Below are 57,671 nucleotides of genomic sequence, written 5' to 3' on the forward strand. Positions count from 1 at the left end.
CCGACGTACTGATTCGTAGTCAGTCCCTCTATCCAGCTGAGGTAACGGCGCACATCGAAACAGCAACGAATATTATGCGCGTATATCGGCAATGAGTCAACACCCAATTTCGGCCAATATCAAATTTTTTGCGATTAGCGTTGCTGGGCGCCGCTAGCGAACACGGCAAGGCGACCGAACAGGGGACGGAGGTGCGTTCACGTTTAGCCCTTCGGTGACGTGGCATGTTGCCGCGAACGCACCTCCGTCCCCTGTTCACGCATGGGTCGGATGCGCGCGTCTCCGTTGTAGCTGCTTTCCGTAAGCTACTGCCGGTATGTGCAAGGTGTTGCCGACTGTGCCTATGGTCGAGGATAGCCGCCGTATGAACACACCTCCGTCCCCTGTTCATCTTGCACCGGCGGCTCTGGGTCGGACTCTCTCCGCCCTATTAATCCGAAAGCCGACTGTGATCGATTCCGAGCATAAAGAAAGGACCCCGAGTGGGGGTCCTTTCTTTATGAGGCAAACGGGAGATGCTTGCCGTTGGTTTTAGTTGCTGGAGCTGCTGCCTCCGTTGGTGTTGGAGCTGGAGCCGCCGCCGTTCGTGCTGTTGTTGCCGGAGCCGCCGCCGTTCGTGCTGTTGTTGCCGGAGCCGCCGCCGTTCGTGCTGTTGTTGCCGGAGCCGCCGTTGGTGGAGCTGCCGGAACCCGTGCTGATGACCAGGTGCACGGTTTTGCCGGGGTCGAGCTCGGTGCCGCTGGTGGGCGTCTGGCTGATGACGTTGCCCGAGGAGACGGAGCTGCTGGCCTGGTACTCGGTGGTCACCTTGAAGCCCGCGTTGTTGAGCGTGGTCATGGCGCTGCCCTCGGACTGGCCGACGACGCTGGGCACGCTCACGGCCTTGCTCTCCTTACCCTTCGACACCACGATGTTCACGGTGCCCTCGGCCTTGAGCTTGCTGCCGCTGGACGGGGTCTGGCTGATGACGAGGCCCTCTTCGACGGTGTCGGAGTACTGCTGATCGACGGTGACGTAGAAGCCGGCGTTGTTCAGGGTTGCGGTGGCGCTGCTGCGGGTCTGGCCGACGACGTCGGGCACGCTGGTGCCCTCGGAGCCGAGCGACAGGTAATAGGTGACAACGGTGTCCTTGGCGACCTTGGAACCTGCGGCGACATCCTGGCGCGCGATGCGGTCCTTCTCGACGCTGTCGGAATATTCCGCGGTGCCAGCCTTGTACTTCAAGCCGTTGGCTTGCAGCAGTTTCTTAGCCTCATCTGCGGTTTTGCCGACCAGGTCGGGAACCTCTATCTCCTGCGAGCCTTGCGAGACGGTCAGGTTGATGGTGGAGCCCTTCGCCTTCTTGGTCTTGGCGGCGGGGTCCTGGCTGATGACCTTGCCCGAATCGACGCTGTCGGAGTAGGACTGCGTGACGTTGCCAACCTTGAAGCCGGCGGACTGGATGGCCGACTTCGCTTGGTCGAGCGTCTGCCCGGTGACGTCGGGGACTTCGATCTGCTCGCCGGAACCGCTGTTTCCACCCAAGGCGAACGCGGCGATGGCGATAAGCGCGACCACGGCTGCGACGGCAGCCATTATCGCGGCAACCTTCTTGCCCTTTTTCTTCGGAGCGGTGTTGTCCGACATGTACGAATGGTTTTGCGAGCTGCCGCCGTGCTGGTTGCCGCCGCCGACCGCGGGCATGACCGCGGTGCCGTCGGGCATGGGGCCGATGTTGGGCACGCCGCCCATGATCTGCGTCTGCGCGCCGGTGAAGCCCGCGCCCAGGGCGACGGGTCGGCCGGCCAGGTAATCGTTCAGGGCAGAGCGCATGTCCTTGGCGGTTGCGAAGCGCTCCATGGGGTTCTTCGACATGGCCTTGAGGATGATGGCCTCAAGGGAGGGGTCGATCTCAGGGTTGAGCTCGCGCGGCGGCACAGGCTCGTCCTGAACCTGCTTCATGGCGACGCTGACCGCATCGGGGCCGTCGAAGGGCAGCTTGCCCGTGGCGGATTCGTACAGCACGATGCCGAGCGAGTAGATGTCGCTGGCGGCGGTGAGCTCCTTGCCCTGCGCCTGCTCGGGGGAGATATAGTGCGCAGTGCCCAGTACGCTGGAAGTCTGCTCCTTGGTGGAGTTCTTCGCGCGTGCGATGCCGAAGTCCATGACCTTCACGTTGCCGTCGGGCTGCACCATGATGTTCTGCGGCTTGATGTCGCGATGAATGATGTCGAGACCGTGGGCGACGGAGAGCGCCTGACACACCTGGCTGCCAATCTCGGCGACCTTGCGCTGGTTGATGGCGCCGCGCTGGTTGATGGCGGTCTTCAGGTCGGAGCCGCGCACATATTCCATGACGATGTAGTACGTGCCCTCGTCTTGGCCCCAGTCGTACACGTTGACGATGTAGGGGCTTTGCAGGTTGGCGGCGCTAGCGGCTTCTTGCTTGAAGCGCTGCGTGAAGCTTTCATCTGCGGCATATTGGGGCAGCATGACCTTCACTGCCACCAAACGACCCAAGACGTTGTCTTGTGCGCGGTACACCTCGGCCATGCCGCCGATGCCGATGCGCTCGGTGATTTGGTAGCGGTTGTTGAACACCCTGCCGATCATGTTTCCGGTCACGTTTGAACTCCTTTAGGTCACATGCTGGGCGGAATTTTGAGTAAAACCCATAGTACCCCGCTCAGCATACTTTTTCTATATAAGCCCCTGAACTTCCAAAGCTGTTTGCAAGATGTCATGAGCCTTCTGGGTGCCCACGCCTTCGTCGCCGTCCTCGATGACCACGGCAACCACTACGCCGGCGTTGTCTGCGGGCGCCATGCCCACGAACCAGCTGTCGTTGCTGTTGGCCTTCTCGGCCGTGCCCGTCTTGCCGGCCACTTCCACGCCGTTGATCTGCGCGGCGGTGCCGGTGCCTTGCTTGACAACGCCCTTGAGGATATCGCGGACGCGCTTTGCGGTGTCGGAGCTGATGGAGGTGCGCAGTTTCTCGGGTTGCGCCGTGAAGCTGCGCTGGCCGTTGGCGTTGTACACGCCGTCCACCAGGTAGGGCTTCATTTCCACGCCATCGTTGGCGATGGCGCTTCCCACCATGGCCATCTGCAGCACGGTGGCCTGCGGGCCGGCGGGGCTTTCGTGGTTCATGGGGTTCACCGGCTCGCCGGCGGCGGCCCAGGCGGTCTCCCATTCGGTCATCTCGCTCGGGTCGGCCATAAGCGACGTGTACATGACGATGGGGAAGTCCAGGTCCTGGTTGAACCCGAAGCGCTCGGCGCCCTCCACCAGTTTATCGGCGCCCATCTGCACGCCCAGCTGGCCGTAGACGGTGTTCGCCGACCACCATGTGGCCTGCTCGAGCGTTTGCGTGCCGTAGCTGGTCTTGTTGAAGTTCGACACGGTGGCGTTGCCGATGGTGATGGTTCCCGGGGACGAGAACGTGGTGGACTCGCGCGCCACGTCGTCTTCGATCGCCGTGGCCAAGGTGACCATCTTGAATGTGGAGCCGGGCGCGTACAGCGTGCCCGTGGCGCGGTTGATCAGCGAGGTCTCGGCCGTGCCGGAGTTCGCCTGGGCGATCACCTGCTCGAAGTCCGCGGCGTCGTAGGTGGGCGCGCTTGCGAGCGCCAGGATGGCGCCGGTCTTCGGGTCCATGACGATCGCGGCGCCCTTGTTGCCGGCGAGCGCGTCCTGGGCGGCCTGCTGGATCTTCGAGTTGATGGTGAGCGTGACGTCGTTGCCGGCGGTGCCCACGCCCGCCATATCGTTGAGCACGTCGGTCCAGCTGGCGAAGCTTTCCTGGCCCTTCAGGGTCTCGTTGTACGAGGCCTCGATGCCCGAGGTGCCGTACTGCTGCGACACGTAGCCGACCACGTGGGTGGCCAGGTCGCCGGCGGGGTAGATGCGCTCGTAGCTGCCGTCGTCGTCCATGGCGCTGCGCGCCAGCACGATGCCGTCGTAGGTGGAGATGGTGCCGCGCTCGCTCTTCGCTTCCTTGGCGAGCGTGTGGTTGTTGCCCGGCATGGTCTGGTACGAATCGGCCTGCACCACCATGATCATGGTGAGGTTCGCCACCAGCAGGGCGAACAGCGCGCTGCACAGCAACATGCCGTTGGTCAGGCGCTTGCCCAGGCTGATGCGGCCGAGCACGCTGTTGGAGTGCAGGCTGGAGGTGGTGCCGTTGAGCATCTCCGTGCCCACGCCTGTGGCCTCGTCGCCCGCGCGCAGCAGGAAGCCCACAATGATGAAGCTGCCCAAAAGCGAGGAGCCGCCCTGGCTGATGAAGGGAAGGGTGAGGCCGGTCAGCGGGATGAGGCGCGTGACGCCGCCCACGATGATGAACGCCTGCAGCACGATCATGCCCGTCAGGCCCACGGCCACGAAGCTGGACACGTCGGACTTCGCGCGCGCCGCGGTCAGGAAGCCGCGGATGGCGAAGCACAGGAACAGCAGCAGCACGCCGGCCGCGCCCAGCAGGCCGATCTCCTCGGCGATGTCGGCGAAGATGAAGTCGCTTTCCACGACGGGGATGGCGTTGAACGCGTCGGTGCCGCCCGCAAGGCCGTTGCCCAGGCCCACGCCGAACAAGTCGCCGTCGGCGATGGAGTAGAGCGCCTGGCACAGCTGGTAGCCGGTGTTCTGCGCGTCGGAGAACGGGTCGAGCCAAGTGTTGACGCGCACCTGCACGTGGCCGAACGCCGCGTAAGCGGCAAGGGCGCCCACGGTGATCAGGCCCAGGCCCACCACCAGGTAGAACTTCTTACCCGTTGCAACGTAAAGCATGAGCAGGAACACGAAGAAGAACACCATGGCGCTGCCCAGGTCCTTCTCGAACACCACGATGACCATGGCCACGCCCCACATGAGCAGGAGCGGCAACAGCGATCGGATGTCTGGCAGGTGGAACGGGCCCATGCGCACGGTGAACACGGACAGCAGCTCGCGGTTCTCGGCCAGATAGCTTGCCATGAACAGCACGATGACGATCTTGGCGATCTCGCCGGGCTGGAAGGAGAAGCCGCCGATGTGCAGCCAGATGCGGCTGCCGTAAATCTCCTGGCCAAGGCCGGGGACCATCGGCGAGAGCAGCAAGAGGATGCCCACGAGCATGAGGGTGTATTTGTAGTTGGCGATCTTATCGAGGTTGCGGAACAGCGCCAGCACCACAATCATGCAGGCAACGCCCACGAACAGCCAGACCACCTGGCCTTGCGCCATGTTGGGCGCGTCCGTGAACGGCGCGATGCGCGTGATGAAGGCGATGCCGATGCCCGATAGGCCGAACGCCAGGGGCAGCAGGGCGGGGTCGGCGCCGGGTGCGAGCTTGCGCACGGCAAGGTGGGCCACCACGAAGGCGGCGAAGATGCCGATGGGCACGCTGAGCGAATCGACGTTGACCTGCTGGCCCTCGTTGATGGCGATCATGACGAACAGCAGCGCCACGACCGGCGCCGCCACCAGCAGAAGGACGAGTTCTATGTTGCGACGGGACATGATGTGCTACCTCTGCGTTCCCGTGGCGGTTTGCGAGGCGACCGCCGGCGCGTTCGCGGCGGCGTCGTTGGTGGTCGCGGTAGCGTTTGCCTGCGTGGATGCGGCCTGCTCGGAGCCTTCCGGCTTGCTGCGCTGAGCCGCTTCGTCGCGATATTGCTGCACCAGGTCATGCGCGGCGTCCATGTTGTCCACGCGGATGCCCTCCTGCAGGCGCGTGGCTGTGCCCGGCTGCAGGCTGTCGACGCTCACGTCGGTGACTTCTTGTTGCTTATATAAGTGCATGCCCAGGAAATCGGCGGGGATGCCCTCGTAGACGGCCACCTTGCCGTTGTCCTCGCCCAGGTATGCGGTGGTGTGAAGCCATGTGTGCACGCCCCACGCGCCGCCGCCCAGGATGGCCAGGAACAGTACGAGCACCAGCGCCACGGAAAACTTCGTCTTGCGCGCCAGCTTGCGGCGGCGCTTCTCGGCGAATCCGGTGACGTTGGAGACGATGACGGTGACGTTGTCGTGGCCGCCGGCGGCGATTGCCTCGTTGACCAGCTGCGATGCGCAGCGTTGCGGGTCGGGCACGCGTCGCATGACGGCTTCGATCTGCTCATCCTCGATCATGGACGACAGGCCATCGGAGCACACGAGCAGGCGATCGCCCGTTTCGACGTTGATCTCGTACATATCGGGGCGCGTGTTGGGGTCGGACCCGAGCGCGCGCGTGATGACGGAGCGCTGCGGATGATGGCGCGCTTCCTCGGGAGTGAGCTGGCCGGCCTCGATCATGTCGGCCATAAGGCTGTGGTCGCGCGTGAGCTGCTGCAGCTTGCCGTGGTGTAACAGGTAGGCGCGCGAGTCGCCGACCTGCGCGATGATAAGGCGCTCGTTTTCCAGCATGCAAGCGGTCAGGGTGGTGCCCATCCCCTCGCGGCCGCGCCCGTCGCGCGCCGCGCGGATGATCTCGTGGTTCGCTTCTTCGACGGCATGCTCAAGGGCGGTGCCGTCGAGGTCTTTCGGGGCCAGCTCGGCCAGCACGTTCACCGCTATCTCGGAGGCCACCTCGCCTGCGGCGTGGCCGCCCATGCCGTCGGCGACGGCGAATAGCGGCGGTGCCACCACCAGGCTGTCTTCGTTGTGATCGCGCACGCAGCCGACGTCGGTTCGGCTTCCGAACGTGGTGACGGCGCCTCTGCGCGTGCGTTGGGTGGAGCGGTAGGAACGTTTATCACGGGACATTATGCAAACCTCACGCGAATGGCCACGTCGCCCACGTTGACGGTGTCCCCGTTACGCAAGGCGGTGGGCTCGTTGATGAACTGGCCGTTTACGGCCGTGCCGTTAGTGGACCCCAGGTCCTCCACGAACAGGTTCTGCCCCATGAGGCTGAAACGGGCATGCCTGCCGGACACGTAGCCCGCGCCGATGACGATGTCGGCCCCGGGGTTGCGGCCCACGATGACCGGGCCGCGCACTACGATGGATACGCCGCGCAGCTCCTTCGGGCCCTTTTCGACCGAAAGGCTCCACGTGCGCTCGCGTTTGCGCTGGCCGCGCACCGCTCCGATGCCGGTTTTCATGATGGCGAACAGGAACAGGTACAGCAGCGCGACGAACAGCAGGCGGATGAGAAGCAGCGCGTAATCGATCACGGGGAATCCTCTCGCTTTCGCTTAGGCCAACGTGAAGACGAAGTTCGTGGACCCCATGGCGATGTGGTCGCCCTCGTTCAGCGGCTGGCTGGCGACGGCGCGACCGTTGACGTACGTGCCGTTGGTGGAGCCCAGGTCGGTGATGACCCATGCGCCCTGCGGGCTCAGGGAGATCTCGGCGTGGGTGCGCGACACGTTGATGTCGGGGATGGTGATGTCGTTGCGCGACTCGCGGCCGAGCGTGACGCGGGCGCTTGCCAGGTCGATGGCGCGGTTGGCGGCCGTGTCGATCAGGCGGGCGCGGGAGGCCTGCTGCGGCTGAGCGGGCTGCTGGCCCGGCACGCCGGCGCCGGCGAACATCACGGTGTTGGCAGCCTGCTGGGGTGCCGCCTGCTGCGGCATGGCCTGGGGTCGCGGGGCGGCAGCGGCTGCCTGACCTGCAGCGTAGCCGGCAGCGGCTGCCGCAGGGGCGGCGCCGGCGGCATAGGCGTTGAACTGATCCACCGCACCGGCCGCGGCCTGCTGCGCCGCAGCGTAATCGGGAGCGGCAGCGGGCTGGTCCCAAGATTCCTGCGCGGGAGCCTGATAGCCCTGGGCCTCCCAGCCGTTTCCGGCGGGCATCTGCTGATAGCCCTGGTTGCCGTACTGATCGTATTGGTCGTACTGACCGTACTGATCGTGCTGGTCATATTGGTCGTACTGGTTAAAGCGCTGGTCGGGCATGGCTGCGCCTGCGCGGCCGAACTGCTGCGCAGGGTATGCGGCGGCTGCGCCGTAGCCGGCGTTCGCCCCGCCCAGGCCGTAGCGTTCCATCTCCTCGTTGCGCAGCTGGGAGATGATGGGCGCGGCGACGGCTTCGGCGATGACGTCGAACTTGCCGTGCTTGAGGCCCTCGTCCACGATGAAGCGCACGAGCGGCTGGCCGTCCATGGTCAGGCCCTGCTCGGAGGCCTTCGCGGCTAGGTAGGTTTCCGTTTCACCCGCGAGCGTGGGGTAGTAGCCAAACAGACGGCGGTCGTCGTCGGGGTTGACCAGCACGGTGTAGAGCGTGGGCGCGTACTGCTTGCCGGCGCCGACCATCTTCTCGCGGCGCATCTGCTTTTCGGCCTTCTTGGCGATCTGAACGGGGGAGATGGGGGCGTCGAACATCTTGTCCGCCGTGCCCTCGAACGTGTCCTCCATTTTGCCTTCGAACTTCGAGAAGATGCCCATTACCGCTCCTTGCAACGCTGTTCCATATCATGGCGGCGATAAGCCGCGAATTTACCGATGGTCCATCATGCCACAAACATAATGGCGAGATGGCGTCCTTTATGCAATCGTCATTTTATTGTAAGCGGGGAAAGCGGGGAATCGCCAGGTGAAGCGTCGGAAAAGCGGGGGAGGGGGTCTAGGGCGCGGGAGCGGCGCCCGCGCATGCGCTTGTTGCCGAAACCCGGCGTTCGCGTTCTCCCGAGCCGTCTCCGCACCGGGCCAAGCCGGCCCCGCGCTGGGGCCAGGGCTGTTGGCGGGTCGTGCCCCGCGCTGGGCTAAGCCTGCCCCGCGCCGCTATTCCGTCGGCTGCGCGTCCTCGACCATGCGCATGAGGTCCTGCTGGTTGTGGATGTCGCACTTGCGGTAGATGTGGCGGATGTGCGTCTTGGCCGTGCCCTCCGAGATAAAGAGCTTCTCCTGGATGTAGGCGGCGTTATGGCCTTTTGCCAGGAAGAATAGGATCTCGGTCTCGCGACGCGACAGGAGGAACGTGTTTGCAACGGTCTCGCATTTGCCGCGGAAACGGCCGCCGCCGCGCGCCGGTTCTCCAGGTCTCGCGAAGCGCGCTTCGGCAATCGCCGCGGATGCGGGCTGGGTTGCTTGCTGTTCGCGCGCGGCGGGCAGGGCGGATGACGTTGCGGTCGAGTCCGCCGCGTCGTCGTTCCCGTTCGTGGTTCCGGCAGGTTGTGCAACCGCCGTGTTTTCAGAACCGCTCGCGTCCCCGGTCGGTTCCGCGCCCATCGCACCTTCGCCGTTTTCGCGCGGGGTGCAGTCCGTAGCGGTGTTATCAGCTGAAGCGGGAACTTCGCGAGAAGCTGCTTCGGCTTCCCTGCGGATGGAGGCCGCGGTGTCGGTTGCTGAGGAAGCGGCCGCCAGTGCGGATGCTTCGCCTTTTGCTGCCAGGCCGTCTGCCGCTCGTTCGCGCTGTGCAGCGCTCTCGGCCATCCCCTGCTCAAGGGCGTCCATGCCCTTGGCCGCGCCGCAGTTGCGCTTGCCGGCGGCGCGCTGGGATTCCTCTTTGCGCTCGAAGCTGGCTGACACGGCTTTGATCAGGGGACATGGCATGATGATCGACTCGATTTCGCGCTCGCGGGGCAGCAGCGCATAGGCGAACACGATGACGAGCAGCAGCAAGATCACCAGCGTCTGCTCGCCGAACGGCAGCAGGTGCGCGTAGCTTGCGAGGGCGACGGGCACGAGCGTGCCGAACATGATGGCGACCGCCATGATGGCGCGGCCCAGACCGAACACGAAGACGGGCGACAGGCGGAAGCGCTGCGACAGGTCGGCGAAGAAGATCCACATGAGCGACTCGAAGCACAGGAAGCCCACGAGCATGATCACGCTGGTCAGAGCCGCGTTCTCGGTGCTTGCAAGGGGCATGATGAACACGGTGACGGCGATGAACGGCACGAGGGGCTGGAAGAAGCGGCTCCAGCGGTCGCCGCCGCCGAGCGCCATGATGGTCACGAGCACCAGCACGGTGGCGCAGCCGGCTGCCAGCAGCAGCATCGGCTGCGCGCCCACGCTGGTCTTCATCACGAGGTTCTGCAGCGAGTTCGAGCGAAGCATGCCCAAGGCGATGCCGAGCACCAGCACGGGAGCGCCGAAGCGCGCAACGAACCTGCCGCGGTTGATGGGCAGCGGTTTGAAGATGGGCACCTCGTCGCGCTCATGAAAGGGCTTGGGCGTTTTCTTCAGCAGAATAGCCAGCTCAAGCAGCGGAACGCAGGCGATCGCGATGGCGGACACGGGGAATGGCGCATAGTGCAGCACGGTCGCGAACAGGCCGATGGCGATGGAGATGGCGATGGCCGTGTTCAGCACGATCGAGGCGCTGTCGGTGCGGGCGAACGCCGTGCCCCAGTATACGATGAGGATAGCCGAGCCGATGCCGGTCATGATGCCGGACGCCGTTTCCGCCAAGGGGATTCCGAAGAAGGGAACCGCCAGCAGCAGCAGCGAGCCTACGCACGAAAGCGCGGCGCCGATGCAGAGCAGCTTGCGGGATGTGTACAGCTTCAGGAAACGCTGGTCCGTGGCCGCGATGAGTAGCATGGCGAACACGTAGACGATGGTTGAGATCAAGTAGGGCATGGTGACGCTGCTGCCGTAGAGCCCCTGGAAGCAGGGCATGGGCCCGAACACCGAGGCGGTGCCGAACATGGTGGCGTACACCCACGCCTGATGCAGGCCGTAGCCGACCGACAGCAAGCTCAGCTCGCCGAATGCGCTCTCGTCGCCGAAGTCGGCATTGAGCGTGATCCTTGGAACGCGTACCCCCATACGCAAACCCCTCCCGGTATTGTGTTGTGCATCCTCTTCGCCGTCTATGATACCGGGCGATGGGGGGATGATGCGCGCGACTGATGGGGTGATTTTGATGTCACCCTGCTAAAGTCAGGCTATTGAACTGCGGAAATGGAAAAATCATCCCAGGAGGATGATGCTGCGGGAGCGTGTTTGCTTCGCATTGGAGGCGTCTCCGTGCAGCCAAGCGCCATCGGTCTGGCCGAGCGCGTTCGCCGGCCTCGCTCGCCACCGTGCGCGCTGCGTTCTGCCCGTCGGTTCGATTGCGCACGCGTTCGCAGCTGCGTTCCATCGATCTTGCCGCCCGCGCCCGCGTTCGCGATCTTGCCGCGCGCGGGCCGGCTGGCCGACCGGCCCATATGCGCGTCGGGCGCTAGGCCACCTTGATGACCACGTTGTCGTAACGGCTGAGCTGGGTGTCCTCACCCGTGGTGCCCTGACCGTCGTGCGTGGTCTGCGTGCCCGGCTTCTGGGCCTCGGCGGCGTACACGGTTGCCGTGTACTGCTTGCCGACCAGGTAATCGGCCAGGCTGGTGGCGTCGTAGTTGTGAATGGCCTCGAGGCCGTTCTGGTTCTCGCTGGACATGACGTCCTCGTTCAGCAGGTCCTTGACCGTGCTTCCTTCGGGAACGATGACCAGCTCGCTACGGATAGCGCCGCCCTGGGCGGTTTCGTCCAGCACGCACGTGACCTCGTACACGCCCTTGCTTTCCACCTGGACGCCCTCATCGCTGTGGACGTAGTAGAACGCATAGGCCGGCACGGCGATCATCGCGCACGCGCAGCACGCGACCGCGATGGCAAGAAGCTTCTTGCCCCAAGATACGTTTGCCATTTGAGCCTCCCTTCTCGTAAGAGTCGAGGAATGGAAGCCCCGCTTTCGACAACGTGGTTTGCAGTATACGGGCGCACAGCTGTCCAAGCAACCGATTCGCAAGCCTGTGACCTGGGCAAACACGGAATCAGCCCCCGCGTATGATGCCGTCAGCGTCCGGGGCGGCTCGGGAGCGGCGGCAACTTCGCCATTTTAGGGTTTGCGGGATGATGGCCCGTTCCCCGCGCTTCCTATAATGGGCGGCAGCGAAGAGGAAACGCGCCTGCGACCTGGGTGTTCGCAGGCATTCGGCCGCTGCTTCCAAGAAGGGCGGCCGCCTTGGGCGCTCGGCGCGCAAGGTTCGACACGAAGAACAGGGGGATTCACGATGGCTGAAGACCAGATTGCCGGCTTGTGGGACGAAGAGGAGGAGTTCGACCCGCTGGCCGTTGATGACCTGGACATCGACCAGGAGGACATGGACGACGACAACCCGCTTGACACGGTCGACTATCCCACGATGCGCAACATGCCCGAGGACATGCGGCGCGAGTCGGTGTACAGCCCCGAGCGCCAGGGCGGCGCCGTCGAGGCGGTGCTTTCCCTATTCGACCACAATCCGGCCCGACGCCCGGTGCTGGTGTCCATTCTCGGCTGGTGCGACGGCGGCTGCCTGAACAGCGAGCTGACGGAGAAGGTGGACGCGCTGCAGACGGACAACCGCTCGGTGTACGGCACCACCACGCTGTGCCGCATGCTCGAACGCGCCGGCGCGCTCGAACTGGAGATGCCCGAGACGTCCGAGGAGCGCGAGGATGCCGGCGAGGGCGTGGAGTTCCTGGAGATCAAGGAGTGCGTCGACCCCGTGTGGCGCACCACCGATGCGGGTCGCGAGGTGTTCGGGCAGATGACGGACGGCTCCGCCTTCCGCACCATGGTGTTCGACCGCGATGCGAAGTACCTGGAGGTATACCGTGCCGTGATGGGGTTCGTGAACGAGCGTCCGCGTTCGAAGGACGATATCGAGCAGCTGGTCGACGCGTTCGAGGTGGTGCAGAGCCCGCGCCGTTTCGGCGGGCACTTCATCGACATGCTGGAGAAGACCGACGCGCTGTGCTGGAAGGACCGCTCGTGGCAGTTGACCGATCTGGGCCGCCGCATGCTGCCCGAGGTCGAGGTCGCGTTTTCGAAGAAGGGGGAGTAACCGATGGCTGAGGATATGATCGCGGTGCAGGCCGCCGAGCAGGAAGCGGACCTGGTTGCGTTGATGGACGGCCGCGCCCGTACGTACGGCCTGATGGCGCGCCTGTTTCTGAAGGAAGTCGACAAAGCCGTGCTCACCGAGCTGCAGGGCATGCGCTTCCCGGCCGCCACGGGCAACGCCAAGGTGGACGAGGGCTACCACATGCTGTACGACTACCTGCGCACCAGCTGGGACGACAGCATCAACGAGCTGGCCGTCGACTATGTGCGCACGTTCATCGGCCACGGCGTCAACGGCTTCTCTGCGGCGTATCCGTTCGAGAGCGTGTACACCTCCGAGCGCCGTCTGATGATGCAGGAGGCCCGCGCCGAGGTGCTGCAGACGCTGCGCGAGAACAACCTCAAGCGCGGCAGCTGGACCGAGGGCGAGGACCATATCGCCCTTGAGCTGGAGTTCATGCAGCGCATGGCCATGCGCACCGCCGACGCCCTGCGCGCCGGCGACGAGGACGCGGCCGTCGAGCATCTGCGCACGCAGCGCACGTTCGCGCAGGATCACCTGTTGAACTGGCTGCCCATGATGACCGAGGACATGCGCCGCTTCTCGCGCACCATGTTCTATCAGGGCCTGGCCCAGCTAGTCATGGGGTATGCCGAGGAGGACGCCGCCGTGCTGGACGAGCTGCTGGACAGCGTGGAGCAGGCGGCATAACGTTTGAGGTTTAGGGACCCCGGTGCGCAGGCGCGCGCCGGGGTCCTTGCTGTAATGGTGTACCCTAGGCAGCGCTGTGACTTTAGGACCAAGGGGGTTCGCCATGAGGATATGCGTGTTCGGCTCGTCGAGCCGAGATTTGGATGCGCTGTACATCGATGCCGCTTGCGAGCTGGGACGCACGTTGGGCGAGCACGGGCACGGCCTGGTGTTCGGGGGCTACGACGTGGGCCTGATGGGCGCGGTGGCGCACGGAGTGGGTGACGCGGGCGGCAGCGTCATAGGCGTCGTCACCGAGGGCCTGAACAAGAAGGGGCGCCCCGTGTACCCGTGCACCGAGCTGATCTGCGAATCCGACCTTGCCACCCGTAAGACGCGCATGACCTCGCTGGCCGATGCGTTCGTCACCTTGCCCGGCGGCCTGGGCACGTTCGACGAGTTCTTCGACATCGTCTCCCAGGTGAAGGCCGGCGAGCTGGATGCGAAGAGCGCCATCCTGAACGTGGGCGGCTATTTCGACCCGCTGGTCGAGATGCTCGACCGCGCGACCGCCACGGGCCTCAACTCTACCGACTGGCGCAGCAACTGCGACGTGTTCGACTCCCCCGAGCCGTTGGCGGCGTGGCTGGAAGCGTAAATAGGTAACGAAACGCTTCCGTTTCCCATAAATACCTGCCTGCATCTAGCACTCGTGGGCAAAGAGTGCTAACTTTCTTTGGTAGCAAATATTGTTATGCACGTGCTCAAGGAAGGGGCTCATAGCATGGCTAAGGAAATCGCATACGACAACGAGACGCGCGAGAAGCTTGCGACCGGTGTGGCGAAGCTGGCCGACGCGGTGCGCGTGACCATCGGCCCGAAGGGCCGTTACGTCGGCATCACCAAGAAGGGCGAGCGTCATCCCAACGTTTCCAACGACGGCGCTACCGTTGCCGCACATGTGGGCGCATACGACCATGTGGAGAAGATGGGCCTGCAGGTGGTCCGCGAGGCGGCAACCGCCGCGAACAACGAGGCCGGCGACGGCACCTCCACGGCAACGCTGCTCGCCGATGCCATCGTGCGCGAGGGCGTGCGCTACGTTACCGCCGGCAACGACCCGCTGGCGCTGCGCCGCGGCATCCAGAAGGCCGCCGACGTCGCATCCGACGAGCTGCTGAAGGCCGCCACGCAGGTGACCACGCGCGAACAGATGGCCGAGATCGCCACCGTCTCCTCGGGCGACCCCGAGATCGGCGCGAAGATCGCCGAGGCCCTGGACGAGATCGGCCAGGACGGCGTCATCTCCGTTGAAAAGTCCACCAAGTTCGGCATCGACCTGGAAGTCAAGAAGGGCATGCTGTTCGACCGTGGCTTCATCTCCCCGTACATGGCCGACGACATGGGCTCCATGACCGGCGAGCTTGAGCAGCCCTACATCCTGATCACCGACCAGCGTCTTGCCGACAACTTCAAGGACGTCGTGCCCGTGCTGGAGGAGGTCATGCAGTCCGGCCACCCGCTGCTCATCGTGGCAGACGACGTGCGCGGCGAGTCCCTGAACTCCCTGCTCATGAACCGCCAGAAGGGCACGCTCATCAGCGCAGCCGTCATGTGCCCCGGCGCCGAGGAGCGCCGCAAGGCAGAGCTGGAGGACATGGCCATCCTCACCGGCGGCGAGGTCATCTCCCCCGAGCGCGGCCTGTCGCTGGCAGACGCCAAGAAGAGCATGCTCGGCCGCGCCGCAAGCGTGCAGATCACGAAGAGCCGCACGCTCATCATCGGCGGCAAGGGCAAGCAGGAGGCCATCGAGAAGCGCTGCGAGGCCATCCGCAACGAGCTGAAGAACCCGCATTCCGACTACGAGCTGGACGTCATGCGCGAGCGTTTGGCGAAGCTGTCCGGCGGCATCGCCGTCATGAGCGTCGGCGCTGCAACCGAGACCGAGATGAACGAGATCCGCAGCCGCATCCAGGACGCCCTGCGCGCAACGCGCTCGGCTGCAAGCCAGGGTCTGCTGGCCGGCGGCGGCGTTGCCCTGATCCAGGCATCCAAGGCGCTTGACCAGGTGGAAGCCACCAACGAGGAGGAGCGCTTCGGCGTGGACATCCTGCGCAAGGCGCTCGAGGAGCCCATGCGCGCGCTGTGCAGCAACGCCGGCTACAACGGCGATGTGGAGGTTGCCAAGGCGCTTGAGGCGCAGCCCGGCTTCGGCTTGGATTGCGAGACCGGCGAGTACGGCGACATGATCTCCATGGGCGTTGCCGATCCGGCCAAGGTTACCGTCACGGCCCTGCAGGCCGCCGCGTCCGTTGCCTCGCTTATCCTCATCACCAACTGCAGCATCACCGAGGCTGACAAGAAGGACGAGGAAGAGAAGTAGCAGTCGCGCAAGCAGCTACTGCGCTGATTGGGGGAGCGATTCCCCGATGCGAAGCCTTGGCTTCGCCAACCTCTTTCAATAGAGCACGCTAAACGGGAGCCCCACGGGGCTCCCGTTTTTATACGGAACGCGAAATCGTATAAAGAAGCACTCGAAAACGCGCGCTAAATTATACGAATCCCGGAAATCGTATAAAGTAAATGAGATTCCAGCCCCCTTCTTTATACGAATCGCGAAAACGTATAAAGTTCGAATCGGAATAGGCTGGAATGTTATACGGATCGTCAAAACGTATAACTTGAACCGAAGGGGGCGCGCGTGGATTACAAGGAGCTTGCGAAGGTCTTCCATATGGACTCTTCGAGCAATCGTGCGGCTAATCTTGCCGCAGAGGAAGCCCGCCGCCGCGATTCGGTCGGGACGTTTCGGCTTGGGTATGAAACCAAGGCGGGCGAGCTGTTCCTCGCCGTTCCGAAAGAGCTGTCGGCCCTTACCGAGCAGGTGCTACGCACGGAGCGTAAGGTGACGGCGTTGCTGAACGGAATGAACCTGCTTGCTGCGAATGCCGTTTTGCGAGGGCTGGTGTTCGACGAGGTCGTGTTCACGAACGCTATCGAGGGCATCCATAGCACGCGTCGTCAGATCAAGGACGCGTTGGAGTCGGTGTCGAACGATGCTTCTCGGCGTCGTTTCAAGGAGCTTGCCCTTCTGTATATGGATATCGCTTCTGGCAAGGCGGAGGAGCCGACAACGCCGGAAGGAGTTCGAGCGATTTACGACAGAGTGATGGATGGGGAACTTGATGACGCGCATGTTCCTGATGGCCGGCTTTTCCGCAAGGACGGCGTCGATGTTGTCGCGGGAGGGGTGAATGTGATCCATCGGGGTTTGGAGCCCGAGGAGAAGATCGTCGAGGCCGTAAAGTCGATGCTTGCGCTAATCGAAGACGAGGGGCTTCCGTCACTGTATGCGGCGTTGGCCTCGCATTATCTGTTCGAATATGCTCACCCGTTCTATGACGGCAACGGTCGAACGGGAAGATATCTGTGCTCGCTGATGCTGGACAGGTCGCTGTCGAAACCGACGGTTCTGTCCCTTTCCCGGGTGATTTTGGAGCATCGCGATCAGTATTACAAAGCTTTTCGTAGCGTTGAGAATCCGATGAACAAGGGTGAGCTGACGTTTTTCGTGATGGAGATGATGAACCTTGTGCGGAAGGCTCAATTGGACGTTATCGATCGATTAGATTGCGCACGAAGACGGCAGGGTGAGCTTCGCGAATTGATGGATGATGTCATTGAACGAGCGGATCTCAAGAAGAAGCAGGAACAGGGAATCGTGTTCATGCTCATGCAGTATGAGACGTTCGGGATGTTCGGCGATGCGAGCGTTGAGGAGGTTGCCGACTATTTAAAGGTGGGGACGCAGGCTGCTCGGAAGCATTTGCGCGTGCTTGAGGACAAGGGCGTTGCGGTGAAGGTCAACCAACGCAAGCCCGTGACGTTCGGGCTCACGCAGCAGTTCAAGGAAGAGTTCGGGGTAGAGCCGGTGGTCTGGCGCAATCCTTTCGAGTAGGGGTTCATCGTGTGCAGAAGGTTCACGGTCGTTACATGGGATGAGGTTGCGGAAGTCGTGCGCGAGCTGCAGGTGGATTCGCTTGTGAACGCGCAGCCCGATTGGCCTGCGCGTCCGATGGCTGGTGAAGCCGCGACGGTGCAGGTTGAGCCGGGCGAGGATGCGTTCCCTGGCGCGGGCGTTGACGTGATCGTTCGCGGTCCGGAAAGCAAGCTGGCTGTTGAACGTTTGACCTGGGGATTTCCCGTTGAATGGCAGCAGCGCCCCGTGTACAACACGCGTTTGGAAACGGCGATGGAGCCGAATCCGGGTATGTGGGAGCAGCCGATCGCGCAGGGTCGCGGCATCGTGGTGACGGGCGGTTTCTTCGAGGCGCATGCGACGCAAACGGCACGCAGCCCGAAAACGGGGCGGCGAATCAAGCAGCAGTATCGTTTCGAAAGCGGCGAGGGTTCGCCGCTGCTGCTGGCGACGGTATGCGGTCAAGGCTGCTTCTCGGTGGTAACCACCCGCCCGAACCCGGTTGTGGCGAGCGTGCACGACCGCATGCCCCTGACGCTGTCGCTTGCCGAGGCGCGCTGGTGGCTGCAGGCGTCGTGGCCCAGCCTGGTTGCCAACTGGCAAAAGCTAGCGAACCGCGAAGGGTTCGCGCTAGCAGCCGCCCCGGAGCAACCGCCAGCCCCGGCAGCGCTTGGGCAAGGGACGTTGTTTTAAGGCGTGAGTCGTTTGGGGGTTGCGAACTAGATTTTGCTGTTGCGCACGGCTTTTTCACCTCGGCGTCTTCCGCCGAATTGGTTGTTGTCGAACGGAGCGGACGCTGGCACAATTTGCAGTATGGCTTCGAGAGATGCAAACATATCGACTAAGGTGGAGACAGCGGAGGTGCCGTTTCCTCTGGCGCGCGTTGATGGTTCGATATGCGTTGATGACTTCCTCCCGTATACGAACTTATCGATCGAGCGTGCGCTACGCTTGATTCCTCTTGAGGATGATCCAGAAAGCCATCGCAACCTATATGCGTGGTTTATGAATGAAACCGGGAATGAAGGCATCCGATTCCATGGCAGCACGTTGCCCGGAGTTAAATTCAAGCATGTGGCGCAACGTGGGATTCATGTGCCGAGTCGCCATAGGTATGCGGCAACGGTGACAGTTGCTTATAACAGCTTATACAGCGATAACAACGATGGTGCTCGAGTTGATTTAGGCGATGGAACGTGGATCTTGTATTACTCCGCCCATCAAAATAATTCCGGCGGTACGACCGATATGCACTGGAACCAAAAGCTGGTGAATTGCCTGATGGACGGCGTTCCCGTCGGCGTGTTTCTTCAGCAGAACTCGTCGTCGAGTTCGTATCTGCGCTTTCTTGCATTCGTTGAGGAGTTCAATCCCGAGAACGAGTTGTTTACCTTGCATGGGCCCGTTACGCCTGAGACCGAGCATTTATTTGCCAGTGCGACTCCGCAAGCCGAAATGGGGGAGCCGGCAACGGTTGATGAGCGTCTTCAAACAACCGAGATACGCGATCCAGAAAGTATGGAAGAGGACCGCCGTCGTTTTTCCGTTGCTCGTCGCATGGTGCGTCAAGGGCAGCAAGCATTTAGAAAAGACCTGTTCAAGGCTTATGAGGGGCATTGCGCGGTTACGGGGTTCGATACGAACGAGGTGTTGCAAGCAGCGCATATCCTCGATTACCGTGGAACTCAGAGCAATGTTGTAGAGAACGGTATTTTGCTGCGCTCCGATATTCACTTGCTATTTGATAGTTATTTGCTGGGTATTAATCCTGCTTCGATGCGTTTGGAAGCAAGTTCGCGGATTTCGGACGGACCATACGCAGACCTTGATGGCGCTCCGCTGTTTTTGCCTAAAGAGAAGGCGTTGCGCCCGAACGAGAATTTCCTTATCGCGAAATACAGGCGCTTTAAGTGTTGCGTTTGATCCCGAGGTAGTGCCGTGGCGTTTCTCTTAGATGAAAGATGAATGCCACGGCGCTTTGCCTTTCTTTCGTCTCCCTAGCGATTTCTATCTGTTGTGATCCGTTGGTAAGCGGCTGTTCTCCGTGCTTCTCGAGGACCTTCCCGTGTCAATTTACGGTTTGCAGATGCCGCAGGGGGAATAGCCTTGGGCTATGAGTTGGTCTCGGGTGCCGGTGAAGTCCTGCTTGTTCGCGCTTGAGATGTCGCTGGCGGCGGAACAGTCGGGCTTGTGGAACTTCTTGTTCTTCACGTTCAGGATGTAGTCCTGCTGCTCGGATGCGTTTTGATTGCCGGCGCTGTTGCTGCCGGCTCCGCCGGCATTGCTGGCGTTGCTCCCGTTGCCGGCCCCGTTGCCATTGCCGTTGGCGCTGCTGTTGCCGTCGGCATTGCTCCCGTTGGCGCTTCCCGCCGCTGCCTTGTCCGCTCGTGCGGCTGCTGCGGTGGTGATGGTGGCGCTGCCCTTGCTGGTGACTTGCGGGGTTTCGGACGATTCCCAGCTTTCGCCGGTCACGTAGTCGATGGCCACGCCCGGTTCCACGTTGTACACGAACACGTTGAACTGCACGGCTTCGCCATTGTCCTCAACGGACTTCGCTTCCATCTGAACCCCGCGCGCTACCAGGTCGTTTGCGGCGAACAGCGGGGTGACGCGGTAGAGCACGTGGTTGCCCGTGCTGCGCACGTAGTCGCCCACCAGCTCCTCGTAATACAGCATGCCCACCGCGTTGAAGGTGCGCGTGCCCGTGATGAGGTTCTTCTCGTTGGCGTTTTCTCCGCACAGCTGGTGCGCGATCAGGTGGCTGCGGTTGTACAGCATGCCGTCGTCGACGAAGCTGTATTTGCGCTGCACCCAGCCGCTCGGGTGCACTTGCGAGATGTCGCCGCGCTTCTCGTTGGATATGGTGTCGGGCCCGATGCGCGCGAAGGCGGTGCCGCAGCGGCCTTCGAAATCCAGGTCGCTAAACTGCAGAAACGTCCCGCGCGCCTCGTCCTGTTCCGTGAAGCCGGGCTCGCCGTGGTTGATGTTGATGCATAGCGCGCCGGTGTACGCGGGAATATCGGCGATGGTCGCCTGGGCGGATCGCGCGTCGTCGGAGCCGGTGGAGCCGGAGCCGCCGTACGTGCTGCTGATGGAGCCGCCGTTGCCGGCGGAGCTATCGCCGATGCTGATGGAGCAGCCCGTTGCGGGAAGCGCGAACGAGAACGCCAGCGCCAGGGCGGCTAATGCTGCGGCGATGCGCTGGGGAAGCGGGAGCGTGCGGGTGTCTTTCAACGGCGGCCTTTCTATTTGCGTTTTGCGCTGATTGTAGCTAACGCGTTTGATGGTCGCGTGGGGCTTGCGCGCCCCGTATATGGAACGGCCCGCCTGCGATAGGTGGCACAGACGGGCCGCTGGGAGGTCGATGCTAAGCGAATCGCCGTGTGACCTGGTGTTATTGGCAGACCTTGCCCGGGTTCAGGATGTTGTTGGGGTCGAACACGCGCTTGATGCCGGCCATCAGCTCGATGGCGGTGTCGCCCAGGTTCTCGCGCAGATAGGTGCGCTTGGCGTGGCCGATGCCGTGTTCGCCGGACACCTGGCCGCCCAGCTCGGCGCACTTGGCGTACGCGGCCTCCATCACCTTCGCCGACTGCTCCAGGAACGCGTCCTTGTCCATGCCCTCGTTTCCGCAGCAGTAGATGTGCAGGTTGCCGTCGCCGGCGTGGCCAAACGAGCGGATGCGCATGCCGTGCCCCTCGCCGACGCCCAGCACGAAGCTGAGGAACGACGGGATCTTGTCGACGGGTACCACCACGTCCATTTCGTCCAGGAAGCGCGTGTCGGCTTCGATGGCGGTCAAAAACGCGCTGCGAACAGCCCAAACGTCGCGCTTGTCGGAAGGCTGGCTGAGCACCAGCGTGTCGAAGGCGCCCGACTCGTCGGCGATGCCCGCCAGCATCTCGGCGCGCTGGAAGATCTCGTCTTCGTCGTTGCCGTCGAGCGTGACCAGGATGTACGCGCCCACTTCGCGGTCGTTGACCTTGGTGGGGATGATCTTCGTCCCGCTGAAGTTCGCGGCGGAATCCACGATGTCGCGTTCCATGAACTCGATGGATTGCGGGTTCAAACCAGCGAGCTTGATCTTCGGCACCGTGTTGATGGCGCCCTCGATGTTCTCGAACGGAAGGATGAAGCTCATGTCCTCCTGCGGGTTGGGGAGCAGCTTCATGGTGAGCTCGGTGATGACGCCGAGCGTGCCTTCCGAGCCGATGATCAGGTGCAACAGGCTGTAGCCGCTGCTCGCCTTCGTCACGGGGCGGCCTAGGTGCATCACTTCGCCGCTCGGCAGGACCACGGTCATGGCCAGCACGTAGTCGCGCGTGGTGCCGTACTTCACGGCGCGCATACCGCCGGCGTTGGTGCTGACGTTGCCGCCGAGCGAGCCGGTCTTCTCGCCGGGGTCGGGCGGGTACATGAAGCCGTGCCCGATGGCGTCGGCGGCCAGGTCGCACAGGCGCACGCCGGGTTGAACGCGCACGTTCAGATTGCTCATGTCGTAGGCGATGATCTTGTCCATGCGCATGGTGCACAGGACCACGCCTCCGAGCATCGGCGTGCTGCCGCCCACTAGGCCGGTGCCGGCGCCGCGCACCGTGACGGGGATGCGGTTCTCGTTGCATAGCTTCATGATGGCGGACACTTCCTCGGTGTCCGCGGGCATCACCACGGCGTCGGGCATGTGCGTGCCGTAGATGGGCATCTCGTCGTGTGCGAAATCCTCGTTGATGTCGTCGGCGAAATAGTAGTTGTCCTTGCCGACAATGGCTTTGAGCTCCAGTACCAGCTCAGGTGTCAGTTCGTTGTACTCGGTCATGCGTGCCTTCTTGCGTTTTCGTTTGCGGCAGCGGGGCTTGGCTGCGCGCCGATAGGCTGTGTTCCCCGGACGGCAATGCGCTGCGTTGCGTTTTGCGGCCGGGGGCGCCGTCTATCTTGGTGCGTTGCGGCTTCGCCGAGCGTTGTCGCGCCTTTGATGACCGTTCCATGATAGGCATGCCCGCATAAATCCGAGGCACCGAGTAGGGTATCTGCGGAAAATTTTCGCGCGGGAAGGGAAGGCGCCGGCGGTGCGGGGTCGCGGGTGTTTGCCGCTGGGTTTGAGCGTGCGGGCGAGGGTTTCGCTGTGGGGAGCCCCTATTCGTCGGTGTGCGGCCGCCCCTGCTGCGCCCTGCAATATAATGTGCGCATGACTAAAACGCAGCTGATACTCAATCGATACAAGCCCCTTGCCAAGGCGGGGGTCGGCGGCTTCGGTACGGTGCAGGTGGCATGGGATACGCGCATCCAGCGCAAGGTGGCCATCAAGTGCATCCCCCTGTCCGAGGCCGAGTTGTTGCGCGCTGCCCTCCCTGGGGCCGATGCGCTTGACGTTTCCCCTGATGAGCGCGGCGAAAGCTCGGCTGGTTCTCAAAGCTTCGGCGTAACGGGCGCGCATACGGCGGGTTCCGCGGCATCTTCGGCGACCGCCATCGATCCGGCAGACGTTCCCCCTTGGGAAGATTTGCCCGAGGAAGCGGGTTTTGCGGGGGTCGAGGATGCTGGGGTCCCCGACGGCCCCGATGCACCGGCGGAGCCGACGAGCGCTCCCGCCCGCGAAGTTGGGCCCGGCTTTGCGGGATTCGATCCTGCGGACCCGGCGAGCGCCGATTCGTTTCCTAACCAGCTTCTGCCCGGTCAGTCGGTCAGCCTGACGAATGCGGTCGACCCTGCCAGCCGCCCGCTGGTGCGCACGCTCTCGCGCATCCCCGGATTGGACGAGGCGCGCACGGCGGCCATGCTGTCGGATCCCAGCATCGTCGCGGTGTACGACTTCGAGATCCAGGATTCCACGGCGTACCTGATCATGGAGTACGTCGAGGGCATGACGCTCACTGAGCTGCTGCGCGACCACGACGATCGGCTGACGCTTGATGTGGTCGCCGTCGTGTTCGACGCGGTGGCGCACGCGCTTGAGGTGGCGCACGAGAACGGCGTGCTGCATCTGGATATCAAGCCCGACAACATACTCATCAACGCATCAGGCCAGGTCAAGGTAACCGATTTCGGTCTGGCAACCTTGGCCGACGCGCAGGGGTTCGGCGTGGCGGGCGGTGGCACTATCGGCTACATGCCGCTTGAGCAGATGCGCCAGGAGAACCTTGACGCGCGGTGCGACGAGTGGGCGCTCGCGTCGGTGACGTACGAGATGCTTGCGGGCGAGAATCCGTTCTTGGCTCCGAACCTGTTCCAGGCGCAGGAGGCCATCGAGGACGGCGAATTGGTGCTGCCGTCGCTGTGCTGGGACAACCTCGATCCGGCCGCGGACGACCCCATCTTCTACGCCTTGGATCCCGAGCGCGAGGAGCGCTACGAGTCGGTGGCGGATTTCGCTGAGGAGCTTTCGCCGTTTTTGGGCGACCCGGCGAAGGGCCGTGCGGAGCTGGCCGACATCGCGGCCGGTCCGGAGGAGGAAGAGGAGCCTGAGCCGCAGCCTCGTGAGCCCGGCATCCCGTTGCGCGATCGCATCACCCCCGAGCTGCTGTTCTTCGGCTCGCATGCGTGCGGCGCGGTGGGATCGGCGCTGCTGGCGTTTGTTGCGCTGCAGAACCTCTCGCAGACCGAAGGGTTTGCCAACCCGCTGTTCTGGGGGTTGCTGCTGCTCATCGCGCTTGTCGGCGCGCTTCGCTCTCATCTGGGCGCGCTTCTGGGATTCGTTTCCCTGTCGGCCATGCTGGTGATGTGCGGCGTGCCTGCTGCGGGATGCGTGCTGCTGGCGGGCGCTGGCGTGTGGTGGTGGTATCTGGGTCGCGCGGGCGATGCCACCGCGAACGTCGCGCTGGCGACGCCGCTTGCCGGTGCGATCGGGTTGGGGCCGCTCGGCCCGTTGGCGGCGGGTTTTGCGCTGCGCCCGGTTGCGGCGATGGCGACCGCGGCGTTCCAGGTGCTATGCGGGTTCATGCTGGCAGGCTTGGGAAGCACCTCGTTCATGGGGTGGGACGTGTCCGCCACCTGGCATTTCTCGACGGCGGCGTTCGCAAGCGATGCGGTGATCGACCGGATGGCGGCCATGTTGTTGGAGCCGGGCACATGGATCATGGCGGCGAGCTGGGTGCTTGCGGCGGGTGCATGCGCCCTGCTGCGTTGGCGCCCCACGCGGCTGTTCGCGTCCTTCGGCGTGCTGGCGGGCGCGGCCGTGCTGGTGGCCGGGTTCGTTTTGGCGGCGATTTGCGGGGCTCCTTCCTCATCCGCCTTCACCGATCCTGCCGATGTGGCCTCGTTGGTCGTTTCCGCGGGCATTATGCTGTTCGCCGCCTATCTTCTGCCCGACCCCGAGTATTATGACGAGAGCGACGAATAGCTTCTGCCCCTGACGTTCGGGCGAAGCGACGTTGCGGGATAACGCAAGAACGGCCGTCGGCGCGGTGCCGCGGCCTTACAGGGATAGGAAGGAAACCCATGATCGAGCTTAACGACGATAAGACGTTGTTCTTCTTCGACCGCGATCTTGAGCCGGTGCTGACCGTGAAGTCCGGCGAGACGGTGCGCATCCGCACGAAGGACTGCTTCAGCAATCAGCTGACCGGTCCTCAGGACACCATGGATGACCTGGATTGGGACGCCGTCAACCCGGCGACCGGCCCGGTGTTCGTCGAGGGCGCGAAGGCGGGCGGCGCGCTGAAGGTGCGCATCGAGAACATCGAGTTCGACGAGCAGACCTGCTCCGCAACCGGCCAGGACGAAGGCGTGTGCGGCAACCGCTTCACCGAGTGGGCCACGCATTACTGCAAGATCCAGGGCAACACGCTTGCTTGGGATGAGCGCCTGAACATCCCGCTGCGCCCCATGATCGGCGTCATCGGCGTGGCTCCCGAGGGCGAGCCGGTGAACTGCGGCACGCCGGGCAGCCACGGCGGCAACATGGACAACACGGCGATCACCACCGGCGCCACGCTGTACTTCCCCGTGGCGGTCGACGGCGCGCTGTTCGGCTGCGGCGACATGCACGCGGCCATGGGCGACGGCGAGGTCAGCGTTTCCGGCGCCGAGGTTGCGGGCTACGCTACCGTCACGCTGACGGCCATGCCCGAGCTGAAGCTGGTGAACCCGCTGATCGAGAACGATACGCATTTCGGCATCATCGTGTCCGCGGAATCGCTGGATGCGGCCGCTGAGCTGGCCGTTCAGCAGATGGTCGACCTGCTGGCTTCTCGCACGAACGAGTCCGAGGCCGATCTGGTCATGCTGCTGTCGCTGGTCGCCGACGTGCAGGTGTGCCAGATGGTGGACCCGCAGAAGACGGTGCGTTTCATGGTGCCGAAGTACGTGCTGGACGCCATCGGCTTCGCACTGTAGCTTTGAACTGGGAGACGAAGAGCCCGCAAGCGTTGTGCTTGCGGGCTCTTTTGCGTTAGGGCAAAAAGAAACCGCCCCGCGTATTGGCGTTGCGGGGCGGTTCGGCGGCAGGTGTGAGTGAGTGGCCGCCGCGTGGTTATTCGGAATCTTCCTCGTCGTCATCGTCGAAGAAGGACCAGTCGTCCTTGCCCTTCGGGCGGTCGACGAACGTTTTGCGGGTGCGACGCTCCATGATGATGCATGCGATAAGGCTGATGACAAGACCCGCACCGATCATAATGCCCATGCCGGCATATGTCTCGAAAAGAAAGTGGTACAGGCCGATCCAATCCATGCTGTTCCTAACGGTTCGTTCGCAAGCGCTCGAGGGCGCGTATTACAAAGCCAAAGTATACTACACCGTTTCCGCTCCGGTCGCGCTAAGAACGAAGAACAACCCACGATTAGCAACAAACTGCAACAGTTCGAAGGGATTCGGGATCGATGTCTTGAACCCTTGCGTTTTGAGTCATGGCAGCTCGACTTTGATGGGCCGTGGTTCGGATTCTGACGCCTCGAACCCTTGTGCCTCGGCCCCCGAACCGTCAGGGCAGGGCCGCGGAACCGTTGGGCGGAGCGGTTGGTTTCGGACAGATAAGCCTCCGTCCCCGGGTGTCAGGGTTTGCGAAGGCGGCACCAGCAGGTGTGCTGGGGGTTGCCGAACGCCAACGGCGAGGGGCGGCTGGTGGTGAGCGTGTTGATGCATCCGCCGACATCGACGGGCTCGGCGGCATCGGCGCTGGCGGTGCGGACGCTGGCGGCTCCGGGCGTGTCTTGCGTGCCGTGGCTTTCCGCTTGCCACCAGGCGCCTTGCGGCATGACGATGGTGCCGGCGATCACGTCATCGGTGACGTGCGCGGGAAGATGCAGCGTGCCGAAACGGTTCGACGCCTCTACCAGGTCGCCGGTCGCGATGCCTCGCGTGTTGGCGTCCGCGGGGTTGATCGAGATGATCTGCGGCACACGTCGCGAAACCGCGGGCACGTTGCCCCATGACGAATGGATGCGTGCGACGCTATGGAAGCCGAACACGCGAAGCGGCTGGTCGCAGGCGGGTTCGGCGATTGCTTCGCTTCTGCGACTGCTTGTGGGAAGGTCGGTGCCTGATTTGCTCCCCTGGCCGTCTGCGCACAGCCCGGCGTCCGGTTCCTGCGCCCCGTTGTCCGCAGCCTGCTCGACGGCGAACTCTGCCGGGCCCCATTCGGGAACGTAGGTGGGGATGGGCGTGATGGCGCCCTCGTCGGGTGCGCCGCGCAGCGCCTCGGCCGCGGCGGCGAGCTGTTCGCTGAACAGCTCGATCTTGCCCGATGGCGTGTCGAGTGGATGCGCATCGGGGTCGCTTCGCCAATCGGCAAGCGCCACGAACGGCTTGTTGTGGTCGGTCCGCCAGGCGAGCCCTTCCTCGATCAGCCGGTCGAACGCCGGCAGTCCGGCGCTGCGCTCGCGGTCGCTCTCGTACAGGTGGCGAATCCATTCGCCTTCCGTGCGTCCTTCGGTGAACGCATCTGCGATTCCCCAACGTTTCGCCAGGTCGCAGCACATTTCCCAGGCACCGCGACGCTCGAAGCGCGCGCCCAGCTCCCCGGTGCTGACGGCGATGCGCCGGCCCCAGGCGTCGGCGTCCATCGCGCTTTCCTGTTCCATGCGGAACAGGTCGGGCAGCACGATGTCGGCGTAGCGAGCGGAATCGGTGAACTCCACGTCCACGTTCAGGATGAACTCGCACTTCGACGGGTCGCCCAGCACGCGGTGCGCGCGGTTGACGTCGCCGTGCTGGTTGGTCAGGCAATTGCCGCCGTGGCAGATGATCGCCTTGATGCTGCAGGGGAGGTGCGCGGCGCGGTCTTGATGTTGTACGGAATCTGTTGCACGTTCATTGCAGGGATTCTGCTTCGACTTCGCTTCCCCTGTGGTACTCGCTTTCTCAGTATCGCTGCAACCTGCTTCGGACAGCCCGCGAACGCCCTCGCGTGCGCCCAGCGCTTCGCCCTTCTCGATGGCATCGAGGAACCGATACGCCGGGATGCGGAAGGGAACAGGGTTCTCGCCTGCGGAAACTCGCGTGAGGAAGCCGCCGCCCCAGGCGACGTTCATGCCGTTGTTCGTACCGGGCAGACCTACCTGTCCGAGCGCTGCAACCAGCATCATGATCATGCCGCTGGTCATCTCGCCGTTGCTGCGACGCTGCGGACCCCAGCCTTGCATGATGAACGCGGGCCGTGCGGTGGCAAGCTGCGCGGCCAGTTCGCGGATGTCGTCTACGGGGATGCCGGTGATCGCCGCGGCCCACGCGGGCGTTTTCGCCACGTGGTCGTAGCCGGTGCCGCGCAGGTAATCCATTACGGAAAGTCCTAGGTTGCGCCAGCGTTCGGGCAGCGTCTCGTCGGTGAATCCGATGCAGCGCTCGCGCAAGAAGTCCCAATCCAGCGCGTTGTGCGTGAACGCCAGCTCGTGCAGGAGCGATGCCGCCAGTGCACCGTCAGTCCCGGGGTTGATGGGCAACCAGGAAACAGTTTCCCCACTCGACGTGGCGTCGCTCAACAGCGTGCCGCCGCAAGCGGGTGCCGCCGACCGTCCCTCGTGCTTGCGGCCGCCCGGCAGCGAGGCGTCGCAAACCGCCGGCGCCTGCCCCTCGCGCTCGCCGTCGCTTGCGGATGCTTTGCGCTTGGGGATGGAACCGTTGCGGCGCGGGTCGACCATCACGATGCGACCGCCGCGTTCGCCCACCTGCTCGACCACGCGGTCCCAAGCGCCGTGCCACGTGGCGCGGCCTGTTCCCGTTTCCGCCGGCGAAGCGCCGAACACCAGCACGAGCCACGCATCGGCGGCGGCATCGAGTTCGCTGCCGCCGGGGTAGAGCGCACCGGGCCCGTACATGCTGCGGACCATGGCGTTGATCTGCGGATTCGAGTAGTTGTTGTAGTGGTCCAGGAAGCCGCCGAAGCAGTTCATGAGCCGCTCGAACGGGTCGGCGGTGGTGCATGATTGCCCGGTGGTGTAAGCCAGGTAGATGGACTCGTTGCCGTGCTCGCGGCGGATGCGGGCAAGCTGATCGGCTATCTCGTCGAGCGCTTCGTCCCAGGTCACGCGCTCGAACTGCGCGGAGCCGCGTGGCCCGACGCGGCGCATGGGCCACATAAGACGATCGGGGCTGTTCGCCCATGCGCGCATGGACAGCCCGCGGTGGCAGGCGGGGGCGGCCTTGTTCGCAGACACGCGCGCAAGCTCGCCGTCGCGCAGGTGCAGCTCAAGCGGGCAGCGGCCCGGGCAGTCGATGGCGCAAAACGCCGGCGTGCGGGTTTCGGCGGAGAAAACGCCTCGGGTTTGCGGTCGGGTTTGCCCCGACGCCTTCCCCGAAGCGGCTTCCTCAGCCGTCTCGGCAGCTTCGCCTCCAAAGGCGGGATCGACCGGCTTCACCTTGCGGAAAAGCCGGTCGGCTATGTTCGTGATCGTTTCCATGCTCCCATTATCGCTACCGATTCGCGGGCCTTTCTGCATTAAGCGCCTATTGCACGGTTATCGCACAGTCGCAACGATCGGCGTGCGTACGAAGCCCCTTGCGTCCGGTTCGCGCCGCGGACGATTGGGGTGTCCGGTTGAGCTTGGGGGCGCGGTTCTGCAGGCTTGCTGGCACCGCGGTTTCGTCCTTGCCGGTCTGGGGGAGGAAGGTTTTCCGGCTTCCGCGTCCCGGAACACGAGTTTTCCGAATGTTTGACGGTGCTCATTTCCCGAGATCGTAACGAACGCGTTCGATTTTGTAGCAAACGGCTGCATGTCGTCGCCTCGGCGGCATTGGGCGCCCGGAACTGCCTCTGGAAATTCGGAAAACTCGCGTTCTCAGCCATGATCCGGCGAAAAGCTTCCGTCTCATTCGCCGTCGGCCCAGGACTGGCGGCCCGGTCTTTGGTCCCGTGCGTCTCACTTGCCGACCTCCCAGGGCCGGCGACCCGACCTTCGATCCTGCGCCCTCGCAATCCCTGCGCCTTCGCATGCCGCTCCCGTGAAGGCCCCTTATCGCCCGTGCCGCACGCGCGTTCGCTGCGCTATACTGGGAAACTGCTCTACTACAACCGATTCATAGAAGGGGAGCGCGCAATGCTAGATCTTAAGTTCGTTCGCGAAAACCAGGAAGCCGTCGCCCAGGCGATGAAGAACCGTCATGCTTCATGGGACGCGTCGCGCTTCTCCGAACTTGACGAAGCCCGTCGTGCCGCCATCACCGAGGAGGAGGCCCTGCAGGCCGAGCGCAACGCCACGTCCAAGAGCATCGGCCAGATGATGGCCGCCGGCGAGAAGGACAAGGCCGAGGCCGCCAAGGATCGCGTCCGCGAGATCAACGACCAGCTGGCCGCCGTCTCTGCCAAGCGCGAGGCCGCCGATTCCGAGCTGCACGACATCTTGCTGCGCACGCCGAACATGCCGGCCGACACCACCCCCGTGGGCGATGACGAGAACGACAACCCCGAGGTGCGCCGCTGGGGCACCCCGCGCGACTTCGAGGCCGAGGGCATCCAGATGAAGCCTCACTGGGACCTGGGCGCCGACCTGCACATGCTCGAGCCCGAGCGCGCCGTGAAGCTGGCTGCCAGCCGCTTCGTCCTGCTGCGCGGCCAGGCCGCACGCCTGGAGCGCGCCATCATCAACTTCATGGCCGACACGCACACCAGCCGCGGCTACACCGAGTGGTGGTGCCCGGCCATGGCAAACGCCGACACGCTGACCGGCACCGGCCAGCTGCCCAAGTTCGAGGACGACCTGTTCAAAACCCGTGAGGGCCTCTACCTGATCCCCACGGCCGAGGTGCAGCTGACCAACATCCACTCTGGCGAGGTGCTCGAGGCCTCCGACCTGCCGCTTCACTACTGCGCGTTCACCCCGTGCTTCCGCGAGGAGGCCGGCAGCGCCGGTCGCGACACGCGCGGCCTCATCCGCGTGCACCAGTTCGACAAGGTGGAGATGGTCAAGTACGCCAAGCCCGAGGAAAGCTACGACGAGCTGGAGTCCATGGTCAACGACGCCGAGAACATCCTGCAGTTGCTGGGCCTGCCGTACCGCGTGATCAGCCTGTGCACCGGCGACATCGGGTTCTCCGCCGCCAAGACCTACGACCTGGAGGTCTGGCTGCCAAGCTACGGCGCTTACAAGGAGATCAGCTCCTGCTCCAACTGCGTCGACTTCCAGGCGCGTCGTGCGAACATCAAGTACCGCGACCCCGAGAACTTCAAGGGCTCGCGCTACGTCCACACGCTCAACGGCTCCGGCCTGGCGGTGGGCCGCACCATGGCCGCCATCATGGAGAACTACCAGCAGGCCGACGGCACCATCAAGGTTCCCGAGGTACTGGTCCCCTACATGGGCGGCGTCGAGGTCATCGGCGACCAGGCGTAAAGCCGGCGCAGCATTCTGAAGGAAAACTGCACGTAGATAAGGTATTTTGCACGTGGTAACGAAACGAAAGCCACCGAAGCAGAATAACGAACAGGGCGCGCCGGGCAAACCGGCGCGCCCTTCCGTTAAGGGCAAGGCGGTCGCCCGCCCCGAAGTGCGCCCCGAGGCGGCTGCGGCGGGCTCGAACGATGCTGCCGCGAACGCGGCGAATCAGGCCGGCGCCCAGGTGGCGGCACCGGGCAGGCCCAAGCGGCGCATCGCCATGCCGCAAAGCTCGACGCGCCTGAAGCAGAACCAGGCGGCGAACCAGGCAACCCCGGCTCAGGCTGGGGAAGCGGGCGCTGCGCGAACCGCTGGGCAGCCCGTCTCGCGGACTGAGGGGGCTTCGGGTTCTCAGCCTGCACGACAGCCCGCTGCGCAACCCGCGGGGTCATCCGCCCCGCAGCCCACCAGGCCTTCGGTCTCGCAACCGTCCAGGCCTTCCGTGGCGAAACGCGGGACCGGCAAGCCGACGAAGGCGCGCAAGCCGCTGAACGCTTCCTCGGTGCAGCCGGGCGGGAACGCCCCGGTCTCCGCGCCCGGGGAATCCGCCGCGCCTGCCGAGCAGGCCTCCGTGGCGGAAGGCAAAGGCGCCGCGCTGAAGCGCCGCCTGAAGCGTTTCTCGGTCGCGAAGGCAGAGAAAACCGCTTCCGACCAGGCGAAGCAGATGGAGGGGACCGTCTCTGCGGCCGATGCCGAGCACGCGAAGGATGCCGCCCGTGCCGCCATCGCCGGCGAGGCCGCTAAGCGCAGGCTGGAGCGCCGGCAGCGCATGCTCAAACGTACCGGAGAAGGTGAAGGCGCCGATGTCGCTGCTCAGGGCGTTGCCGAAGGCGATGCCGCGCAAGGGCAGGAAGCCGGCGAAGGGCCGCAGGCGGGCGAAACGGCGCACAAGCTCCCGTTCAACCTGCCCGAGCTGCACTTGACCTGGCCTGTCGTCGCCGTGCTGGTGGCGATCGCCGTGGTGGTGGTCACGGTGGGCTCGTTCTCGTGGGGTCGCTGGCTTCGCTATGACGACGCCGCCGACTTCCAAGGCGCGTGGTACGCGAACGGAACGACGTCCCTGGTCACAGTCGATGGCCAGGAGATCCATCTGACCAGCGACGTCGCTTACGGCTACACGCTCGACACCGGGGCGAAGACCATTACGTTCACGTTCGGCGATCTGCAGGGGCAGGGGCGCTACCGCTTCTCCGCCGATCGCAGCGAGCTGGTCATCACCGATGGCGACGGGTTCTCGTTCTGGGGCAACCTGTTCAGCGATATCGGCTGGCAGTTCGGCCAGCTCATCACCGGGTTGCAGGGCAAGGAAGCCCCGCGCGAGGAGGCCGTCGACGGCGTGACGGTGCTCGATCGCACGCCGGGCGAAGGTGCCGTGGCGGCGCCGGCAAGCCCGGCTCCCGCTCAGGATGCCGAAGCGTCCTCCGCGGACGACGCGTCGAGCGACGCGGGCAACGGCGACGTCGCTGATGGCGAAACCGCTGACGGCGACGTTGCCGGCGCGGATGCGACGGGCGATTCCGCCGATGGCTCCAGCGGCTCCGGCTCGCAAGGGTTCACCGGCGCGGTGGCCGAGGGCGGTATCGAGTCGGCGGGCAGCAACGCGGTGACCCTTGAGCAGCTGAAAAACGGGTCGCTGCGATGACGCATGACGGCGCGGGCGCGGGCGGGGACGCTTCGACGGACCCCGTCCGCGTCGAGCGCATTGAGGTGCGGCGCGGGCACCTGGTGTGTCGGGTGGCGTTCAGCGCCGCGCCGCGCACAACTTCGCCCCAGCTGATGTCACGCGTGCTGGCAGTGGTCCCTACGTTGGCGCAGCATGCCTGCGTTAACGAGCGCGGCACCGTGTTCGCCGCGGTCATGGACTGCACCCCGCTGCCGCATTTGCTGGAGCACCTGGTGGTTGACCTGCAGGTACGTGCGGAATCAGGGCAGTGGAACACGCTGCCCGGCGTTGCTCCGGAAGCTCCGCCGTCCATGGCGGGCGCAACGCGCGAGCGTCCCATCGTGGGCACCAGCGAATGGCTGGACGAGACGGCAGGCATCGCCCGCATAGACGTGAGCTTCGCCGACGACCTGGTGGCCCTAAGGGCCATGCGGGATTCCGTGGCGTTTCTCAACGAGCTGTTGCGCGGCTAACGCGCAACATACATAGGAAGGAGGCCCGAGATGGGCTTGAAGATAGCGGTGATCGCAGGCGGTGCGTTCGAGGCAGAGCGCTCGCTTGCCGCGGCGAACGACGTGATGGCGGCCCTGAAGGAGGCCGAGCACGAGCCCGAGCTGTTCCAGGCGGACGGCTCCCTCATCGACGACCTGCTGCGTGCGCAGCCCGACGCGGCCATCAGCTGCCTGCGCGGCGGCGACGGCGAATCCGGCGACATCCAGGACGCGCTTTCCGCGATCGGCCTGCCGTGCGTGGGCAGCAGCGCGGCGGTGTGCCGCCTCGCCTACGACAAGGCGGCGCTCGCCGAGGCGCTCCAGGCGTACCATAACCTCACGGAGGACCTGGTCACGGCAACGGTTCCGCAAACGCTGACGTTCTCGCGCCGCGCGTTCGAGCTGTGGGGCATGGAAGCGACGCTTTTCCAGGTGGAAAGCCGCTTCCCCGGCAGCTTCCCGCTGTGTGTGAAGCCCGCGTCCGGCAGCTCCGCTCACGGCGTGTCCCGCGTCGAGGATGCCGAGCAGCTGGCCGAGGCGCTGCGCGAGGCGTTGAAGGATTGCGAGCGGGCGCTCGTGCAGCCGTGGGTCGATGGCGTGCAGCTGAGCGTGCCCGTCATCGGCACGGGTTGGAACGCCTTCGCGCTGCCTCCGGTGGAGATCGTGGCGAAGGAGGGCTGGTACGACGCCGCGGCGCGACAGGCCGCCGACGCCGTCGAGCTGCACGTTCCCGTGCGCAACGAGTCGCTGTCCCCGAGCGAGGCCGACGCCCAGGCCATCCGCGCCGAGATCGAGCGCGCGGTGCTGGAAACCTATCGTGCCTTGGGTATGCGCGACTGCGGCTGCATCGACCTGATCTGGGACGGCGCGCAGGCCATCATCTTGGAAGCCGTGGCGAACCCGTGCTTCTCCGCTGAAGCCCCGTTCGCGCAGGCGGCCAAGGCTGCGGGCCTTACGTTGCCCAATCTTCTCAACGAGCTGGTCGAAAGCGCGCTGGACGCGTAAAACCGCCGATAACGGGGGCCTTTTGGCCTCCCGGTTTTTATCCGGGCCCTTCGCAATCTAACAAGAAGGCAACCTTTTTCTGCAGGTATTGGAAAGTCGACGAGTCCTTGTTGGCTTGCTCGTATAATGGCAGCACAGATGATCGTCCCGCATATTTAGGAGGCCGTGATGAGCAACAAACTTGGTATCTTTCTCGCAGGTGGAGCCGTTGGTGCCGTGGCGGCTTTGCTGTGCGCTCCCCGTACGGGCCAGGAAGCCCGCACCATGGTGGCCGAAAAGGTGAACGAGGCCTGGGGCCAGGCGCAGAACATCAGCGCCGATGCCGGCGTGAACGCTCAGCAGGTGTACCAGAGCGCCGCAGCCCGCGGCCAGGAGGTCGTCTCCTCCGTGCAGGCCAAGGGCCAGGAAGTGGCCGGTCAGGCCGCTGCCCGCGTGCAGGAGGTGGCCAGCAACCTGAAGCCGTCCTTCACCCAGGACAACGACGAGCTGCGCGATAAGATCGAGGCAGCGCGTCAGCGCATCGCTTCCCAGGTTGCCAAGAACGCCGAGGAAACCGGCCAGGTGGCCGAGGAGGTCGTCGAGGCCGTGGCCGAGGCCGTCGAGCCCGCTGCAGAGGCAGCCGCCGAGGCAGCTGAGCAGGCCGAGGAGCCGAAGGCCGAATAACATCCTGTTCCAATCATGATACCGAAGCGGCGTGTCCGGCCCTAGGCAGGTTTCGGCGCGCCGCTTCATGCTGTATAAGGGGATTTCCATGGCAAGCAAACTCATCACCACCCATGAGCTGACCGGCACGCGCGTTCTGGGCGGCAAGAAGGGCACGAAGCGCATCGGCAAGATCCGCCGCTTCGTGTTCCACCCGAAGGAGAAACGCGTCATCGGCTTCGTGGTGAAGCGTCCCGACCTGCTATGGATGTTCCATCGCGCCGACGTGTTCGTCCCCATCGACGGCTACGACCTGGTGGATGGCCGCGTCATCATCCGTCCCGATGCCGCCGCAAGCGGTAAGGCTTACTGCAAGAAAGAAGGCCTGAACTGGGACGACTGCGTGCTGTGGGTGGGCCTTCCCGTTATGAGCGAGGACGGCGAGTCTTACGGCATCGTGGGCAACGTCACGTTCAACCGCCTCACGGGCACGGTGGACTGCTTCGAAACCGATAACGGCGCAACGTCGAACGCCCTGCTGGGCAAGCGCACCATCCCCGCCGACATGGTGCGCGGCTTCAAGCGCGGCATGGGCGCCGCGCTGGCCGATATGGGCGCCGAGGGCGTGGAGGGTGAAGAGGTGCAGCTCGGCGCCATGCTCGTCGCCCCTCAGGTGGCCGATCTGAACAGCGAGGGCGGCGTGGCGGAGAAGGCCGGCGCCGCAACCGCCGTCGCCGTCGACAAGGTGCACACCACCGTCGACAAGGCGAAACCCGTGGTCAGCAAGGCGGCCGCCGCAACCGGCGAGGCGGTCAACAAGGGCGCGTACGCCACGGGCAAGCAGCTCAGCAAGTCCAAGCACATGTTCCAGGATTTCAAGGCGGAATACGATAAGGCCGTGGCCCCGTCGGACGGGCAGAAGAAGGTGGCCTCTGCAAGCAAGGCGTCTTCTTCGAGCAAGGCCTCAAGCGCCAAGAAGAAGGCGGCCCCGAAAAAGAAGAACATGTTCGCCGCATTCAAAGACGAGTACGACAAGGCACGAAACGGCGACTAAGCCGGAAAGCGAAGTGGGCTAATTGAAGCGCAAGGAAGCAAGAGCGCAATCGAACACCCGCAAAAGGGGCGCCGTCAAGCGCAAGAACAAGGCGGCCCGTAAGAAGAAGCGCGAGCAAAGGCAGCATCAGGGCCTTCGCGAGCGCGCGCACGAGCGCAAGGAAGAGCTGCAACAGAAAGCCAACGAGGAAACGCAGGTGCGCGGCAGGCCCGTGCGCCGCGGCGATATCTTCAAGATCGTGGGCCTGGCGGCGTTTATCGGCATCGTAAGCCTGGTCAGCTGGCTGGTGTGGCCCTACATCCACATGATGTTCGAGCCCGGCGGCATCGATCAGGTCATCGACAGCGTGCGCAACGCCGGCCCCATGGGCTTCCTTATCCTGCTAGCGCTGCAGTTCCTGCAGATCGTGGTGGCGTTCATCCCCGGCGAGGCCACGCAGATGGCCGCCGGCATGCTCTACGGTCCCTGGATAGGCGGCCTGGTCATCTTGCTGGGCAGCATCTTGTCGAGTGCGTTCGTGTTCATGGTGGTGCACCGCTTGGGCGCGCCGTTCGTGAAGGATATGGTGTCCGAGAAGTGGATGGATAAGTTCGATCGTTTCGAGCGGTCCGGCAAGCTGGAGCTCATCGTGTTCGTGCTGTTCCTCATCCCCGGTATGCCGAAGGACATCTTCACGTACCTGGTGCCGTTGACCGATATGCGCATGCGCACGTTCCTACTGCTGTCCAACATCGGCCGCATCCCGGGCATCCTGGTCTCCACGTATGCGGCAAGCGGCCTGGTCGACGGCAACGTGTGGCAGAGCATCGTCATACTTGCGGCGCTCGCCGTGGTCGCGGTGGTGTGCGTGATCTTCCGCGAGCAGCTAATGGGCGTGGTCGAGAAGTTGGCTAAGAAAAGGTAAGGGAAACGCTATGGATCCGATGAACGAACGCAGCGTAGCCGACGAGCTGGCCGCCGCCGAGGCGGAGCTGAAGGCCGCGCAGGAACGCCTCGACGCAGCGCGTTTGCGCGCGGCGTCAGAGCAGCCGCAGCAACCGGTGCAGCCTGCGGAGGCCCCTGCTATCCCGCAAGAGCCGCAACCTCAGCCGCAGCCGTATGCGCAGGCGCAGCAGGTGTCGTATGCTGCGCAGCCGGCGCAGCCCGCATCGTATGGCGCGCAGCCGCAGCCGACTCAGCCGACCGCTGCCTGGCAGCCCGAAGCGCCAGCGCAGGGCCAGCCCTATGCCGCGCAGCCCGGCGCCCAGCAGCCGGCCCAGCCGTACGCCGCGCCGCAGCAAGGGTCGCCGTACGCACAGCCGCAGCCGCAAGCGCAGGCGGCCCAGCAGCCGTATGGCGCGCAGCCGGGCTACGGGTCCGTGCCGCCGCAGAACCCGTACGGCCAGCAGACGCAATACGGGTATCAGCAGCCGTACACCGCCCCCGCGGTCGGCGAAAAGGATCATGTGGCGGCGGGTTTGCTCGCGCTGTTCCTGGGCTGGCTCGGCGTGCACAAGTTCTACCTGGGCTACAACACCTCGGGCTTCATCATGCTGGGTACGTCAATTTTGGGCGGCATCCTCACGCTATCGGTGGCGTCGTGGGCCATTTGGGTCATCGCCATCGTCGAGGGTATCTTCTACCTCTCGAAGTCCCAAACCGAGTTCGAGCAGATGTACGTGATAAACAAGAGAGAGTGGTTTTAACTGTTCCGCTTGCCTGCCGGCAAGCGGATTGACTCGACGCTGCGGGGCCCCGTGGCACGCCATCTCGCCTTTCAGCTGCACAAGCATGGCCCGGAGGCCAATGCTTGCTTGCTTCAGGGCGATATGACGCACCACGGGGCCCCTCGCTGACTTTGTTGGCATCCCTGAGGTTTTCGCTTTCCGTTCCCGAGGTCACTGGGGGAGGGGCTATGCCGGATGCCCCTTGCGCCTGGCGTCCTCAGCGGTGGGAAAGCTCCGGCGAGTGGCCGCTTGCCGAGCTGGTCGCGGCTTTTTTCGGTGGATAGGCGCGGCGGGGTTGCCGCTTCGTTAAAATGAACCCAGACACGCGGCGCGTGCTGCGCCGTTTTTCTTGGAACTTGCATCCTATAAGGAGGAACATCATGCCCAAGATCACTCGCGACCAGGTGAAGGTACCTGCCGACGTCCTGGCAGACGTCCGCGAGACGTACGTCGACAACTACATGAAGGCAACCCGTGGCACGGGCCGTCTCATGCTGTTCGCGTGCGACCAGAAGGTTGAGCACCTGAACAAGGACTTCTACGGCGAGGGCATCGACATCGCCGATGCCGAGCCGGAGCATCTCTTCAAGATCGGCGATCAGGGCGTGTGCGGCGTTTTGGCTGGCCAGCGTGGTCTTATCGCGCAGTATGCCGCCGATTACCCCAACATCAACTACCTGGTGAAGATGAACTCCAAGACCAACCTGGTCAAGACCGCCCAGGAAGATCCGTACAGCCCGCAGCTGTACGACCTGGAGGCCGTGCTCGCCATGCGCGACAACGGCGTGAACATCGTTGGCCTGGGCTACACCATCTACCTGGGCAGCGAGTACGAGTCCACTATGCTGGCCGAGGCTGGCGAGCTTATCGCCGCCGCCCATGCCAACGGCCTGCTGGTCGTGCTGTGGATCTACCCGCGCGGCAAGGCCGTCACCGCTGAGAAAGATCCTGACCTGATCGCGGGCGCCGCCGGCGTCGCGCTGTGCCTGGGCGCCGACTTCGTGAAGGTCAACCCGCCCAAGCCCGAGGGCGACGACAAGCGCACGGCCGCCGAGGCCCTGAAGGTTGCCTCCATGGCAGCAGGCCGCACGGGCCTGGTTTGCGCCGGCGGTTCCACCGTCGACGCCGAGACGTTCCTGACCCAGCTGCACGACCAGATCCACGTGGGCGGTGCAGACGGCAACGCCACCGGCCGCAACATCCACCAGCGCAGCCTGGACGAGGCCGTTCGTCTGACGAAGGCCATCAGCGCCATCACGCTGGCCGACTACACCGTTGCCGACGCCCTGAAGGTGTTCAACGGCGAGGTCGACTTCGCCTGGGAGGACTAGCATCCCCGCCTGAGCGAAGGCAAAATCGAAACGTTGCTGCAAGCATGCCGTCGAATCGGCGCGGCTTGTAGGCAGGTGGGCTATCGGCCCCCGGCAACGGACAACCAAACGCCCGGAAGGTTTGCCTTCTGGGCGTTTTTACGTTCGCTCGGTTTTGTTCATATGCCCAAAACCTTATGTTTCCCAATGTTCGCCATGAATGCTTTTCATCATTATTTTGGAGAATGTGTACATTTTCGGCATCCAAAATCCTACTAAAGCACTACAATGGCAATGCACGCAAGACGCGGAGCTAGGCAAGATGCTGAAGGAGTTTGCGGGTTTTTGAGCGATCGAACGGCTATTCACGCGGGTGTCGAAAGCACCGAACATCCAGTCGAACAGACGGATGCTTCGGGAAAATCCAGGCGCAAGGCGGAGGAACAGGCCGCCGTGCGCGTTGGGGAGCCAGCCCTTCGGTCCGAGGAGCAACCCTCCCGGGCAAAGGACGAAAAACACTTGGTGCTGAAGCGTATTCTCGCTGCACACGAGCAATGGTTCGATGTGCGACGGGGATACGAGTACGCCGGCCGCACCTTCCCCGGGTATGCCGAGTTCCATTCCTATGGCGAAAAGTACGTGCTGGTCAAAAGCGCGAAGCTATGGGAAGTCGACACGCATGAGTATCTGTTCTTCGTCCTTGCCGATGCCTTGGACGAAACTCAGGTGCGCGATCTTGTGTCGTTCATGGAACATGATGGGCTTAAAAAGGTGGTTCCCAAGCCGAACCACATGTCCTCGGCCATATCCCTGGTGATTGTTGCGGATTCCTGCACCCAGGAAGCGGCGAAGGCGGTGCGCAAAACGCGCTTCCGCAAGAACTTCGCCTTGGGCATCCGTGGCTGGGCCGACCTTCGGGTGGCCATCGCCGACCTCTCTGCGAACCGCGTGATAACGAACGCGGCAGGCAAGCAGCTGAAAACCACGTTGGAGGCGAACCTGCTGCCGCGTTCCTAACAACGGAAACGCAAAACAGAAGAGGGTTCCATGAACGCATTGCTTATCCTCCTTGTTGCTGCGGTCATCTTGGTCATCGGCTATATCTTCTATGGCGGATGGCTGGCGAAGCAATGGGGGGTCGATCCCAAGAATCCGACTCCGGCGCACGAACTGGAAGACGGTGTGGACTACGTTCCCGCGCCGCCGTACGTGGTGCTGGGTCATCATTTCTCGTCCATCGCCGGTGCCGGCCCCATCAACGGCCCCATCCAGGCGGCCGTGTTCGGCTGGGTGCCCGTGCTGCTGTGGGTGCTCATCGGCGGCATCTTCTTCGGCGCCATGCACGATTTTGGCAGCTTGTTCGCATCGCTGCGCCATAAGGGCCAGACGCTGGCGGTCGTGGTCGCAGAGAACATCGACAGCACGGCGAAGAAGCTGTTCTGCATCTTCGCATACCTGACGTTGTTGCTGGTGGTGGCCGCATTCGCCTCCATCGTGGCGAACACGTTCGCCGTGGTGCCTGACCTGGACGGCACGAAGGCGGCCACGAACCTGGCCAACCAGCAGACGGCCATGATCTCGGTGATCTTCATCGGCGTCGCCGTCGTCTACGGCATCCTCACGCGCGGCCGCAACATCCCCGGCCCGGTGAACATCGCCTCCGCCATCGTGCTGATCGTCATCATGGTGGCCATCGGCTACAACCTGCCGCTCATGGGCATCTCCCTGTCGCTGGATTACAACACGTGGATGATCATCCTGGGCGTGTATATCCTGATCGCGTCAGTCGCCCCCGTGTGGATCCTGCTGCAGCCTCGCGACTACCTGTCCAGCTACCTGCTGTACGGCATGATCTTGCTGGCCGTCATCGGCATCGTGGGCGCATCCCTCACGGGCGCTGCCTCGAACCTGCAGATTCCCGCGTTCACCGGCTTCGTCGCCACGAACGCCGCGTTCGATGCCTCCACGGGCCAGGCCCTCGTCGACCAGGCCGGCAAGGCCATCACGAACAAGGCCGCCGCTTCGGGCTTCCTGTTCCCCGCGCTGTTCATCACCATCGCCTGCGGCGCCATTTCCGGCTTCCATAGCCTGGTCGCCTCCGGCACCACGTCCAAGCAGCTGGACAGGGAAGCGGAAGCGCAGCCCATCGGCTACGGCGGCATGCTCATCGAGTGCCTGCTGGCCGTCATCTCGCTGTGCGCCGTCGGCTTCGTGTGGAGCAAGTACGCCGCAGGCGGCTACGCCTCCCCGACCGCCGTCTTCGCCGACGGCCTGTCCCAGATGCTCGCATGCATCCCCGGCCTGGCCAACGTGCAGGGCTTGGCATATGCGCTGCTCATCCTGGCCGTTTCCGCGTTCTGCCTGACCTCGCTCGACACCGCCACCCGCCTGGCCCGTTACATGTTCCAGGAGCTGTGGACTCCCGTCGATGTGAAGCACGAGGACCTGACGGGCGTGCGCAAGGTCATGGCGAACCCCTATGTCGCCACCATCATCACCGTGGTCATCGGCGTGTTCCTGGGCATGACCGGCTACACCATCATCTGGCCGCTGTTCGGCGCCGCCAACCAGCTGCTTGCCGCCCTGGCGCTGCTGGCCGTGTGCGCATGGCTGGGCAACGCGGGTCGCAACAATAAGATGTTCTTCGTGCCCATGGGCTTCATGCTGGCGGCCACGCTCACGTCGCTGGGCATCACGTTCTATCAGAAGACCCTTCTCATCATGAAGGGCGGCGACATCTTCGCCCCCGCCGTGCAGGCATTGCTGGCCGTGCTGCTGTTCGTGTTGGCCGTGGTGCTGGCCGTCAAGGGCGTGAAGACCATCGTGGCAACCGCCAAGCGCAACGCCGCGTAAGCTGGTGTTTCGCTAAAGGGAAGGTCGCGCGCTTTGCGCCTTCTGAGATTCGAAGCCCCGTCGCAACCTCGGTTGCGACGGGGCTTTCTCGTGTTATGGGGCGTATGGGGTGAGTAGGACTGCCTGCGGTGGGGAAGCGGGCGAAGGGTTTCGCGGGGTTTTGCAGGCCGGTCGGGAGCCTTTGCGCGGCGCTACTGCGGCGCGGAGCGAGCGTAGGCGCTACTCCCAGAATAACTTCGTGAGGCCGACGCGGGATTGCGTGCCGGTTTTCTGGTAGAGCGAGGTCAGGTGCCGCTGGAGCACGCGCAAGGAGATGCCCATGTCCGCCGCCACATGCTTGAGCGGGCGCTCGTCGGCGGTGACGGTGGCAAGCACCTCGATCTCGCGTGGCGTGAGCGAGAAGCGGCTGGCGAAATCCCCAAGACGTGCTTCGGGGTCGATAGCGGCATCATCCGCGGAAGGCGCGGCGCCGGGTGTCGGGCATTCCGTGATCTTCGGAAGCCCGTCAGCTGCTCTTTGAGCAGATATGTCGCTGCCATCGGGGCCGGGCGTGGCGTTGTCGGCAGCGGGTGCGTGCTCGTCGATTGTCGCTTGACCAGGCGTGATATTGCCCGCGGAGCCAGGCACGCCGGCTTGCTGCCCAGCGCACCCTGCGGTTTCGCCGCCCCTCGGGCGTGGATGCAGGTCCAGCATGCCGGCGGCGAAGAGCAGCGCGTTGATGCCGATGATCAGGGGAATCAGCAGCACGATCACGGCCACGGGGCTCGTTAGATCGATCACCAGCAGCGCGGGTGCGCCGATTGCGATGGCGGTTGCGTTGTTGAGCGCCCGTCCCATGCTGCACCATAGGTCGGGGGCGCGCAGGAATTGCGCTATCCAGATGAACACCGTGGTGTAGAACGTCATGAACACGCCTGTGCCCAGGAAGTAGACGACTTCCCCGATGACGTACGGCCCGCCTGCCTCAACCCCGAGCATCGCGCCGACCGAGAGCAGCATCATCCAGAACATGACGATGCCCAGGTAACGCGCCCGGTGCAGGTCGAACAGCACGCCGCCGGCAAAGCCTCCGACGGCCATCAGGACGCGGGGCGTCACGTTGGTGTATTGGCTGGTCCAAGGCGAGCCAATATCAATAAAGGTGTAGAGCGTGTTGAACAGCACGGAGAACAGCAGCACCAAGGCGAAGATTACGATGACGGCGGTGCGAGGGGTCATATGGTCGAGGCGCCATCCGGCGAGCTCGCTGCTTTCGAGGTGATCCCCCCCCCGCGTTGTTCCCGCTTCGCGGAAAAGTCCGCGAGCGTGGATCGGGGCGGCCATATGCGCGCATTGATCGCGCCCAGCGCGATGATGCCTGCGGAGAGCACGACGGCTTCGATCAGGTGGTTCGATGTGAACCCGAGCAAAGGGATTTGCGCGAGCACGCCGAGCGCGTGGCTGCCTCCGATCAGCGTTGCGAATCGCGCGATACTGCGCGACCTCGCGCACGTTGCCCAGTACGCGGTGGCGCCGGCGAGCCCGATAAGGAAGAACCCGACCGCACCTGTGCACGCGATCACCAGCGGCGACGACGCGAAAGTGACGCCGACAAGGCATGCGACTCCAAGGACGGTGACGGCTCCCATGAACACTGGTCGGCCTTTTTCGCCGACAAGACGGTTCTTAAGGGGAAAGGCCAGAAGGCCCAGGGTGCTGGCGCCTTGGATGGGGAGCTGCGAGAGGAAGGGACCGTGCCCTTCAGGTTGAGCTAGGTTGGCTTGGAAGAACAGCGTCGACTCAAGGAACACGAAGAAGAACAACGCAAGTGCGCAAAACAGCAGTCTATTTTCGCGTTTCGCATTGCTCATCGCACCCCTCCTTCCAGGCGTGTCCGCGCCTTTTTCTTTATTGTATCCCGTGTCGCGTTGCCGTCGGTTTTCATTTTTTCCGAAGGGGTTAACTTTGGCCGCGAGTTCTCGGGAAGCGTCCGCGGCTTGGCCGTATTGTCCACGGGGGTCGTTTATACGACCCCCTGACGCCCATTCATCCACCTGCGAAAACGGAATATCGGGGTCGTACGTTCGCATATACGGCGTGGTTCCCTGTATCCCCATTAGCAATGATGTTATCAGGAGGTGCAGCGGCTCGATGCCGGCTGCGCCGCTAGCGCAATGCGCGGTTACGGGCTGTGTGCGCGCTTGGCGATTGGCGGGGGATGCCGATGCCGGCGGGCGCGATGGCATGGGAGGACCGTGCGGGAAGGAGCGGGCCCGTGAAGACGTCAGGGTACCGGAAAAGCCCGAGCGCGCGCATATGCAAGCGCAAGGGGATATGGAAGGCCGCGATGCGGTGGAAGGAGGCGAGGACATGAAATCGACTAAGCGTTTCAAGGCAGCGTTAGCCGCCGTGCTGGTGCTTGCGTTGTCGCCGCTATTCGGCGGCGCGGCGTTTGCGGAAGACTCGTCGGCGACAACGTACAGCGGCAACAAGACCGCCGTCACGGACCCCTCGACCATTTGGGATTGGCAGGGGCTTATCGAGAATGATACGTCGAGCGTCGGGCGCATCTGGACCGACAAGACCGTGTCGGACAATGAGATTAGCAAGAACGGCGTCACCGTATCCAAGGAGAATGGTGCGGACTTCCTGACCGCGCTCACGGCGCTGTCGTCCACCTCGAACCTGTCCGATACGGCGACCACGCCGCTTGACATCGTGCTGGTGCTCGATGCCTCCGGGTCTATGAACGACCCCATGGGCAGCGGCGACACGACGAAGCGTATTGTTGCACTCCAGAACGCGGCGAATTCGTTCATCGACGAAATCGCCAAGCAGAATGCGACGGTCAAGGATGCCGCCAAGCAGCATCAGGTCTCAATCGTGAAGTTCGCTGGCGATTGGACCGACAAGGTTGGCAACGACAGGTATTGGAGCGGCAGGTTCGAGTACAACTACAGCCAGGTGATGAAGACGCTGGCTCCGTGCACCGCTGCTACTGAACAGCAGTTCAAAGATCAGGTAGGGGCCATTCGGCCCGCCGGTGCAACAAGGGCCGATAACGGCATGAGCCTTGCGACGGGCGTGTCGTCCGGGCGCTCCGATGCCAAGAAGATCGTCGTGTTCTTCACCGACGGCACCCCTACGGATTATAGCGAGTTTGAGCCGAAGGTCGCCTCGAGTGCCGTTGGGTACGCCAAGGATATGAAGGATGCGGGTGCTGTGGTGTATTCTGTCGGCATCTTCAAGGACGCGAATCCCGCTCTCGATCCGGTGACTGGCAGCGCATCCGACGAGAACAAGTTCATGCACGCCGTGTCGAGCAACTACCCGTCTGCGACGTATACGGAGGCTGGGGGCAAGTATAACTGGCACTTCGGCGATCGTGCGAAGGGCCCCGACGGCAAAGACGCCACGTTCTACAAGAGCGCGAAAAACGCCGATGAGCTGAAGCGCGTGTTCGACGACATCTCCAAGGAGATTTCGAAGGGCGCCGGCTATCCCACGGAGACAAGCGAAGGCTACGAGAGCAGGACTGGCTACATCACCTTCGATGATCAGCTGGGCGATTACATGCAGGTCACCGACCTGTCCAAGCTCGTGTACGACGGAACGGTGTACGGCTGCAAGTCCAAGACCACGGAGGGGAACGTCGACACGTACCATTTCAGCGGCGACGTGCATTCCGGTCTGGCCGCTGCCGACCTGAAGGACGTCGTGATCACCGTCACGCGTTCTGACGATGATCCTGCGGTGGGCGATAAGGTGCAGGTGAAGGTACCTGCGTCCTTGATCCCGCTGCGCAACTTCGCCATTGACCTGGCGAAGGACACCATGAGCGTCTCGAACACCAAGCCGATCTCGGTGTTGTACTCCTCCGGTGTGAAGCCGGCGGCGCTCGATCTGCTGGAGAACCCCGATGGCGCCATGAAGGCGTATATGGAGAAGAACACCGACGCAACGGGCAAGGTGAACTTCTATGCCAACAAGTGGACCGGCAAGAAAACGGGCGACGCGGTCGCCACGTTCGAGCCGGCTGTGGGCAACAGCTACTATTACTTCACGCAGGACGCGCCTATCTACACCGATGAGGCATGCACCACGCCGGCGAAGTCGGTGGAGAGCGGCTCCACGTACTACTACAAGCACGACTACTACGCCATGGAGAACGGCAAGCCCGTCGCGAAGACCGAGCATGTGTCCTTCCCCGGCGATGCTGCCGAGCAAGCTGAGGGCGTTATCGCCAAGGATTCCGCGGGCGCCTGCTACTTCAAGTCCGGCGCGCCGCGCTTGACCTACATCAACGAGCTGCACAAGGTCAAGACCGATAATCCCACGGCAACTGCCGCAGACGTGCTGAACCCGAAGTGGAGCGGCACCGAGCAGTCCGCCGCGCAAACGCAGATCAACGCCTATCTGGGCAATAACGGCAAGCTGAGCATGGATGTGCCCGGCACGCTGACGGTGACGAAGCAACTGAAGCTGCCCGTTGGGTACAACGCGGCTGATTTCGCCAACGATTCCTTCGAGTTCACCATCGCGATGCAGGATGCCGTCGGCAAGAGCTTCAACGCCGTGGTGAAGGACGCGAACGGCGAGCAGCAGGGCGATAAGTTCGTGCTGGTGTTCGGCCAGGACGGCCAGGCGGAGCATTCCCTGAAGCCGGGCGAGACCCTGTACGTGTACGGGCTTTCCGATGGCTGGGGCTATAAGGTAAGCGAGACGCCGCGTGATGGCTTTACGGCAAAGGCCGCTGGCGAGGAAGGCAAAATCGCTGCTGGGAAAACGAGCGCGGTAACGTACACGAACACGTATGCCGCATCCGGCACGCTGGATGGCAAGACGTACCTTAAGGGCAAGAAGGTGCTGACCGGTCGCGAGTGGCTCGAAACCGACAAGTTCACGTTCGTTCTGAAGGATGCCGATACGTCCGTTGAGGCGCCGATGCCGCCGACCGGCACCCTCGGCGAGACGCGTGTTGAGGTAACGCAGCCGTTAGGCACTCCGGCCGGTACAGAAGTGCCTTTCAACTTCCAAGACATCAGCTACTCGAAGCCGGGCACGTATACGTATGAGATTTGGGAGTCTGAGGAGCTCAGCACCCTGAACTCCGGCGTGAGCGCGTCTCAGACGTTGTACCAGGTCGTCGTGACGGTAACCGATGAGAGCCACAACGGTACGCTGACGGTGAAGTCTAAGATGACGAAGCTGTTTGACGATGATGGCGTGAAATGCGAGGAGCTCATCGAGAACGATACGGCGTCGTTCGTAAACGAGTACGATACCTCTGAGGTGAAGTGGACCCCCAGCGGCACGAAGACGTATACGGATACGACGGGTGAGAACCCCCTTAAGCCGGACATGTTCCATGTGATCGTTTGCACGAATAACGCTAAGGCGCCGTTGCCCGAGGGCGAAGGAGTGACGCGTGTCGATCGCGGCGAATGGCGCGGCGTTCTGACCACGGTCGAGGCGGGCGGCAGCATCGCGTGGCCGTCGGCGAAGTACGAGCATAAAGATCTTAACCCTGAAACGCTCGATGCCACCTTCGAGTACAAGATCGTCGAGGTGGTCAAGGTCGGCGATACGTGGCGTGCCGTGAAGGACGTTCTGGCGGACAAGACCTTCAACCCGGCCGGCATGGAATACGACCAGACGGTGTGGACCGCGAAGGTGACCATCAAGGATGTTGGCGGCCCACTTGAATTGAGTGCCGAGTATTATAAGGACGATAGCGGAACGTCGATCACCGGCAGCATGTTCAGCTTCGAAAACTCGTACAAGCCCGGCCCCGCCGAGCTCAAGGACGATACGGCGATTCATGGCACCAAGAAGCTGACCGGCCGCGATATGGCGGAAGGCGAGACGTTCGGCTTCAAGCTGAGCGCGGCCGATGAGGCCACGCAGAAGGCCATCGACGCCGGCACTATCGTTATCCCGGAGGGTGCTGACGAAGCCTCGGTGAGCGGCGCGAAGGTGGACGTTGAGACCGGCTTCTCCTTCAAGGGGCTGACGTTCAGCAAGCCTGGCACGTATTCGTTCGCGGTGCAGGAGAGCAAGTATTGCGGCAAGGATCTCGACGCAGCGGGTGCCGCAACCGGCGGCATCGTGTTCGACCGTCATGTCCACAAGGTTACGGTCAAGGTGACCGATAACCATAGCGGCAATCTGGTCGCCGAGGTGAGCTACGACAACGGGCCGGCGAAGCTCGAGAACAAGTACGAGCAGAATGCGCAGTTCTCCGGCATCACCGTGCAGAAGACGCTGAACGGCCGTGACATGGCAGCTGATGAGTTCTCCTTCAGCATCCATGGTGTGGACAAGGAAGGCGCAGTTGCCGCTACCGAGGCCGAAGACCGCTTGACGGTTTCCGACCGCAGCTTCACCAACGCTGCGCGTGCCGATGGCGTCGCGTGCGATATGGCGAAGATGAACGGCGTCACGTTCACGCAGGCTGATATCGGCAAGACGTTCGCGTACGAAGTGCGCGAGGTCGTGCCCGCTGAGGGCGATCGCAAACCCGGCGTCACCTACGACGAGAGCGTGCATGCGCTCGAGATCACGGTGGGCATGAGCAGCGATGCCGACAAGCATCTGACGCTGACCACCAAGCTAGACGGAGAGGTCGTCGATCCCGCGACCAATCCCGTGGCGTTCGTGAACGGCTATCAGGCAACCCCGACCAGCTACGATACCGCTACCGCCGGCCTGAGCAAGGTGCTTGAGGGCCGCGATTGGATCGACTCCGACAACTTCACGTTCGAGCTGAAGGCGCTCGACGGCGGTCCGCTGCCCAAGGATTCCGCGGGCAACGATGTGGCATACGCGACGGTGACCAAGCCGAACGCGGAGAGCTTCGGATTCGGCACGATCGAGTTCACGTCCGACATGGTGAAGGCCGAGCCCGACCATAAGCGCACGTTCACCTACGAGGTGCGCGAGGTCGTGCCCGCCGATGGCCATAAGCTGCCGGGCATTCAGTACGACGACAACGTGGCAACCATCAAGGTGACGGTGTCCGACGATGGCTCCGGTATGCTCAAGGCCTCTGCGGTCGCGGAGAACACCAGGTTCGTGAATCGCTACGCCGCTGAAATCGATTACACGGCAGCGGGCGGCTTGAACGTGGCCAAGACCCTGACCGGCCGCGATATGGCCGAGGGGCAGTTCACGATCAAAGTGACCCCTGGCGACGAGGCGTCGGCGTACGCGCTGAGCCTGCCGCTGGAGGGTGCCGAGATCGCCATGCCCGCAGCGGCTGACGGCGTGCAAGCCGTGAAGTCCGCGCTGGACGAGCAGCACGTGGTGCTGCGTCAGAGCGACGTGGGCAAGACGTACACCTATAAGGTGGTCGAGGTGGTAGGCGAAAAGGTTAACGGCTACACCTACGACACGACGGAGTACACGGTAACGGTGACGGTCGAGGACAACCCGGAGAAGGCCGCGCTGACGGTCAAGACCGTGGTGGCCGGTGGGCCTGGCGGCACCAAGACGTACGTGTATGGCGCAGACCCGTCTGCTGCCGGCACGGGCCCCGCAGTGGTTCCCTTCGCCAACGCGTATGCCGCCTCTACCGATAACCCGGGCGGTGCCGCCGCTCAGGTGACGGCGACCAAGGAGCTTACGGGACGTCCGCTTTCCGCCGACGAGTTCACCTTCGCGGTGAAGTACGCAACGGGCGGGGACGACCTGCGGACGGCTAAGAACGCGGCCGATGGCACCGTGACGTTCGACGGCCTTCATTACACCACCGAGATGCTCGAGGGCCTGGTGACCGACGGCAACGCCTCCAAGACCTCCGACCAGGGCGTCACCTCGTGGACGGTGAGCTACCTGGCTTACGAGAAGACCGACGGCCTGGCCGGCCAGGGCATCACGGCGCAGACGCAGCCGATCCCGTTCAAGGTGACGGTCGTCGATAACGGCGACGGCTCGCTTACGGCAACGGCGAACCTGGACAAGGGCCTGAAGTTCGAGAACACGTACTCCACGGGCGATCCGGTGCAGGTGGGCATGTCCGGCGTGAAGACGCTGCAGACGGCACCTGGGCTTAAACCGCACTCCATCGAGGGCAAGTTCACCTTCGAGGTGACCTCCGACGATGCGGCCGCCCCCATGCCCGAGCGCACCACCGCCGAGAACGAGGCGGACGGCAGCGTGGACTTCGGCACCATCAAGTTCACGTTGGACGACCTCAACCGCGCCCTGGGCGTGAACGACCAGGCGGCCGCCGCGGACGCCGACAAGGCCGAAGCGGATGCTGCAAAGGCCGCCGACCAGGCTGCAGCACCGGCTCAGGAGACTGACGCCGATGCCGCGAAGGCCGCCGATGCCGATGCTCAGGCCCCCGCGGATGCCGATAACGCTTCCGCTCAGGCCGCTGACGAGGGCAACAAGCCCGCGGCAGGCGACGAGCAGGGTGCGGGTGCCGTAGCGGCTCCCGATACCGACAACGGTACGGTTGACGAGGTCGCTCCCGGCAACCAGCCGGCCGATCAGCCGGCGAACCCGGAGCCCGAGTCCGGCAAGCCCCGTTCCCACGTGTTCACCTATAAGGTGACGGAGAGCGGTTCCGTGCCCGGCGTGATCAACGATGCCGCAGCGACCAAGACGGTCAGCTTCAAGGTGACCGACGACGGCAACGGCAAGCTGACGGTCGAGCGCCAGGGTGCCGCAGCTAACCCGGCGTTCTCCTTCACCAACACCTACACGGTGGAGCCCGCTAGCTCCAGCGTGACCGATCAGGTGACGGTGACCAAGACGCTGATGGGTCGCGACATGGTCGCCGGCGAGTTCGCGTTCGAGCTGCTCGAGGGCGAAGATGTGGTGGCGACCGGCGCTAACGCCGCCGACGGCAGCGTGACGCTGAGCGCGGTGAAGTACACGCAGCCCGGCACGCATCGCTACACGTTGCACGAGGTCGGGGGCGGCACCGTCGCCAACGGCGTGACCTACGACGGCGCGACGTACACCGTGGTCACCACGGTGAAGGACAACGGCGACGGCACGCTCGGCGTGGCCCATGCGCTGGAAGGCGCGCGCGAGGCGACCTTCGCCAACGCCTACCAGGCAACGCCCACAACGGTGACCATCGGCGCCTCCAAGACGCTGGTGGGCAAGAACCTTGAGGACGGGCAGTTCACGTTCGTGCTGACCGCGGCCGACGGCACCGAGCTGAAGGCGAAGAACGCCGCCGACGGCAAGATCGCTTTCCCGGCGCTGACGTTCGACAAGCCCGGCACGTACGAGTTCGCGCTCACCGAGCTCGACGACGCGCAGGCGAACGTGACGTACGACAAGCACGCGTACAAGGTGACCGTGACGGTCGTCGATGGCGGGCTCGGCCACCTGAACGCAACGGTGGCAGGCGATGCCGACGTGCTCGCGTTCACGAACACGTACGCCGAGCCTCCGGCACCCGTGCAGCCCACGCAGCCCGGCGGCAAGACCTTCGCGCCGAGCGGGCCTATCGGCAAGGCGCTGATGCAGACGGGCGACGACAAGCTTGCCCTGGTCCTGCCGCTTGCGGCAGTGGCTCTGGCGGGCGCGGCGTCCATCGCGGCGCTGGTCATCATGCGCCGTCGCGATAAGCGCTAGCACGTCCGACTACGGCGAAGGTGGGATATAGGGAACCCGCCGTCGCACCTGCATAGGGCGGCGGCGGGATGCAAGAAAGAGGGCCGGGTTGATACCCGGCCCTCTTCGCGTTTCGTTGCGTTGTGCGTTGTTGCTCGCTTGCGGCGCCGCCGTGCGCGGCCCGGCGCTCCGCGGCCTCGCGCGTGCCCCCGTTGCTACACGGGCTTCACCTCGACGCCGGCCTCGGTCAGCGCGGTGCGGATCTTGCCGGCGAACTCGAGCGCGTGCACGTTGTCGCCGTGGATGCAGATGGTGTCGGGCTTCACGGTGATCAGCTTGCCCGATGCCGACTCGATGGCGCCTTCCTTCACGGCGCGCACCACGCGCGCCACGGCGAAGTCCTCGTCGGTGATGACGGCGTCGGGGAGCTTGCGCGACACCAGCAGCCCCTCGTCGGTGTAGTTGCGGTCGGCGAAGAACTCCTGCGCGGTGCGGATGCCCTCCGCCTGGCCCGCGCGGATGAGCTCGCTGTTCGCCAGGCCCACCAGCACCAGGTCCAGGTTGGCGTCCTTCACGGCGGCGGCCACGGCACGGGCAAGCTCCGGGTCCACGGCGGCGCGGTTGTACAGCTGGCCGTGCGGCTTCACATGGTGCATGCGCGCCCCGGTGGCGTGGCAGAAGGCCTGCAGCGCGCCGATCTGGTACAGGATGTAGTCGTAGGCCTCGTCGGGCGACATGGCGATGTCGCGGCGGCCGAAGCCCTGCAGGTCGGGGTAGCCCGGGTGCGCGCCCACGGCAACGCCCGCGTCGGCGGCGAGCTTGACGGTGCGGCGCATGACCGCCGGGTCGCCGGCGTGCATGCCGCACGCCACGTTGACGCTGGAAACCAGCGGGATGACCTGGTCGTCAAGCCCGAGCGTGTATCGCCCGAAGCTTTCTCCCAGGTCGGAGTTGAGATCGATGCTCGGCATGTTCAACACTTCCATTTCCATATACATGAGCGTGCGCGGTTGCGGCATGCCGCAACCGCGCACGGCGTCGGTTCGGGTTGTTCGCCCTCGGACAAGCCTTAGGCGGGTCGGCGCGGTTGTCCTGCTAGCCCTTCAGGTCCACGTTCTTGGTGTCCGTGATCAGCATGTAGCCGGGGGCGTGCGTGATGGCGAACGGCGGCTTGCTGTTCATGACGATGGACTGCGGGGTGACGCCGCATGCCCAGAACACCGGCACCTCGCCGGGGTTGATGTCCACCGGGTCGCCGAAGTCGGGCTTGGCGATGTCCTTGATGCCGATGACGGAGGGGTCGCCGATGTGCACGGGCGCGCCGTGCACCTTCGGGATGGCGCCGGAGATCTGCACCGCTTTCACCACCTGGTCGTAGGGGATGGGGCGCATGCTGACCACCGTGTTGCCGCTCATGGAGCCGGCCGGTTCGCACGCCAGGTTGGTGAGGTACATGGACACGTTGCGGCCTTGCGTGTTGTGGCGCATCTCGATGCCCGCCTCGATCAGCTCGCTTTCGAAGCTGAACGAGCAGCCGATGATGAACGCCACCAGGTCGTCGCGCCAGTAGTCCACCACGTCGTCGACCTCGTCCACCATGACGCCGTCCTTGTAGATGCGGTATCCGGGGAAGTCGGTGGCAACGTCGCAGTCCTTCGCGCAGATGTGCGTCATGCGCTCGCCAACCTCGGTGACCTCCAGGATGGGGCAGGGCTTGGGGTTGCGCTGCGCGAACAGCAGGAAATCATAGGCCTGCTCGCGCGGCAGGATGATCAGGTTCGCCTGCGCGTAACCCGGGCACAGGCCGCTCGTGGGGGCGGCGAACTTGCCTTCGCGGATCAGATGACGCGCCTCGGCGGGCGTGGCGCGGAGCATCTGCTCCCACACGTCGGCGTCGACGCCTTCGGGCTTTGCAGGTACCGGCATTTCGATTCCCATAACGCTTCCTTTCTTCGATCCCTACACTTCGCCTGCAAGGAACTGCTCGATGAAGCCCGTGTCGGCCAGGCCGGCGCGGAACGTCTCGTTCTCCATGATGGCGTATTGGAAGTCAAGGTTGGTGTTCGCGCCCACGACCACCATCTCCTCGAGCGCGGTGCGCATCTTGGCGATGGCCTCGGTGCGGTTGCGGCCCTGCACGATGATTTTGGCGATCATGGAGTCGTAGTACGGCGAGATCTCGAAGCCGTCGTAGGCCGCGGTGTCCACGCGCACGCCGTTGCCGCCGGGCAGGTGCATCTGCGAGATGGTGCCGGGGCTGGGCATGAAGTTCTTCTCGGGCGTTTCGGCGTTGATGCGGCATTCGATGGCGTGCCCGCGCAACACGATGTCGTCCTGGGAAAACGACAGCGGCTCGCCGGCCGCCACGCGGATCATCTCGCCCACCAGGTCGGTGTGCGTGACCATCTCGGTGACGCAGTGCTCCACCTGGATGCGCGTGTTCATCTCCATGAAGTAGTAGTTGCGCTCGGCGTCCATGAGGAACTCGATGGTGCCGGCGGACGTGTAGCCCACGGCGCGCGCGGCCTTCACGGCGTCGTCCATCATGCGGCGGCGCAGGCCCTCGTCGGCGTCCAGCAGCGGGCTGGGGCTTTCCTCGATCATCTTCTGGTGGTTGCGCTGCACGCTACAGTCGCGCTCGCCTAAGGCCACCACGTTGCCGTGGTTGTCGGCGATGATCTGCACCTCCACGTGGCGCGGGTTCTGCACGGCGCGCTCCAGGTACATGGTGTTGTCGCCGAAGGCGTTGACGCTTTCGCGCTGGGCGATGTTGAACATGTCGGCGAAGTCCTCTTCGCTCTCCGACACGCGCATGCCCTTGCCGCCGCCGCCCGACGACGCCTTGATCATGATGGGCCAGCCGATGGTGCGGGCCTGCTCAAGGGCCACGTCCACGTCGTGGATGCCCTTCTTCGTGCCGGGCACCACGGGCACGCCGGCGTCCATCATGGTGCGGCGGGCCTGGCTTTTGTTGCCCATGCGGTCGATGACCTCGGGCGTGGGGCCGATGAACACGATGTCGTTGTCGCGGCACAGCTTGGCGAACGTGGAGTTCTCGGACAGGAAGCCGTAGCCGGGATGGATGGCGTCGGCGCCCGTGCCCTGGGCCGCGGCCAGGATGGCGGTGGTGTTCAGGTACGAATCGCGCGCCGGCGCGGGGCCGATGCACACGGCCTCGTCGGCCAGGTAGGTGTGCAGCGCGTGGCGGTCGGCCGTGGAGTACACGGCAACCGTCTTGATGCCCATGGCGCGGCATGCGCGGATGATGCGCACGGCTATCTCGCCGCGGTTGGCTATGAGGATCTTGTTGAACATGGGGCTCGCCTGCCCTTACGCGTTCGCGCTGGTGGAGATGCGGAACAGCGGCTGGTCGTATTCGACCTGCGTGCCGTTGGCTGCCAGCACCTCGGTGATGATGCCCGGCGCGGGGGCCGTGATCTCGTTCATCATCTTCATGGCCTCCACGATGGCCAGCGTCTGGCCGGTCAGCACCTCCTGGCCCACCTTCACGAACGGGTCCTCGTCGGGGCTGGGGCCGGCGTAGAACGTGCCCACCATGGGGCTGCGGACCACGCTGGCATCGTCGTCGCCGGCCACGGGCGCGCTTGCAGCGCCGGCCACCACGCCGGTGGCGTCCTCGCGGGCGTTGAGCAGCTGGCCGACGCGCTCGGCCATGAGGGGCAGGGCGGCGCCGGACAGCGCGCCGGCGGCGGGCTTGCGCTCGAGCTCGATCTCCACCTGGCCGTCCTTGAAGCGCAGGGCCGTCAGGTCGCCCTCGTCCATGATGCTGAGAAGGTCGAGGATGTTCTCGCGGCGCTGCTTCGTGGCGTCGGCGGTGCCGTTGGTTTCGTTCGTGGTCATGGGGTGCTCCTATCGGTTCGACTCGCTTGCGGGCTGCTCTGCGGGCTGCAAGCGTTGTTGCTCGGTTTTGCTCAGTTCGATCCACAGCTTCTGGCTGCCGGACGCGTGCGCGCGGGCCTGCGCTTCAAGGATGGGCGTCAGCCTTCGCGCCGTCCTTCGCGGCGATATGCCGCCGTAGCAGGGGCGCTTGACCATCTTGGCGAGCGCATCCATGCGGCGCGCCTCCTGGCGGTACAGGTCCTGCGCCTGCTGGATGGTGACGGGGGCGAAGCGGATGACGCGGCCCGGCGTGCACTGCACCAGCTTGGGCAGGTCGACGCTGCAGACGGTGCCGATCTTGGCGTAGCCGCCGGTGGTCTGGCGGTCTGAGAGCATGATGATGGGGCGGCCGTCGGCGGGGATCTGCACGGCGCCCAGCGCGATGCCGTCCGAGATGATGTCGCTGCCGTTCGCCGTCTCGATCTCCGGGCCGTCCAGGCGGAATCCCATGCGGTCGCATCGGCTGGTGGTGGTGTAGGACTGGCCGTAGAAGGTGTCCACGCCGTCTTGCGTGAACATGTCCTCCTGCGGGCCGGGCACCACGCGCAGCGTGATCTCGGGGTCGTCGAAGCCGTAGAAATCGTCGTCACGGTCGACGGTGTGCGAGCCCAGGTTGGGGATGAAGTCGATGTTGCGCGCGCAAAACGGCAGGTAGTCGCCGGTGATGAGCGCGCGGCCCTTCCATCCGCCGATGCCGCACTTCAGGTTGGTGGAACGGCTGCCCATGACCTCGGGCGCGTTGATGGAGCCGCCTGCGATGGCCAGGTAGCCGTACATGCCCGTCTTCGGGGCGCCGAAGGCCAGCACGCTGCCGCGGTGCACGGCCAGCGCGGTGTACATGGGCGCGGGGCGGCCGTCGAGCGTGGGACGGAAATCGCCGCCGGTGATGGCGACGTAGGTGCTGGTGGTGAAGCGAAGCGTCGGCCCGGCCAGGCAGAACTCCAGGACCGGGGCGTCGGGGTCGTTGTCGACCAGCAGGTTGGCCGTGTGCAGCGCGCGGGTGTCCATGACGCCCGACGGGCTGAAGCCGCTGCCCAGGAAACCGGTGCGGCCTCGGTCCTGCACGGTGGTCAGGATGCCGGGTTTGATGGCGGTGACTCCCATGCTAGGCCTCCTCTACGATAACGTCGCACTCATAGCCGCCTGCGGCGATCTGCGCCTCGATGGCGTCGTACTGCTTCTGCGTGATGGGCTGGAAGCGAAGGTACTCGCCTGCGCGGTACAGGATGGGCTGGGCGCGCTCGGGGTCGTACGGGCGCACGGGGCTGCGGCCGATGATCTGCCAGCCTCCGGGGCTTGCCAGCGGGTAGATGCCCGTCTGCGCGCCGCCGATGCCCACGCTGCCCGCAGGGATCTCGGTGCGGGGGACGGAAAGGCGCGGCGTGTGCAGCCGCGGGTCCAGGCCGCCCAGGTAGGCGAAGCCGGGCAGGAAGCCCAGCATGTCGATGAGGTAGTCGTGCGCGCTGTGCAGGTTGATAACGTCCTGCTCGGACATGCCGGCATGGTGCGCCACCGTGGGCAGGTCGGGGCCGAACTCCCCGCCGTAGCAGACGGGGATGACCACGATGCGCTTCACGCCCGTCTCGGCGGCGGCCAGGTTGCGCAGCTTGCCCTGCACGCGCTGGCACAGCTCGTCGTAGCCGATGACGCACGGGTCGTAGGTGACCATGAGCGAGCAGAACGTGGGCACCAGCTCGGTGACCCCGGGGATGGGGTCGTCGGTGAGCGTCTGCGCCGCAACGCGGATCATGCCGCTGGTTTGCGGCGATATGGTTTTGGCGAACTCCAAGTTGATAGCGGAGTCGCCAGCGATGGTGATGTTGAATCCAGCCACTGTTCCCCTATGCTTTCGGATTGCGTACCTGCCTATGGTAGATGATGTTTCCCCTCATGCTAAGGCAATTAGCCGCAAAAAGGCATTTTGGTAATATACTTGCAACCTATTTCATGGATAACGATGAAGCCGCGGCTAGGCGGCAAAAGGCGCGGCTGAGCAGGTGGGTATTCCGGTTCGCGGGGCCTATTGCAAGATAACGGGAGCGAGGGTCTCTGTTGGTTAAGAACGTCATATTTCTGGCGGTGTTCCTGTTCGGCTACACCGTGCAGGCCATCACCGGGTTCGCCGGCAACATCTTCTGCATGCCGGTGGGCACGCTCACGTTGGGACTGCAAAGCTCGGTGTCCATCTTGAACGCTACGGGCTTTCTGGCTTGCACGGTGCTTGCCGTGCTCAACTTCCGTAGCATCCATTGGCGCGAGCTCGGTAAGATCGTGGGCGTCATGCTGCCGTTCGTGGCGTTGGGCGCTTGGCTTGACTCCGTGGTAC

41 protein-coding genes (1 of these 41 running past the window's edge) are annotated in these 57,671 nt (G+C 64.1%); 22 read left to right on the plus strand and 19 right to left on the minus strand.

From position 1 onward, the window contains the following. Nucleotides 1-531: 531 nt before the first annotated feature. The 7 genes from pknB to RDW26_RS04115 form a co-directional block, all read right to left on the minus strand. Nucleotides 532-2,604 carry a Stk1 family PASTA domain-containing Ser/Thr kinase gene (pknB, locus tag RDW26_RS04085; RefSeq protein ID WP_307982633.1) on the minus strand — a complete coding sequence of 691 codons (2,073 nt, stop codon included), beginning with the start codon at nucleotides 2,602-2,604 and terminating at the stop codon, nucleotides 532-534. 75 nt (nucleotides 2,605-2,679) lie between these two features. Further along, nucleotides 2,680-5,475 (minus strand): FtsW/RodA/SpoVE family cell cycle protein, encoded by a 2,796-nt coding sequence (locus RDW26_RS04090; protein ID WP_298626940.1) that lies wholly within the window; start codon nucleotides 5,473-5,475, stop codon nucleotides 2,680-2,682. A gap of 6 nt (nucleotides 5,476-5,481) precedes the next feature. Next, a complete protein-coding gene (locus tag RDW26_RS04095; RefSeq protein WP_307982634.1) occupies nucleotides 5,482-6,702 on the minus strand; it encodes a Stp1/IreP family PP2C-type Ser/Thr phosphatase in 1,221 nt (406 codons plus the stop codon). Continuing rightward, nucleotides 6,702-7,115 (minus strand): FHA domain-containing protein, encoded by a 414-nt coding sequence (locus RDW26_RS04100; protein ID WP_042432199.1) that lies wholly within the window; start codon nucleotides 7,113-7,115, stop codon nucleotides 6,702-6,704. Before RDW26_RS04100 ends, RDW26_RS04095 begins: the two co-directional genes overlap by 1 nt. 21 nt (nucleotides 7,116-7,136) lie before the next feature. After that, a complete protein-coding gene (locus RDW26_RS04105; protein ID WP_118349384.1) occupies nucleotides 7,137-8,327 on the minus strand; it encodes an FhaA domain-containing protein in 1,191 nt (396 codons plus the stop codon). A 336-nt stretch (nucleotides 8,328-8,663) separates the two neighbouring features. Next, nucleotides 8,664-10,655, minus strand: coding sequence for a LuxR C-terminal-related transcriptional regulator (locus tag RDW26_RS04110; protein ID WP_307982635.1), 1,992 nt, complete (start codon nucleotides 10,653-10,655; stop codon nucleotides 8,664-8,666). A 397-nt stretch (nucleotides 10,656-11,052) separates the two neighbouring features. Continuing rightward, nucleotides 11,053-11,514 carry a hypothetical protein gene (locus RDW26_RS04115; protein ID WP_307982636.1) on the minus strand — a complete coding sequence of 154 codons (462 nt, stop codon included), beginning with the start codon at nucleotides 11,512-11,514 and terminating at the stop codon, nucleotides 11,053-11,055. 367 nt (nucleotides 11,515-11,881) lie between these two features. Here RDW26_RS04115 and RDW26_RS04120 point away from each other — a divergent pair, with 367 nt between their 5' ends. The 7 genes from RDW26_RS04120 (at nucleotide 11,882) to RDW26_RS04150 (ending at nucleotide 19,289) form a co-directional block, all read left to right on the plus strand. After that, the gene (locus RDW26_RS04120) at nucleotides 11,882-12,697 is read left to right on the plus strand and encodes a hypothetical protein (RefSeq protein ID WP_307982637.1); all 816 of its coding nucleotides are present in this window, start codon (nucleotides 11,882-11,884) and stop codon (nucleotides 12,695-12,697) included. Between the two features lie 3 nt (nucleotides 12,698-12,700). After that, the gene (locus RDW26_RS04125) at nucleotides 12,701-13,408 is read left to right on the plus strand and encodes a molecular chaperone (protein ID WP_298626927.1); all 708 of its coding nucleotides are present in this window, start codon (nucleotides 12,701-12,703) and stop codon (nucleotides 13,406-13,408) included. Nucleotides 13,409-13,511: 103 nt separating this feature from the next. Then, complete coding sequence (locus tag RDW26_RS04130; RefSeq protein ID WP_298626925.1) at nucleotides 13,512-14,045, plus strand: TIGR00730 family Rossman fold protein; 534 nt, start codon at nucleotides 13,512-13,514, stop codon at nucleotides 14,043-14,045. A 126-nt stretch (nucleotides 14,046-14,171) separates the two neighbouring features. After that, the gene (gene groL, locus RDW26_RS04135) at nucleotides 14,172-15,770 is read left to right on the plus strand and encodes a chaperonin GroEL (protein WP_298626923.1); all 1,599 of its coding nucleotides are present in this window, start codon (nucleotides 14,172-14,174) and stop codon (nucleotides 15,768-15,770) included. A 318-nt stretch (nucleotides 15,771-16,088) separates the two neighbouring features. Further along, the gene (locus tag RDW26_RS04140; RefSeq protein ID WP_298626921.1) at nucleotides 16,089-17,345 is read left to right on the plus strand and encodes a Fic family protein; all 1,257 of its coding nucleotides are present in this window, start codon (nucleotides 16,089-16,091) and stop codon (nucleotides 17,343-17,345) included. Nucleotides 17,346-17,354: 9 nt separating this feature from the next. After that, nucleotides 17,355-18,059, plus strand: coding sequence for an SOS response-associated peptidase family protein (locus RDW26_RS04145; protein ID WP_307982638.1), 705 nt, complete (start codon nucleotides 17,355-17,357; stop codon nucleotides 18,057-18,059). A gap of 153 nt (nucleotides 18,060-18,212) precedes the next feature. Continuing rightward, nucleotides 18,213-19,289: an HNH endonuclease gene (locus RDW26_RS04150; protein ID WP_307982639.1), complete on the plus strand. Its 1,077-nt coding sequence runs from the start codon at nucleotides 18,213-18,215 to the stop codon at nucleotides 19,287-19,289. 150 nt (nucleotides 19,290-19,439) lie between these two features. Here RDW26_RS04150 and RDW26_RS04155 read toward each other — a convergent pair whose 3' ends face one another. Together RDW26_RS04155 and RDW26_RS04160 are read right to left on the minus strand one after the other, a co-directional pair. After that, entirely contained in the window at nucleotides 19,440-20,600 is a 1,161-nt protein-coding gene (locus RDW26_RS04155) for a DNA/RNA non-specific endonuclease (protein WP_307982640.1), read from the minus strand. Nucleotides 20,601-20,760: 160 nt separating this feature from the next. Continuing rightward, nucleotides 20,761-22,182, minus strand: a complete 1,422-nt coding sequence (locus tag RDW26_RS04160; RefSeq protein WP_307982641.1) for an FAD-binding oxidoreductase — start codon at nucleotides 22,180-22,182, stop codon at nucleotides 20,761-20,763. 369 nt (nucleotides 22,183-22,551) lie between these two features. On the opposite strand from RDW26_RS04160, the gene RDW26_RS04165 reads away from it, so the two are divergent. Continuing rightward, entirely contained in the window at nucleotides 22,552-24,702 is a 2,151-nt protein-coding gene (locus RDW26_RS04165) for a protein kinase (protein ID WP_307982642.1), read from the plus strand. A 98-nt stretch (nucleotides 24,703-24,800) separates the two neighbouring features. Further along, entirely contained in the window at nucleotides 24,801-25,697 is an 897-nt protein-coding gene (locus RDW26_RS04170; RefSeq protein WP_307982643.1) for an acetamidase/formamidase family protein, read from the plus strand. A 136-nt stretch (nucleotides 25,698-25,833) separates the two neighbouring features. Here RDW26_RS04170 and RDW26_RS04175 read toward each other — a convergent pair whose 3' ends face one another. Together RDW26_RS04175 and RDW26_RS04180 are read right to left on the minus strand one after the other, a co-directional pair. Next, entirely contained in the window at nucleotides 25,834-26,031 is a 198-nt protein-coding gene (locus RDW26_RS04175) for a DUF6724 family protein (protein ID WP_042432175.1), read from the minus strand. A 320-nt stretch (nucleotides 26,032-26,351) separates the two neighbouring features. Further along, complete coding sequence (locus RDW26_RS04180) at nucleotides 26,352-29,195, minus strand: molybdopterin-dependent oxidoreductase (protein WP_307982644.1); 2,844 nt, start codon at nucleotides 29,193-29,195, stop codon at nucleotides 26,352-26,354. A 636-nt stretch (nucleotides 29,196-29,831) separates the two neighbouring features. On the opposite strand from RDW26_RS04180, the gene serS reads away from it, so the two are divergent. The 11 genes from serS (at nucleotide 29,832) to RDW26_RS04235 (ending at nucleotide 41,890) form a co-directional block, all read left to right on the plus strand. Next, nucleotides 29,832-31,124, plus strand: a complete 1,293-nt coding sequence (serS, locus tag RDW26_RS04185) for a serine--tRNA ligase (protein WP_307982645.1) — start codon at nucleotides 29,832-29,834, stop codon at nucleotides 31,122-31,124. Nucleotides 31,125-31,176: 52 nt separating this feature from the next. After that, complete coding sequence (locus RDW26_RS04190) at nucleotides 31,177-32,808, plus strand: hypothetical protein (RefSeq protein ID WP_307982646.1); 1,632 nt, start codon at nucleotides 31,177-31,179, stop codon at nucleotides 32,806-32,808. Continuing rightward, the gene (locus tag RDW26_RS04195; RefSeq protein WP_307982647.1) at nucleotides 32,805-33,302 is read left to right on the plus strand and encodes a hypothetical protein; all 498 of its coding nucleotides are present in this window, start codon (nucleotides 32,805-32,807) and stop codon (nucleotides 33,300-33,302) included. Before RDW26_RS04190 ends, RDW26_RS04195 begins: the two co-directional genes overlap by 4 nt. Before the next feature lie 30 nt (nucleotides 33,303-33,332). After that, nucleotides 33,333-34,325 carry an ATP-grasp domain-containing protein gene (locus tag RDW26_RS04200; RefSeq protein ID WP_307982648.1) on the plus strand — a complete coding sequence of 331 codons (993 nt, stop codon included), beginning with the start codon at nucleotides 33,333-33,335 and terminating at the stop codon, nucleotides 34,323-34,325. A gap of 168 nt (nucleotides 34,326-34,493) precedes the next feature. Beyond that, nucleotides 34,494-34,988, plus strand: a complete 495-nt coding sequence (locus RDW26_RS04205; RefSeq protein WP_298628896.1) for a YtxH domain-containing protein — start codon at nucleotides 34,494-34,496, stop codon at nucleotides 34,986-34,988. 88 nt (nucleotides 34,989-35,076) lie between these two features. Continuing rightward, a complete protein-coding gene (locus RDW26_RS04210) occupies nucleotides 35,077-36,021 on the plus strand; it encodes a PRC-barrel domain-containing protein (RefSeq protein WP_307982649.1) in 945 nt (314 codons plus the stop codon). A gap of 22 nt (nucleotides 36,022-36,043) precedes the next feature. Next, a complete protein-coding gene (locus RDW26_RS04215) occupies nucleotides 36,044-36,925 on the plus strand; it encodes a TVP38/TMEM64 family protein (RefSeq protein ID WP_307982650.1) in 882 nt (293 codons plus the stop codon). Between the two features lie 10 nt (nucleotides 36,926-36,935). Beyond that, a complete protein-coding gene (locus RDW26_RS04220; protein ID WP_298628891.1) occupies nucleotides 36,936-37,706 on the plus strand; it encodes a TM2 domain-containing protein in 771 nt (256 codons plus the stop codon). Nucleotides 37,707-38,107: 401 nt separating this feature from the next. Next, nucleotides 38,108-39,058, plus strand: coding sequence for a hypothetical protein (locus tag RDW26_RS04225; protein WP_307982651.1), 951 nt, complete (start codon nucleotides 38,108-38,110; stop codon nucleotides 39,056-39,058). Between the two features lie 498 nt (nucleotides 39,059-39,556). Then, a complete protein-coding gene (locus RDW26_RS04230; RefSeq protein ID WP_114620634.1) occupies nucleotides 39,557-40,054 on the plus strand; it encodes a hypothetical protein in 498 nt (165 codons plus the stop codon). A 30-nt stretch (nucleotides 40,055-40,084) separates the two neighbouring features. Next, nucleotides 40,085-41,890, plus strand: coding sequence for a carbon starvation CstA family protein (locus tag RDW26_RS04235; RefSeq protein ID WP_307982652.1), 1,806 nt, complete (start codon nucleotides 40,085-40,087; stop codon nucleotides 41,888-41,890). A gap of 219 nt (nucleotides 41,891-42,109) precedes the next feature. Here RDW26_RS04235 and RDW26_RS04240 read toward each other — a convergent pair whose 3' ends face one another. Both RDW26_RS04240 and RDW26_RS04245 read right to left on the minus strand, forming a co-directional pair. Beyond that, nucleotides 42,110-43,108, minus strand: a complete 999-nt coding sequence (locus tag RDW26_RS04240; protein ID WP_307982653.1) for a helix-turn-helix transcriptional regulator — start codon at nucleotides 43,106-43,108, stop codon at nucleotides 42,110-42,112. Beyond that, nucleotides 43,105-43,740 carry a hypothetical protein gene (locus RDW26_RS04245; RefSeq protein WP_307982654.1) on the minus strand — a complete coding sequence of 212 codons (636 nt, stop codon included), beginning with the start codon at nucleotides 43,738-43,740 and terminating at the stop codon, nucleotides 43,105-43,107. The genes RDW26_RS04240 and RDW26_RS04245 overlap by 4 nt, the downstream gene beginning before the upstream one ends. 499 nt (nucleotides 43,741-44,239) lie before the next feature. On the opposite strand from RDW26_RS04245, the gene RDW26_RS04250 reads away from it, so the two are divergent. Beyond that, the gene (locus tag RDW26_RS04250) at nucleotides 44,240-51,466 is read left to right on the plus strand and encodes a Spy0128 family protein (RefSeq protein WP_307982655.1); all 7,227 of its coding nucleotides are present in this window, start codon (nucleotides 44,240-44,242) and stop codon (nucleotides 51,464-51,466) included. A 194-nt stretch (nucleotides 51,467-51,660) separates the two neighbouring features. Here RDW26_RS04250 and RDW26_RS04255 read toward each other — a convergent pair whose 3' ends face one another. From RDW26_RS04255 to pxpB, 6 genes are all read right to left on the minus strand, one after another. After that, nucleotides 51,661-52,416, minus strand: a complete 756-nt coding sequence (locus tag RDW26_RS04255) for a LamB/YcsF family protein (protein WP_298628882.1) — start codon at nucleotides 52,414-52,416, stop codon at nucleotides 51,661-51,663. Between the two features lie 124 nt (nucleotides 52,417-52,540). Then, the gene (locus RDW26_RS04260) at nucleotides 52,541-53,383 is read right to left on the minus strand and encodes a putative hydro-lyase (protein WP_298628880.1); all 843 of its coding nucleotides are present in this window, start codon (nucleotides 53,381-53,383) and stop codon (nucleotides 52,541-52,543) included. A gap of 21 nt (nucleotides 53,384-53,404) precedes the next feature. Next, the gene (gene accC / locus RDW26_RS04265) at nucleotides 53,405-54,760 is read right to left on the minus strand and encodes an acetyl-CoA carboxylase biotin carboxylase subunit (RefSeq protein ID WP_307982656.1); all 1,356 of its coding nucleotides are present in this window, start codon (nucleotides 54,758-54,760) and stop codon (nucleotides 53,405-53,407) included. 15 nt (nucleotides 54,761-54,775) lie between these two features. Then, nucleotides 54,776-55,306, minus strand: a complete 531-nt coding sequence (accB, locus tag RDW26_RS04270; protein ID WP_307982657.1) for an acetyl-CoA carboxylase biotin carboxyl carrier protein — start codon at nucleotides 55,304-55,306, stop codon at nucleotides 54,776-54,778. A 9-nt stretch (nucleotides 55,307-55,315) separates the two neighbouring features. Then, nucleotides 55,316-56,449: a biotin-dependent carboxyltransferase family protein gene (locus RDW26_RS04275; RefSeq protein ID WP_307982658.1), complete on the minus strand. Its 1,134-nt coding sequence runs from the start codon at nucleotides 56,447-56,449 to the stop codon at nucleotides 55,316-55,318. Nucleotide 56,450: 1 nt separating this feature from the next. Next, nucleotides 56,451-57,179 carry a 5-oxoprolinase subunit PxpB gene (gene pxpB / locus RDW26_RS04280; RefSeq protein WP_298629537.1) on the minus strand — a complete coding sequence of 243 codons (729 nt, stop codon included), beginning with the start codon at nucleotides 57,177-57,179 and terminating at the stop codon, nucleotides 56,451-56,453. Between the two features lie 218 nt (nucleotides 57,180-57,397). Between pxpB and RDW26_RS04285 the strand changes: the two genes are divergently transcribed. Further along, nucleotides 57,398-57,671, plus strand: the 5' end (the start) of a protein-coding gene (locus tag RDW26_RS04285; protein ID WP_307982659.1) for a sulfite exporter TauE/SafE family protein. It continues 443 nt past the right edge of the window; only the first 274 of its 717 coding nucleotides appear in the window; the start codon lies at nucleotides 57,398-57,400; the stop codon falls past the right edge of the window.

This window comes from uncultured Senegalimassilia sp. (assembly GCF_902464545.1).
Classification (GTDB): Bacteria; Actinomycetota; Coriobacteriia; order Coriobacteriales; family Eggerthellaceae; genus Senegalimassilia.

Coding starts and splice junctions, on each gene's coding strand:
- groL (WP_298626923.1), top strand. CDS start 14,172: ATGGCTAAGGAAATCGCATACGACAACGAGACGCGCGAGAAGCTTGCG.
- RDW26_RS04170 (WP_307982643.1), top strand. CDS start 24,801: ATGATCGAGCTTAACGACGATAAGACGTTGTTCTTCTTCGACCGCGAT.
- RDW26_RS04130 (WP_298626925.1), top strand. CDS start 13,512: ATGAGGATATGCGTGTTCGGCTCGTCGAGCCGAGATTTGGATGCGCTG.
- RDW26_RS04160 (WP_307982641.1), bottom strand. CDS start 22,182: ATGACCGAGTACAACGAACTGACACCTGAGCTGGTACTGGAGCTCAAA.
- RDW26_RS04175 (WP_042432175.1), bottom strand. CDS start 26,031: ATGGATTGGATCGGCCTGTACCACTTTCTTTTCGAGACATATGCCGGC.
- RDW26_RS04165 (WP_307982642.1), top strand. CDS start 22,552: ATGACTAAAACGCAGCTGATACTCAATCGATACAAGCCCCTTGCCAAG.
- RDW26_RS04105 (WP_118349384.1), bottom strand. CDS start 8,327: ATGGGCATCTTCTCGAAGTTCGAAGGCAAAATGGAGGACACGTTCGAG.
- RDW26_RS04220 (WP_298628891.1), top strand. CDS start 36,936: ATGGATCCGATGAACGAACGCAGCGTAGCCGACGAGCTGGCCGCCGCC.
- RDW26_RS04120 (WP_307982637.1), top strand. CDS start 11,882: ATGGCTGAAGACCAGATTGCCGGCTTGTGGGACGAAGAGGAGGAGTTC.
- serS (WP_307982645.1), top strand. CDS start 29,832: ATGCTAGATCTTAAGTTCGTTCGCGAAAACCAGGAAGCCGTCGCCCAG.
- RDW26_RS04245 (WP_307982654.1), bottom strand. CDS start 43,740: ATGAGCAATGCGAAACGCGAAAATAGACTGCTGTTTTGCGCACTTGCG.
- RDW26_RS04090 (WP_298626940.1), bottom strand. CDS start 5,475: ATGTCCCGTCGCAACATAGAACTCGTCCTTCTGCTGGTGGCGGCGCCG.
- RDW26_RS04235 (WP_307982652.1), top strand. CDS start 40,085: ATGAACGCATTGCTTATCCTCCTTGTTGCTGCGGTCATCTTGGTCATC.
- RDW26_RS04240 (WP_307982653.1), bottom strand. CDS start 43,108: ATGACCCCTCGCACCGCCGTCATCGTAATCTTCGCCTTGGTGCTGCTG.
- RDW26_RS04205 (WP_298628896.1), top strand. CDS start 34,494: ATGAGCAACAAACTTGGTATCTTTCTCGCAGGTGGAGCCGTTGGTGCC.
- RDW26_RS04195 (WP_307982647.1), top strand. CDS start 32,805: ATGACGCATGACGGCGCGGGCGCGGGCGGGGACGCTTCGACGGACCCC.
- RDW26_RS04255 (WP_298628882.1), bottom strand. CDS start 52,416: ATGCCGAGCATCGATCTCAACTCCGACCTGGGAGAAAGCTTCGGGCGA.
- RDW26_RS04225 (WP_307982651.1), top strand. CDS start 38,108: ATGCCCAAGATCACTCGCGACCAGGTGAAGGTACCTGCCGACGTCCTG.
- accC (WP_307982656.1), bottom strand. CDS start 54,760: ATGTTCAACAAGATCCTCATAGCCAACCGCGGCGAGATAGCCGTGCGC.
- RDW26_RS04180 (WP_307982644.1), bottom strand. CDS start 29,195: ATGGAAACGATCACGAACATAGCCGACCGGCTTTTCCGCAAGGTGAAG.
- RDW26_RS04260 (WP_298628880.1), bottom strand. CDS start 53,383: ATGGGAATCGAAATGCCGGTACCTGCAAAGCCCGAAGGCGTCGACGCC.
- RDW26_RS04210 (WP_307982649.1), top strand. CDS start 35,077: ATGGCAAGCAAACTCATCACCACCCATGAGCTGACCGGCACGCGCGTT.
- RDW26_RS04275 (WP_307982658.1), bottom strand. CDS start 56,449: ATGGGAGTCACCGCCATCAAACCCGGCATCCTGACCACCGTGCAGGAC.
- RDW26_RS04200 (WP_307982648.1), top strand. CDS start 33,333: ATGGGCTTGAAGATAGCGGTGATCGCAGGCGGTGCGTTCGAGGCAGAG.
- RDW26_RS04250 (WP_307982655.1), top strand. CDS start 44,240: ATGAAATCGACTAAGCGTTTCAAGGCAGCGTTAGCCGCCGTGCTGGTG.
- RDW26_RS04095 (WP_307982634.1), bottom strand. CDS start 6,702: ATGTCCCGTGATAAACGTTCCTACCGCTCCACCCAACGCACGCGCAGA.
- RDW26_RS04115 (WP_307982636.1), bottom strand. CDS start 11,514: ATGGCAAACGTATCTTGGGGCAAGAAGCTTCTTGCCATCGCGGTCGCG.
- accB (WP_307982657.1), bottom strand. CDS start 55,306: ATGACCACGAACGAAACCAACGGCACCGCCGACGCCACGAAGCAGCGC.
- RDW26_RS04125 (WP_298626927.1), top strand. CDS start 12,701: ATGGCTGAGGATATGATCGCGGTGCAGGCCGCCGAGCAGGAAGCGGAC.
- RDW26_RS04110 (WP_307982635.1), bottom strand. CDS start 10,655: ATGGGGGTACGCGTTCCAAGGATCACGCTCAATGCCGACTTCGGCGAC.